General features: G+C 48.6%; 46 protein-coding genes and 6 pseudogenes (1 of these 52 running past the window's edge). 30 read left to right on the top strand and 22 right to left on the bottom strand.

Features of this window, described 5'->3' with window-relative positions; genetic code table 11:
• From HUO07_RS16905 to HUO07_RS16895, 3 genes are all read right to left on the bottom strand, one after another.
• Nucleotides 1-246 carry the 5' portion of an acyl-CoA thioesterase gene (locus tag HUO07_RS16905; protein WP_176304532.1) on the bottom strand. Its footprint begins 156 nt before the window's first position, so 246 of the gene's 402 nt are visible here — the first part of the coding sequence; the start codon lies at nt 244-246; its stop codon lies off the left edge, out of view.
• A 97-nt stretch (nt 247-343) separates the two neighbouring features.
• On the bottom strand, nt 344-1,150 hold the full coding sequence (locus HUO07_RS16900; protein ID WP_176304531.1) for a hypothetical protein: 807 nt from the start codon (nt 1,148-1,150) through the stop codon (nt 344-346).
• A 109-nt stretch (nt 1,151-1,259) separates the two neighbouring features.
• Nucleotides 1,260-1,691 carry a hypothetical protein gene (locus tag HUO07_RS16895; RefSeq protein WP_176304530.1) on the bottom strand — a complete coding sequence of 144 codons (432 nt, stop codon included), beginning with the start codon at nt 1,689-1,691 and terminating at the stop codon, nt 1,260-1,262.
• A 37-nt stretch (nt 1,692-1,728) separates the two neighbouring features.
• Between HUO07_RS16895 and HUO07_RS16890 the strand changes: the two genes are divergently transcribed.
• Entirely contained in the window at nt 1,729-2,904 is a 1,176-nt protein-coding gene (locus tag HUO07_RS16890) for a MalY/PatB family protein (protein WP_176304529.1), read from the top strand.
• Here the strand turns inward: HUO07_RS16890 and HUO07_RS16885 are convergent.
• Complete coding sequence (locus tag HUO07_RS16885) at nt 2,901-3,845, bottom strand: co-chaperone YbbN (protein WP_176304528.1); 945 nt, start codon at nt 3,843-3,845, stop codon at nt 2,901-2,903. The genes HUO07_RS16890 and HUO07_RS16885 overlap by 4 nt on opposite strands.
• A gap of 268 nt (nt 3,846-4,113) precedes the next feature.
• On the opposite strand from HUO07_RS16885, the gene HUO07_RS16880 reads away from it, so the two are divergent.
• Nucleotides 4,114-7,545: a hypothetical protein gene (locus tag HUO07_RS16880; protein ID WP_176304527.1), complete on the top strand. Its 3,432-nt coding sequence runs from the start codon at nt 4,114-4,116 to the stop codon at nt 7,543-7,545.
• Here the strand turns inward: HUO07_RS16880 and HUO07_RS16875 are convergent.
• Entirely contained in the window at nt 7,538-8,419 is an 882-nt protein-coding gene (locus tag HUO07_RS16875; RefSeq protein WP_176304526.1) for a hypothetical protein, read from the bottom strand. The genes HUO07_RS16880 and HUO07_RS16875 overlap by 8 nt on opposite strands.
• Nucleotides 8,420-8,631: 212 nt before the next feature.
• Nucleotides 8,632-8,781, bottom strand: a complete 150-nt coding sequence (locus HUO07_RS16870) for a DUF4113 domain-containing protein (RefSeq protein ID WP_176304525.1) — start codon at nt 8,779-8,781, stop codon at nt 8,632-8,634.
• 366 nt (nt 8,782-9,147) lie between these two features.
• On the opposite strand from HUO07_RS16870, the gene HUO07_RS16865 reads away from it, so the two are divergent.
• Together HUO07_RS16865 and HUO07_RS16860 are read left to right on the top strand one after the other, a co-directional pair.
• The gene (locus HUO07_RS16865; protein WP_176304524.1) at nt 9,148-9,471 is read left to right on the top strand and encodes a type II toxin-antitoxin system RelE/ParE family toxin; all 324 of its coding nucleotides are present in this window, start codon (nt 9,148-9,150) and stop codon (nt 9,469-9,471) included.
• 26 nt (nt 9,472-9,497) lie between these two features.
• The gene (locus HUO07_RS16860) at nt 9,498-9,791 is read left to right on the top strand and encodes a helix-turn-helix domain-containing protein (RefSeq protein ID WP_176304523.1); all 294 of its coding nucleotides are present in this window, start codon (nt 9,498-9,500) and stop codon (nt 9,789-9,791) included.
• 596 nt (nt 9,792-10,387) lie between these two features.
• On the opposite strand, the gene HUO07_RS16855 is transcribed toward HUO07_RS16860, so the two are convergent.
• The 10 genes and pseudogenes from HUO07_RS16855 to HUO07_RS22265 form a co-directional block, all read right to left on the bottom strand.
• On the bottom strand, nt 10,388-10,822 hold the full coding sequence (locus HUO07_RS16855; protein WP_340162506.1) for a DEAD/DEAH box helicase: 435 nt from the start codon (nt 10,820-10,822) through the stop codon (nt 10,388-10,390).
• A gap of 74 nt (nt 10,823-10,896) precedes the next feature.
• Complete coding sequence (locus HUO07_RS16850) at nt 10,897-11,955, bottom strand: hypothetical protein (protein WP_176304522.1); 1,059 nt, start codon at nt 11,953-11,955, stop codon at nt 10,897-10,899.
• Nucleotides 11,952-12,671, bottom strand: coding sequence for a hypothetical protein (locus HUO07_RS16845; protein WP_176304521.1), 720 nt, complete (start codon nt 12,669-12,671; stop codon nt 11,952-11,954). Before HUO07_RS16845 ends, HUO07_RS16850 begins: the two co-directional genes overlap by 4 nt.
• The gene (locus tag HUO07_RS16840; RefSeq protein ID WP_176304520.1) at nt 12,668-13,333 is read right to left on the bottom strand and encodes a hypothetical protein; all 666 of its coding nucleotides are present in this window, start codon (nt 13,331-13,333) and stop codon (nt 12,668-12,670) included. The genes HUO07_RS16845 and HUO07_RS16840 overlap by 4 nt, the downstream gene beginning before the upstream one ends.
• Before the next feature lie 32 nt (nt 13,334-13,365).
• Nucleotides 13,366-14,154, bottom strand: coding sequence for an SH3 domain-containing protein (locus HUO07_RS16835; RefSeq protein ID WP_176304519.1), 789 nt, complete (start codon nt 14,152-14,154; stop codon nt 13,366-13,368).
• A 1,225-nt stretch (nt 14,155-15,379) separates the two neighbouring features.
• Nucleotides 15,380-16,018, bottom strand: a complete 639-nt coding sequence (locus tag HUO07_RS22275; protein WP_422822702.1) for a DEAD/DEAH box helicase — start codon at nt 16,016-16,018, stop codon at nt 15,380-15,382.
• A gap of 12 nt (nt 16,019-16,030) precedes the next feature.
• Nucleotides 16,031-16,558, bottom strand: a pseudogene (locus tag HUO07_RS22270) (DEAD/DEAH box helicase); the annotation flags it as partial.
• Entirely contained in the window at nt 16,540-16,776 is a 237-nt protein-coding gene (locus HUO07_RS16825; protein ID WP_176304518.1) for a hypothetical protein, read from the bottom strand. The pseudogene HUO07_RS22270 and the gene HUO07_RS16825, both read right to left, overlap by 19 nt.
• A gap of 39 nt (nt 16,777-16,815) precedes the next feature.
• Nucleotides 16,816-17,110 (bottom strand): annotated as a pseudogene (locus tag HUO07_RS16820) (transposase); the annotation flags it as partial.
• 166 nt (nt 17,111-17,276) lie between these two features.
• Nucleotides 17,277-18,240, bottom strand: a pseudogene (locus HUO07_RS22265) (IS30 family transposase).
• A gap of 416 nt (nt 18,241-18,656) precedes the next feature.
• Between HUO07_RS22265 and HUO07_RS16810 the strand changes: the two are divergent.
• The 18 genes and pseudogenes from HUO07_RS16810 to HUO07_RS16720 all read left to right on the top strand — a co-directional run bounded on the left by HUO07_RS16810 (nt 18,657) and on the right by HUO07_RS16720 (nt 38,730).
• Complete coding sequence (locus HUO07_RS16810; protein ID WP_176304517.1) at nt 18,657-19,379, top strand: FadR/GntR family transcriptional regulator; 723 nt, start codon at nt 18,657-18,659, stop codon at nt 19,377-19,379.
• A gap of 3 nt (nt 19,380-19,382) precedes the next feature.
• The gene (locus HUO07_RS16805) at nt 19,383-20,138 is read left to right on the top strand and encodes a fumarylacetoacetate hydrolase family protein (RefSeq protein ID WP_176304516.1); all 756 of its coding nucleotides are present in this window, start codon (nt 19,383-19,385) and stop codon (nt 20,136-20,138) included.
• Nucleotides 20,139-20,208: 70 nt separating this feature from the next.
• A complete protein-coding gene (locus HUO07_RS16800) occupies nt 20,209-20,970 on the top strand; it encodes an HpcH/HpaI aldolase family protein (protein WP_176304515.1) in 762 nt (253 codons plus the stop codon).
• Between the two features lie 33 nt (nt 20,971-21,003).
• A complete protein-coding gene (locus HUO07_RS16795; RefSeq protein WP_176304514.1) occupies nt 21,004-21,996 on the top strand; it encodes a DctP family TRAP transporter solute-binding subunit in 993 nt (330 codons plus the stop codon).
• Between the two features lie 207 nt (nt 21,997-22,203).
• Nucleotides 22,204-22,692 (top strand): TRAP transporter small permease, encoded by a 489-nt coding sequence (locus tag HUO07_RS16790; RefSeq protein ID WP_176304513.1) that lies wholly within the window; start codon nt 22,204-22,206, stop codon nt 22,690-22,692.
• A 31-nt stretch (nt 22,693-22,723) separates the two neighbouring features.
• Nucleotides 22,724-23,995 (top strand): TRAP transporter large permease, encoded by a 1,272-nt coding sequence (locus tag HUO07_RS16785; RefSeq protein ID WP_176304512.1) that lies wholly within the window; start codon nt 22,724-22,726, stop codon nt 23,993-23,995.
• A gap of 113 nt (nt 23,996-24,108) precedes the next feature.
• Entirely contained in the window at nt 24,109-25,296 is a 1,188-nt protein-coding gene (locus HUO07_RS16780; RefSeq protein WP_176304511.1) for an amidohydrolase, read from the top strand.
• A 26-nt stretch (nt 25,297-25,322) separates the two neighbouring features.
• The gene (locus HUO07_RS16775; protein ID WP_217908942.1) at nt 25,323-26,066 is read left to right on the top strand and encodes an alpha/beta fold hydrolase; all 744 of its coding nucleotides are present in this window, start codon (nt 25,323-25,325) and stop codon (nt 26,064-26,066) included.
• A gap of 131 nt (nt 26,067-26,197) precedes the next feature.
• On the top strand, nt 26,198-27,367 hold the full coding sequence (locus HUO07_RS16770; RefSeq protein WP_176304510.1) for an alpha-hydroxy acid oxidase: 1,170 nt from the start codon (nt 26,198-26,200) through the stop codon (nt 27,365-27,367).
• 434 nt (nt 27,368-27,801) lie between these two features.
• Nucleotides 27,802-28,920 (top strand): annotated as a pseudogene (gene tnpC / locus HUO07_RS16760) (IS66 family transposase); the annotation flags it as partial.
• A 242-nt stretch (nt 28,921-29,162) separates the two neighbouring features.
• Nucleotides 29,163-30,641, top strand: a complete 1,479-nt coding sequence (locus HUO07_RS16755) for an aldehyde dehydrogenase (RefSeq protein WP_176304509.1) — start codon at nt 29,163-29,165, stop codon at nt 30,639-30,641.
• A 66-nt stretch (nt 30,642-30,707) separates the two neighbouring features.
• On the top strand, nt 30,708-32,168 hold the full coding sequence (locus HUO07_RS16750; protein ID WP_217908941.1) for an FAD-dependent oxidoreductase: 1,461 nt from the start codon (nt 30,708-30,710) through the stop codon (nt 32,166-32,168).
• 46 nt (nt 32,169-32,214) lie between these two features.
• Complete coding sequence (locus tag HUO07_RS16745; protein WP_176304508.1) at nt 32,215-33,255, top strand: C4-dicarboxylate TRAP transporter substrate-binding protein; 1,041 nt, start codon at nt 32,215-32,217, stop codon at nt 33,253-33,255.
• The gene (locus tag HUO07_RS16740) at nt 33,248-33,868 is read left to right on the top strand and encodes a TRAP transporter small permease (protein WP_176304507.1); all 621 of its coding nucleotides are present in this window, start codon (nt 33,248-33,250) and stop codon (nt 33,866-33,868) included. Before HUO07_RS16745 ends, HUO07_RS16740 begins: the two co-directional genes overlap by 8 nt.
• Entirely contained in the window at nt 33,868-35,178 is a 1,311-nt protein-coding gene (locus tag HUO07_RS16735) for a TRAP transporter large permease (protein ID WP_176304506.1), read from the top strand. Before HUO07_RS16740 ends, HUO07_RS16735 begins: the two co-directional genes overlap by 1 nt.
• A 10-nt stretch (nt 35,179-35,188) precedes the next feature.
• Entirely contained in the window at nt 35,189-36,280 is a 1,092-nt protein-coding gene (locus tag HUO07_RS16730) for an NADH:flavin oxidoreductase/NADH oxidase (RefSeq protein WP_176304505.1), read from the top strand.
• Nucleotides 36,281-36,309: 29 nt separating this feature from the next.
• On the top strand, nt 36,310-37,113 hold the full coding sequence (locus tag HUO07_RS16725; RefSeq protein ID WP_176304504.1) for an N-acyl homoserine lactonase family protein: 804 nt from the start codon (nt 36,310-36,312) through the stop codon (nt 37,111-37,113).
• 750 nt (nt 37,114-37,863) lie between these two features.
• Nucleotides 37,864-38,730: an MBL fold metallo-hydrolase gene (locus tag HUO07_RS16720; RefSeq protein WP_176304503.1), complete on the top strand. Its 867-nt coding sequence runs from the start codon at nt 37,864-37,866 to the stop codon at nt 38,728-38,730.
• An 8-nt stretch (nt 38,731-38,738) separates the two neighbouring features.
• Here the strand turns inward: HUO07_RS16720 and HUO07_RS16715 are convergent, their stop codons facing one another.
• Complete coding sequence (locus tag HUO07_RS16715; RefSeq protein WP_176304502.1) at nt 38,739-39,680, bottom strand: LysR family transcriptional regulator; 942 nt, start codon at nt 39,678-39,680, stop codon at nt 38,739-38,741.
• 1,314 nt (nt 39,681-40,994) lie between these two features.
• Between HUO07_RS16715 and HUO07_RS16710 the strand changes: the two are divergent.
• Nucleotides 40,995-41,318 (top strand): annotated as a pseudogene (locus tag HUO07_RS16710) (DinB/UmuC family translesion DNA polymerase); the annotation flags it as partial.
• A 300-nt stretch (nt 41,319-41,618) separates the two neighbouring features.
• Here the strand turns inward: HUO07_RS16710 and HUO07_RS16705 are convergent.
• Both HUO07_RS16705 and HUO07_RS16700 read right to left on the bottom strand, forming a co-directional pair.
• Nucleotides 41,619-42,770: an IS701 family transposase gene (locus HUO07_RS16705; protein ID WP_176304500.1), complete on the bottom strand. Its 1,152-nt coding sequence runs from the start codon at nt 42,768-42,770 to the stop codon at nt 41,619-41,621.
• A 139-nt stretch (nt 42,771-42,909) separates the two neighbouring features.
• Nucleotides 42,910-43,433: pseudogene (locus tag HUO07_RS16700) on the bottom strand (IS30 family transposase); the annotation flags it as partial.
• A 376-nt stretch (nt 43,434-43,809) separates the two neighbouring features.
• Between HUO07_RS16700 and HUO07_RS16695 the strand changes: the two are divergent.
• The 5 genes from HUO07_RS16695 (at nt 43,810) to HUO07_RS16670 (ending at nt 51,632) form a co-directional block, all read left to right on the top strand.
• The gene (locus HUO07_RS16695) at nt 43,810-44,790 is read left to right on the top strand and encodes a TAXI family TRAP transporter solute-binding subunit (RefSeq protein WP_176304499.1); all 981 of its coding nucleotides are present in this window, start codon (nt 43,810-43,812) and stop codon (nt 44,788-44,790) included.
• A gap of 85 nt (nt 44,791-44,875) precedes the next feature.
• On the top strand, nt 44,876-47,035 hold the full coding sequence (locus tag HUO07_RS16690) for a TRAP transporter permease (RefSeq protein ID WP_246286745.1): 2,160 nt from the start codon (nt 44,876-44,878) through the stop codon (nt 47,033-47,035).
• 108 nt (nt 47,036-47,143) lie between these two features.
• Nucleotides 47,144-48,574, top strand: coding sequence for an aldehyde dehydrogenase family protein (locus tag HUO07_RS16685; RefSeq protein WP_176304498.1), 1,431 nt, complete (start codon nt 47,144-47,146; stop codon nt 48,572-48,574).
• 58 nt (nt 48,575-48,632) lie between these two features.
• On the top strand, nt 48,633-49,793 hold the full coding sequence (locus HUO07_RS16680) for an iron-containing alcohol dehydrogenase (protein ID WP_176304497.1): 1,161 nt from the start codon (nt 48,633-48,635) through the stop codon (nt 49,791-49,793).
• Between the two features lie 831 nt (nt 49,794-50,624).
• Nucleotides 50,625-51,632 (top strand): AbrB family transcriptional regulator, encoded by a 1,008-nt coding sequence (locus tag HUO07_RS16670; RefSeq protein WP_176304496.1) that lies wholly within the window; start codon nt 50,625-50,627, stop codon nt 51,630-51,632.
• Between the two features lie 76 nt (nt 51,633-51,708).
• On the opposite strand, the gene HUO07_RS16665 is transcribed toward HUO07_RS16670, so the two are convergent.
• Nucleotides 51,709-52,395, bottom strand: a complete 687-nt coding sequence (locus HUO07_RS16665) for a GntR family transcriptional regulator (protein WP_176304495.1) — start codon at nt 52,393-52,395, stop codon at nt 51,709-51,711.
• A 155-nt stretch (nt 52,396-52,550) separates the two neighbouring features.
• On the opposite strand from HUO07_RS16665, the gene tcuA reads away from it, so the two are divergent.
• Both tcuA and tcuB read left to right on the top strand, forming a co-directional pair.
• Nucleotides 52,551-53,975, top strand: coding sequence for an FAD-dependent tricarballylate dehydrogenase TcuA (tcuA, locus tag HUO07_RS16660; protein ID WP_176304494.1), 1,425 nt, complete (start codon nt 52,551-52,553; stop codon nt 53,973-53,975).
• Complete coding sequence (gene tcuB, locus HUO07_RS16655) at nt 53,962-55,071, top strand: tricarballylate utilization 4Fe-4S protein TcuB (RefSeq protein WP_176304493.1); 1,110 nt, start codon at nt 53,962-53,964, stop codon at nt 55,069-55,071. Before tcuA ends, tcuB begins: the two co-directional genes overlap by 14 nt.
• Nucleotides 55,072-55,597: 526 nt before the next feature.
• On the opposite strand, the gene HUO07_RS16650 is transcribed toward tcuB, so the two are convergent.
• Together HUO07_RS16650 and HUO07_RS16645 are read right to left on the bottom strand one after the other, a co-directional pair.
• Nucleotides 55,598-56,221, bottom strand: a complete 624-nt coding sequence (locus HUO07_RS16650; protein ID WP_176304492.1) for a flavodoxin family protein — start codon at nt 56,219-56,221, stop codon at nt 55,598-55,600.
• 43 nt (nt 56,222-56,264) lie between these two features.
• The gene (locus HUO07_RS16645) at nt 56,265-57,401 is read right to left on the bottom strand and encodes an MBL fold metallo-hydrolase (protein ID WP_217908939.1); all 1,137 of its coding nucleotides are present in this window, start codon (nt 57,399-57,401) and stop codon (nt 56,265-56,267) included.
• Nucleotides 57,402-57,671 lie beyond the last annotated feature (270 nt).

The following is a 57,671-nucleotide window of genomic DNA, read 5'->3' as shown; positions in this document are numbered from 1 at the left end:
CGAACTGTTGCCCAAGCGTGTTAAATACGTGCGTATTTCGATGTCGTGACCGTAAAACAGTTCAGCTCGGTAGTCGACTTCCATACGCGCCATAATTAAGCGCCACTTCTTCGGGTTTAGATCAGGCGTGAAGAGTTTGAATAAGTCGTTACGGGCCAGCTCAAACCACGCGGGTAGGCGAGTATTATTGATATGCCCTAGGGCGTCGGTGTCGTAAAACGCTGGCTCAATGGTACGCGTAAACATGGCATGTCCTTGTTATGAACGAAGGGTTATCAATGACTGGTGATTAATGAACGGGATTAGCAGCAGGTCTTCAGGATTAACCCAAGCAAGTGCTTGGTCAAGTGGCACGGCGTCGATACCACGCCGTCAGTTGCATCCATCCCAATAGCCATAGTGTCGCCGTGGCAAACCCAGCCAAGCTGCCCCACAACAGGCCTAGCGTTGGGTAAGTATAGGAAACACATAGGGTATAACTCAGCAATGAGCCAAGCCCCATCGGGTAGTGTTTGATAACAGTAGCTACAGGGGCCGCGCCGTGATTGAGATGCAGGATCAGCAAAAAGGGCAGCATGGTGACAGGAAAGGCGGCCAGCGTTCCCGCCCAGGCGGGTGGAAGCCAATGCGCTAGGCTCGTAATGGCAAATATGATCGCGGCGGCAAGGCAGGCCCGTGCAGCAAGAGCAGGGAGCGAAAACGATCGACTGGGTGGACTTTTCACATCTGGAATAGCGCGGAACAGGCCACTAAATGCGGCAATAGCCCCTAGTGTTACCAGCGTGCCGCTGAGCCGGGTGAAATCAAATTGGGCGAGTATAGTGCTGGCGGCTAGCCACGCAATGAAACCGCCTAGCACACCGCTGGCCATGCCTTTAACGCCTGGTTGACGTCCTGCTACCCAATAACCGGCGCCTAGCGCCATCGTCGCGGTAAACCCAGCCAGCGTATGTACTGCGCTTTGGGTCGCAAAGGCGGGTGAAATTTCTAAGCCGATAAAAAATAGCGCCAGTGCCGTGCCCAATGGATAACCCGCCAGCAGCCCGGCCATACGTGGACTGGCGCGCACCGCAATCGCCCCTAGCCCCAATACCATACTGATTGAAAGGCCAAGCTTTGCTAGCTGCCAAGTGAGCGGAATTTCTATCATGTAGCGTGTTCCTTGCTGTTATTTTTTTGGTGCTATTGGTGTGTCGTTGTTTTATGACGCCATTTAATGGCCTTCACCGTTTCGGTTTTCTAAGCGAGCGTGCTGCCGATTAAACTAAACGCAGCCCTTGCTGGTCGCGCCAAGCGGCTTCTAACGCCTCTTGCAGAGGAGCTTTTAGGTGAGCAGGGAGGGCGTCCTGAGCTGCTTGCAATGAATCAAACGAGCGATTACGTAGCCAGCAGTATGCCCAGGCGCAGGCTTCGGCATCACTATCGGGAGTCGGGCGGGCAGGCATTTGATTAAGCAAAAATACCGCGGTTTTAGGCGCCCATAGTGGGATCTCCTCGGCGCTGGCCGTGCTCCACGCATCAAGTGTTGCGCCGCTGGGCGTGGTCTCGGGTTCGCCCAGCTTTGCCACTCGGGCTGTCTCCGCGAGAATCAACGCCAAGCGATCGGCATCAGCCTGGCCGAGTGCACGCCACTGCCGCAGCAGCGCCGGCAGCCCTGCCCGCATCTTGGTATAAAAGTCATCTTGCGGCATGCTTGGCATCACCCCTGTTCAATAAGTGAGATTTTTCATGGCCTACGATTTTGCCACGCCTGTGGAGCGACGCCACCCAGAAGGTGGCTGGGCATCGCAAAAATGGCACCGCTACGGCGACGACGTGTTACCCCTTTGGGTCGCCGATATGGACTTTCGCTCCCCGCCAGCAGTCGTTGATGCGCTGCAGTCGCGGGTGGCTCACGGTGTTTATGGCTATGGTGAAGTGCCTGCTACGTTAACAGAAACGCTATGCCAGTGGAGCGCCCAGCATTACGACTGGCCCATTCAGCCCGAGTGGCAGCAGTGGTTGCCAGGGGTAGTGCCTGCCTTACATTTGGCTGCGCTCGCGCTGACCGAGCCTGGCGACGGTGTATTAACAGTCACACCCATCTATCCGCCGTTTCTAGCAGTGGCAGAGCGCACCGGGAGGCTGCCTCAGCAGGCGATGCTCCAAGCGCCTTCGAGCCTCGGTGAGCCTTGGCAGCTCGATATTGCCGCCCTGGAGGCGGCGATTACACCGCGTACCCGTCTATTGCTATGGTGTCATCCCCACAACCCGACAGGGCGCGTATGGCGTCAGGAAGAGCTTGCTGCGCTGGCTGAGCTGGTAGAACGCCACGATCTTTGGGTGGTATCCGATGAGCTTCACTGCGACCTGTTATTAGATGAAGGCGCGCGCCATCGTCCGCTGGTGGCGGCGTTTCCTGAGCTGGCCCAGCGCACAATTATCCTGTGGGCGCCCTCTAAAACCTTTAACTTGGCCGGTTTGACCAGTGCGTGCGCGGTGATTCCTGACCCAGCTCTGCGCCAGCGCTTTGCCGCCGCAGCAAAAGGGCTGCTGCCCGATAGCAACATACTCGGCTTAGTCGCGGCGGAAGCGGCTTATCGTGAAGGTGAATCGTGGCGGCAGGAGCTGTTAAGCGTACTACGCGAGCATCGTGCGACGCTGGAGGCGCGAGTGGCTAGCTGGCAGGGCGTTCGTTGGAGTGCGCCGGAATCAACGTACCTAGCCTGGCTGGATATGCGCGAGGCGGGCCTGGGCAATGCGCCCCATAAAAGGCTGCTGAAAGAGGCGGGGGTGGCACTTTCAGACGGGGCTGCCTTTGGCTGCCCCGGCTTTGTACGGCTTAACTTCGGCACCACTGCTACCCAACTGGAAATGGCATTGTCACGCATGGATGCTGTGCTAAAAAGCAGTGAGACCCGTTAGTAGAGCATGGCAAATAGTTTACGGCGGTAGGTAACGGTCAGCGGGTGGTCGGCGCCTAATGCATCGAACACCTGCAGCAGCGTTTTACGCGCTGCGTCATCATTGTAGGCACGGTCGTGTTTCATTAGCGTCAGGAGTACTTCCAGGCCTGCATCGTAATGACCGTCAGCCACTTGGCGCAGGGCGCGCTGGTACTGAGCTTCGCTGTCGGTACGATCGCCCAGGGCTGCGATCTCTTCGGTTGAGGGCGCCTGTTCGCCAAACTCAATGCTGGCGCGCACGCCCCGTGCAGGTGCCGCGTCGCGCTCTTCCGGCGGCAGGTTATCGAGCACTTCACGCGCCTCGCTGCCACGCCCTTCGGCTACCAGTACCCGGGCGAACGCGACTTGATAAGCGTAGTGTTCCGGGTACTGGCCCATCAGGGTTTGATAAATTTCGCGCGCGCCCGCGACATCGCCTGCCTGCAATGCCTCTTCCGCCTGCTCTTCCGGGGTGGGGGGTGCTTCGCCGGGGGCGGGGAAGTAACGATTCAACCACTCGCGTACCTCCTTTTCCGGCAATGCTCCCTGAAAACCATCCACTAGGCCGCCCTGGCTAATCAGCTTCACATCGGGCACTGAACGCACGCCGAGTTGGCCGCCGATTTCTGCATTCGCGTCTATATCGAGCTTACCGAGCACAAAAGCGCCTGCGTATTCCACTACCAGTTTCTCAAGCATTGTGAGCAGGGTGCGGCTGCTATCGGTGGAAGGCGAGTAGCAGCCCATCAGTACCGGCACCTGCATGGAGGCTTCCAACACCTGCTGAATATTGCCTGCGTGCAATTCAATGATGACATCTTCAGGACGCACCGCCGCACGCTCATCGGTAGGCGCGGCAGCATCGGTATTTCCAGTATCCGCGGTGAGCGGTTTACCTGAACGGGGATCAATAATCGACATGGGTAGACTCGTCAGCAAAAAATGAACAATAGTTACCCATGATATGCAGGCATGCCCCGGCGGATTCAAGGAAAAGGCAGGAAAATAAAAAGCCATAGGTGAAAAAAACCGTACTTTTCGGTAATGGTTTTTTCTGGGCGTTTTTACATAACTAGCAGACACAAAAAAACCAACACCTGTAAAGGTATTGGTTTCTTCTATATTTGGTAGCGGGGACCGGATTTGAACCGATGACGGCAGCGGTGTGCGAAATGGTCGTATGGTGCCATTGGCCGATAAGGCGATTAAGTTTGTCGAGGCTTACCTCTCGTACCTCCAACGTCTCGCCGAGCATTTGTTGAGCACCCATCCTGCAATATCCTCACGCATTAACACGCTATTAGAATTGCCTGCGAAGCCTGAACAGCCCCTGTTCTTTTTATTCGATGAGTCGCTCAATTGGCACTCTATGACAGCGTCTGATCTACCCGATGTTCCTTTATTTGACTGGCCGCTACCTCCCAATCTTTTCCGGCACCGACTAGCCCAGCAATTACCTTTATTAGGCGTCGATAACGAAATTGTGGATGGTTGGCTGGGGCATGCGGAAAAAAGCGTCGCCACTTATGGCGACACTTCGGCTCGCTGCTGGATGGACGATTGGACAGCCTATCGCAAAGAGGTCAACGAACTCTTTGAGCGACTATCGTTTGATTTGTTAGTACCCCCCGCATCACTGCCCTTAGCCCCCTCGGTGTGCGGCTTGCGTGATTCAACGACACCTTCCCGAGCGTTCGGGCAGCGGTTACGCGAAAAAAATCGTCGCTTGGCAACACGAAACGTTATCAGAGTAGCGCTTAACGATATTGAGTTGTTTTTAAAAGGGCGTGATATAGCCGCGCTGTCGGCCGATGATATCAATCAGCTGGGGCGGCAAATGTTGCTTCAGCAGGGAAAAACGCCTTACCCCTCTGCAGCCTTACGGTTTAGTGTGCTGACACGCTTGTTAGAGCGGCATGAGTCACCGCATCGCCATGCGTTTCAGCGCCGTTACATTCCGATGTTGCCGGAAAAAACGCTGATTCATGAGCACGCACCCGCTTACGCTGCATTAATGACTCAATTGACGCATTGGGCATCGACTGTGCGTCCATACGCTACCCGAACTCACTGTTCTAAACGCCAGGCATTAGCGCTCGGCGCGTTACTTTTGTGTATTGAAAAACGTATTTGTTACATGCGCCTGCTGAAGGATGTGTGCCAAGGGGACAACTTTCGGCTGTTATATCACCGTAAAGCCTATTACTTGGAGTATAGCGAACAGTTAAATAGCACCAGCTGGCAAGCCCCCGTGCAGCGCCACACAGTGCCATATCATGTGGCATCACTACTAACTTACGGCCAACGCCTAACATCTACCAAAGCGCTCGACGATCCTTGGACGATCCCAAAACAAGCGCCGCCTTTGCCTGAGGCATTTATCCAGTGCTGTGAGAGTCAAAAGTGTATAACGATCCAGCAGGTACTTGGGCAGGCGGCCGCTATTGTCGATCAAGCCAATCTTCTGGGATTGCCGGGCGCAGTGGCTGGCGCGTTAGCAGGGCGGATAGTGGCCACCAGCCTCCCTGTGCAAGCGCACATTCGTATGGTGCACGGCAAATCGCTGATGTTCCCACCTTCAGCAGTCAACACTGAGGATTCGGAGCTTCCTACAACGCTACCGTCACTATTACGGGCTAGCGGCGATAAATACGAGCTGCAGCAACAGGCGGTACTTCTTTTTAAAGAGGTGAAGCAAATCTTGGATGGCTACACCAAGCCGCAGGCTAAAATAACGGCAAAATCTCTGGAACAATTGGTAACACAGCGAAACGGTAAGGTAAGTAGTGCCATCATGCTGTTGGTCATCTGGATCGCAGCGGTTATCCGAAGTGGTAAGGGACGAGCGGGAAGGCGCTTTAAGCCGTTCGAAAGCAGTAGTATTCATCGCTACTGGGGCGCGTTGCGTAAGCTTTTTGAGGAGCTGGCGTACGGTGTCGACCTGATGACGCTCGGTAGTGAAGAAATCACCGCCTTTTATGCGGGGTTGGTTGATTATCAAGAAACCCAGCTAAGCGATATGAGCTATTTTAGCCATCGCCTGCGCTCTTTTCATCGCGTAGCTGCCTCTCTCGGTGTTGAAGAGCCTGACTGGGATGAGCTGCCCGTTGCAGAGCAAGGACGCCACGTGAGAGCTGAAATGCTCTCAGAACGAGAATACCTTGAGACACTGAAGCGGATAGAAACATCGCAACGAGACCCCGATATTGCGTGTTTACTTCAGTTTGTATTGCTATGCGCGTATCGCTTTGGTTTGCGGCTGGATGAAGCGAGAGGGTTGCTCAGGCGAGATTGGTGTGAATCTCATGGCTACTGCTGGGTATTGATTAGGAACAATCGTTATCGAACATTAAAAAGTGAGGCCTCTCGACGTGCTGTGCCGCTTTTGTTTTCTCTCGATGCGACAGAGCAACGTACGCTTAACGCTGTGCTTAATCGTCATGATGCGCTGTTGGGAGGTGAGGCATCCATACCGCTTTTAGGTGAGATGCGCGATGGGAAAGTCGACATAGCGCTTAGTGCTTCAGCCATCAGTGCTGCTGAGATAGATGCATTGCGTCACGTGAGTGGCAGCCCAACACTATCACTCCACCACGCCCGCCATGCGTTTTACAATATAACGGCAGCCGCTCTGCTGCAGCTAAACACGCCTGTCGCCACCAAAATAACTCAGCACGTAGATAGCGCTCACCTTCGTCAAATGGTGATGGGACAGCAACATTACTGTTCGCGTCGCGTGATGATGGGTCTGGCGCGCTTAATGGGGCACCGACAGCCTTCAACAGGGTTACTAAACTATAATCACTTGATTCTAGAATGGGCGGATGCGCTGACGCCTGTGAAAGGGGCAAATGGCAGCATTCTCAAAGAAGCCATAAAACTGCAGGATTTTAAACGTTACACGCCGTCTTCGGCACTACCTCAAGTCCTTCCTTTATTTCACGAACCCACACCGCATTTATTGATGAAAGCGTTGCGATTAGGCGCGCTAAGGCAGAACGTGCGACGAGCGAGTGAGGCGTTAGGATTGTCCCCGGGTCATGCTGCTATTCTTGAAGATGTTGTTAAGGTGGCTGAAAACAATATGCGTTTCAAAATTCGGGGAAAAGACCAATGGGTGACGTCGCAAGACTATCCCTTGGGATTGCTGCGCAGTATCAGCGACGCTGCTTGGGATCGGCTGCTTGAACACACTAAAGAAATAGATAGTGAAACCTTAACGACTAATGAGGCACTAGAACTCAATGAGATTGCTGGCCAAGTTGGCCGACACCGACATCTATTGATGAGTGAAGCGAGGCACGTCGAAGTTGTCGCGCTTACTGTCACAGCATTTAAAGTAGCTCACGGTAACTACGAGGTGGTTGGTAAAAACTTCAGCGATGACATAAAAAGTATGTTGCTACCTTATGGTTTGAAAGAAGTAAGTGATATGGATATTCAGCTAGATATGTTTGAAGTTGTCAAGAGCAGTAGAGAAATGAAATATCAGCAATATGCCGGGCTGCTATTAACTAAAAATGAAAGTGATGTCGTTAGAAATCGTTATGAGTTGGCAGTCGCTTACTTGGTGACTGCCACTTATCTGTATGTAAAAGAAAAAGGGCTTAATGTTAGCTAGATTGCAGCTGAAAGTTTTTGTAGGGATTGTCATCGCTCATAATGGAAAGAGTAGACAATACATATGACTTTTGTTTAGTAGGGCCTTTAGGGTTTTCCAAGCGCTCACCGGTGTAGTATAAAATGTCGTTATTAACTTTTGCAGAAGCTAATGTCATGATGTGGTCAGCATGATTGGAGGAGAGCGTAAAAGGTGTGCTTGAGACTTTATTAGTTGAATCGATATTATACAGAGAAATTGTATTGCTGTGTTCTTCATATCCCGCGGGAATAGCATAACCTTCAATGGGGATTGGTTTAGGCGTTTTAAACGTTGGTGCGCAATACTGACCGCTTACTAAAATGTCGGCTTTTGGTTGTTTTTTATCATCTATCTCAAGTGATACAGTAAATGGGTGCTTAATGGATTTTCCGCTTTTTTTGTTAATGAATTTTTCAGACTGCTCGAAAATAAAAACTTTGTCCCCTGGTAAGATTTGACTGGTATGGGTAATGCTTAAAATGTCTCTTTGTGTGATGACGGAATGCGTTAATTCGTAAGCCAGTAAGGCGAGTTTACGTGTTAGGTTTTCTTGGTGAGGCTGGTTGCTTAAAAACAGCATGCCGATATATTTGTTCTTATTTTCGCCATCTGTTTCTATAAAAAATTTATTTTCAATGCGGTCTTCGTTATCAGGCGATAGATCTTCGATGTACTTAGTTAAAATACTTTGTAAGTGGTAAGTGAAATCTTTTATTTCAGTATTTGCTAGATTTTCTGGGGTGCATTCGATGCCGTTGATATATTGAAGCTTTATAGCATCTTCTAAAGAAACTACTTTTATGATGAGGTTTTCAGGATACTGAAAATGCGTTTTCTTTTGTTCTTTGGGCATGTTGTTCCTCAATACTTTAGGATCGAAAGGTTTAGGCTCTATGCTAAGAAAAATTTATATTGTGTAGTGAGATGTACTACCGACTCCTTCTTATTCGCTACTATATGTGCGCAAAAATAATTTATCAGCTACTACATGTGCTCGAAAGGTTAAATAAACGCAGTTTTTAATGCTATTTCCTAATTTAGCAACTATAGCTTCCGTACGCGTGATTAGCGTACATGCGGCAGCTCTTCCCATCGAGTGGTGTAGCTCGGAGTCCGGTGTTCAGAACGTAATGCCCAGGCATTGCCTGCCCGTGGCAACCCTAGCTGTATTGTCCCTTGTCCTAACTCACGATTGAACTGGTCGACAGTGGCCATCAGCCGGTGCTGAGTTTTGCTTCGGCTTCTATTTGCGATGTTTCCGTTAGTGTAAGTTAACAGTTGGCTTTGGGAGAAAGGTCGAGGAGCATGACGTCGGCTTTATGGTAGGCGTAACCCTTACAGCCACAGCTGTCGAAGTCCTTGTGTGGCATGAAACAACTCGCGGCTTTCCCTCGTCGGGCGGTCTGATGTCGCCACTGTTGCTGGGTAAGACCAAGGCTAACGATAGACGTGATTCATGGATAAACGGAACCTAATGGAGCATTGGCACCTCGTAGTTTTCGACATCAAGCTTGAGCCATTTGATTTATGAGTCTATTATATCGGTATTGATATAAGCATTATGAAAATTGAGGAGTCAGCGTGGCGCGCAAGAAACCTGTTGCATTCGTCGGAGACTCTAAGGATAGGCTGCGCGACTTCCCTCTGGATGCCAAGAGAGAAGCGGGGTTTCAGATAGACAAAATTCAGTCTGGAGGTCAGTCAGACGATTTTCGTCCGATGCCAAGCGTTGGCTCTGGTGTGATGGAAATCCGTGTTCGAGAAAATAACGGTGTCTTTCGGGTTTTTTACGTGGCCAATCGAGGTGATGTGGTATTTATTCTCCACTGCTTCCAGAAGAAAACCCAAAAGACGTCCCAAAAAGACATCAATTTGGGCAAACAGCGATACAAAGAGCTGCCCTGAGTCCTGTTACTAAGTGAGGTGAGATAATGGCCATCGAGTATTACAACAGTGTGTGGGATGCCATTGAGGATACGCCTGAGGAAGCGTTGAATATGAGGCTCCGTTCCGAGCTCATGGCAAAAATTGCTGGCCGTGTGAGGGAGTGGAACCTTACTCAGAAAGAAGCAGCCGACCGATTAGGAATTACTCAGCCGCGCCTCAATGATCTGCTGAACGGTCGCATTAACAAGTTCAGCCTTGATGCCTTGGTCAACCTGACAGGGCCGGCTCACTTCCATCTCGAACTAGAGATTGAAGACGAGAAAGAGGTTGCTGCCTGAGAGTGACCAGCTCAGCGCGCCGTGTTTGTGCATTAGCCATCAGTGGATCGCAATATGATGCACCACGTGGCGTATTTTTTTGCGAGCAACTCAAGCAGAAGGTCATTGAGCCAAGGTTTACGGTCGCCTGTGGGCAATCATTCAGGCGATCGGGTTTATTGGTTTATCACCCGCTGACTGAAGCGACATCTGCAGTGGCTTGAAGCTGAAATCAATCTGGATCAGCTCAATAGCTTGGTGGAGGATAAAGATATGTTGGCAGGGGACTTAGAGAACTGGGCTCAACAGGAGCGGTTCTGAAGGCTGTCTCGATGAAGCTCGCGATAATCTTCGGGCGCAGTTTAGCTTCAAATTTGGTGAAGTCCCGCACTGGGCGGAGAATCGGATCGAACAAGTTGATCATGGCCAACTGAAAGTCTGGTCACGCGATATACTTTTTGCTAGCAACCCTGACGAAATGTTCAAGCAGTAACTCGCCAACAGTCTGGTGGGGGATAAAGGTGTGCTGGCAGAAAATCTTGAAAGCTGGGCTCAGAAAGAGCGTCACCAAGGCATCGCTTGATTAGTTGTCCAGGGTCTAACTGTGCCCTCAACGTCTAAAGCAGCTTGGTTTGCCCTGAAGCGGTAAACTGGTACCCCATGGCTTTGTAGCCTTTCTCACGTTTTCGGAACAAGCGTTCAAGCATGGGCAGTCCAGTATCAAGGTAGCCATAAACAGTGACTTCCTGTTTGTCTTCAACCGCTCGGTGGATCCTGCCAGCGTACTGCGACAGCGTTCCTTTCCAGGCGATGGGCAGGGCTAAAAACAACGTGTCTAACCGCGGCAAGTCAAAACCTTCTCCGATGTATTTACCGGTTGCAACGATAACCTGAGCCTTATGTAACTGCGCTTCCACCGCCTGACGTTCTCTGACACGCATCCCACCACGCAACACAACCGACGTTATGGATTCAGCGGCCAACAGTGCTGCCAGTGTCTCAGCATGCTCTCGTCGTTCCGAAAGGAGAAGACAGTTTGCCTGGTTGTTCACATAAGCGGTTGTGGAAGCCGCGGGTGGGCGTAAGTTATTGCTTACGATAAATGTTATATATGGATAGGTACTTATTAATGTTCCAAAGTTTCATTGGAACGAGGTTTTTGGCGAGGGAAAATAAATCCTAGTAACCATTGCAGTGCCACGTAAATCATCGAGAAGAGCAGCGGTAGCATTGCCTGGAGTGTAGGTTCAGCAAGGATTATGTCCCATGGCCCCGGCTCCATTTCCACAAGATGCCCACCGAATCGACTAACCTTCAACGTCTTGCCGGTGGCGTGGCAAGCAACTTCAATACCCGCCGTATTTAGCCCCGCCACAGAGAATACGCAGGCCGTATCGGCTGGATGGCCTTCGGCATTCATTACCCATACTTCATCACCTAGTTGCAGATCAAGCTCCATCACGGGGTAGCGGAGATCCGAGAGCAACCGTTTCTCCATCACTACCACACGGCCTGCTCGTAGGACTGGAGGTGGCTCGCCCATGGTGGCCGCATAAGTCTCGCTACCAATGGCACCGACTGCCAGTAAGCTGCCACTGAAGGGAAGCTCTTCAATGCGAACTTCGAGGGAAGCGGAATTTGCCCAATGCCAGGTCGCATTTTCGGACAACACGTTTTCCAGCGTGATTACTGGAATAACACGAGAAACTTCTTTCTCCTCTCCTTGCGGGGCGCTATTTTGCGTTTCGAACAATGACCCAGGAGTTTCTAACCCCCCAGGCTCATACTCCTGCAGCGTGACCTGCAACGGACCGCTGCCGTAGCGCACCATTTGCACATTCGCCCTAGGGCCAATCTCCACTAGGCCGCTGAATGCATAAGACTCAATGGGACTTTCTCCCAGGGGATCCGCAGCACCCTGCATGACGTCCCCCTGCTCGATGTACCACCGTGTAGCACTAACCCCCGTCGTGACCATATCCAGTATCTCCGTGTCTGCGGCGATATGGAAAGTGCTGGGCTTGCGTAGCGCCTCGGCCAGCAGATAGATCACGCCGGGAAGTAGTACAAAAGTAAGAATCAATCCAGCGGCTTGGCGGCCTAAGTGTCGTGTTCTTGAATGCCATATCACCGTCAATGCAGCAATCAAGCGATTAACGGAGGGGAGCCGTCTAGGTTGTTTCATGGCGCTAAGGGGAAAGGGACTGGTGGGGCGCGGTTGGGGCCCCTAAGACGAACTAGCTCAGTCTGGCCGAATTGCGGTTCACCGTGTTCACGAAGCTCACTAATATCGACCAAGCATTGTCGGTCGAAGGCAATACGCTGAGGATCAGGTATAATATCGCATTCAATGGCTTGCGGTGCTTTGCCCTCGTAAGGAACGACAAGAAAGGTTTGCATACGGCTGCTGTTAATCATGACGGCCAATTTTTGGTCTTCCTCTGGCCGCTCCCAGGAAACAGGCAGAATATGCTGAGCCGGGTGCCCGGGGGCACAATTCTGTTTGACTTCGGCCAGTGCTGTCAGCACATCCGAACGATCCTCAGCATAGAAGGCCGGCTCTCGGCTTTCGAATGTTACGTGAAGCAGAAAAGGCGTCTCGCCTGCTACTAAGGGCGCCCTCAATAGCCCAGTGTAACGCCCATCTCTTGCCAACAAGGACAGGCACAGCTCAGCATTCTCGATATCCATACCCTGCGGCACCCAGACAAAAAGTTCCTTACCATTGGGTTTGCCGCGGTGCTCGAACATGGCCCCCGCGAGCGGCCTTCCCGATATTGGTACGGTGGAAGAGAATCCCTCATCCACCATACGGGCTGTTACCTCCCGCTCGGGAAGCGGCTGGGCATACGCCAGGCTATTGAGCAGCAGACTTATCCCTATTCCCCACCACGCATTCATGACAAACGGATCCGGGCTGGCAAGCTGGCACTCTTACCGTCAGCAAAATCCTCCCCCATGTGCGGACTTCCTATGGCACAGTTCAGCACGCCGGCTAACTCAACACCGGAAAGCTCATTTAATGCTAGTGCACAACTGTATTGAGGAGTGCTATTGCGAGTGTGGCTTTTCAGTTCAATTCGTAATCCTCCGCGAGTCAGCTGGCCCACAAAGTTGTTATTTCTCACGGAAGCCGTTCGGAAGCTTCCAGTAATCTCGTCAGTAGCAGTATTTATCTTCAACTCGGTAAGGATGAGCTCACGGTATAAGTTGTAAGTATAAGCTTGGGCTTGACTAGCCTGAGTTGGCTCGACGATTTCGACGACCAAGAAGTCTCGGCTGTTAATCAGCTGACGCAGCCCTGCGGTCTGCAGCCGCTCATCATCGCTACTCAGTGCCGTCTCCATGGCTATGTTGCGCAGTAGTGAATCCTCACCCTTCATCACCTCTTCGAACACTGCCATTCGCACCGAGGCACTGTCGTCGGCAAGCAGATTGCGCACTCGATCAATAATGCCAGCCCGCTCCTGGGCCGCCTCAAGGCTGGCAAGATCTAACGCCATCAAGGGGGTACTGGCTAATGCTAAGACTAGGCCTACCCAGTAAGCGCGAACATGTTTCATAAGAACCTCTCCCGCAGGTTTGATTGTTGTTGTCAGCGCGCGGTGGTGTTGCGCACTCGCACATAGCCTTCACGGGTTTGCCACCATGGCAGCCCTGTCACCTTTCCGGTTATTTCGACGCTCTGACCCACGCTCAGCCAACGCACCACGGGGGACCACTGGCTAGGCTCCTCGCGGATGGCCGTACGTGCCGTGATAATGGCCGCCCCGCCATGGGGTTCCACAGGCAGGTGGGATGGCGGTAGCTGACTCGGACCGGAAGTCTGGAAGAAGCGAGTCAGAAGATGGCTGAGGGCATCATGTCGATAGGCCCTTACCACGCCATCATCGGTCGTAAGCACCATGCCGACCGGCATGCCGTCCAACAGTAGCTGCGAACCACTGACTCCCTTGAAGGCTTCGTCGCCCTGATCAACCGTCTTCACTTCTACATGACGATCATCTAACCCAGTAAAGAACACAGGATAAGAAACTATGCCGCCCGTCTCACGCACCCGTAGAATCGAACCCTGGCGGCTGTGTGAAACGGCCTCGGTCAGAGTAGCATCGAGGTTATCGATTATCGGCCAGCCCGTACCGCAAGTAATCTTGCCTTGCGAGGCCACACGAATCACCGCGATGTCGTCGCCGAAAGTCGTCTCAAGCGACGCCTGCGCCCAGACACGATCCGCAGACATCACTTTGAGCCCCAGGCCGAAGCCAATCACATGCTCCGGCACGATGGCAAAGCACTCACCACTGCGTACCCGAAGAACGCCCTGGCCTACCTCCTCGGCCTGTACCAGGACAGGATCGGCGGAAGCCAACAGCGTTGTTGTCAAAAAGAGACAACCGCTCAGCAGACATTGCAGCATCACACGCATCCGCGTCCCCACCTTCCTCACTTTGTATTTTCTAAGCATAGCCCAAGATAAACTTTACTCAATCGGCCTAATCATGGTTATTCAACGTAAATCAACAAGCGTTCTCAGAGTTTTATAACTAGAGAATTAGCTATTCATTCTAAAATCGAACGTTATTCACGCTTAATTGCTGTTTGTTGAACCCATTGGAGCGCTTCCAGAACTTTTCAGCTCGAAAACTTATTTAGCTCGTTAGCAGGCTTGTGAAACCAGCAGCGTTGACAGTTGGTCGTCGGTTAGATATTACTCAGAGTCGCCTAAAACCCTGAGGTGGGCTCAATCAGTTGCTTAACCTGATGGAGTCACTAATTTCTAATCCGGTTGTATACCTAGCTCAGGCTGCCAAGGTTACGGGTTTCTTGTAATGCTCCTAGATCATTGCGAGGCAACGTTACCAGTGAGGTAGATGTTGTTGCTTTTGGCCATGAGAATGAGCGGGAAGCCTTAAGTCATCCAGCTATACGCTCGATGAGCTGCTTCATCAGTGTGAAAAGGCAGTGGCTGATGACAATGATATTGTCGCTTGGCAAAATCTTAAAAAACGTTCGAGGAGAATGAGCTACTGTTGCTTGCTAGGTCGGTGAAAAGAAAAAAAATTGTTGAAACAGAGTGCTAGGGAGCGTGGTTTGAAAATCACCGGGGTCGCCATTGTATGAAGTGCTGATTAGATGCTCATTTGGCACGTGCGGAGCGCTAATGTTTTGGCTGCTATAATCTTACCAATCGTGGCATTATTTTGAAGTGAAACAATGGCTGGCATTTCTCAAATTTGGGAAGGTATTTCGCCGATTTTGTTTATCATGATCGCTACATTAGCTGCTGGAGGCTATGAGGTTTTCAAACAAAAAAATTAAGCGCCCTAAGCGTTGATGAAGACTGTATGGCAATTTTTAAGTAGAAGCCTTATAGGTTGTTTGATCACCATTATCTCTTATTTTGCTGTGCAAAATTCATCAATTAAGCCCTTTTATTATCATATTGATACTTTGATTATCGTCATATAAGCGAGAATGTCGATAGCGCTCTTCAACCGGGCGTCGATCATATATTTTCTGATCTAGTGTGTCAGGTTAGTAGTGATTATTATGGTAAACGGTAAAAAAGCATTACTAAGCTGCCAGGTTTTTTCTACATTTCTCAACGTCTATAGCAACCTAGTTTGCCCGGAAGAGGCCAACTGATATCCCATTGCCCTGTAGCCTTTCTCTCGTTTTCGGTACATGCGTTCAAGCATTGGCAGTCCAGTATCAAGGTAGTCATAGACAGTGACTTCCTGTTTACCTTCTACCGCTCGGTGGATCCTACCAGCGTACTGCGACAGCGTTCCTTTCCAGGCGATGGGCAGGGCTAAAAACAACGTGTCTAACCGAGGCAAGTCAAAACCTTCTCCGATGTATTTGCCGGTTGCAACGATAACCTTAGCCTTATGTAACTGCGCTTCCGCCGCCTGACGTTCTCTGACACGCATTCCACCACGCAACACAACCGACGTTATGGATTCAGCGGCCAGCAGTGCTGCCAGTGTCTCTGCGTGCTCTCGTCGTTCCGTTAGTAGAAGGCAGTTTGCCTGGTTGTTCACGCAGCTTGCTACATCCTGAACAATGTCCTGATTCCGGGCGTTGTTCTGTGCAAGCCAGTGGTAAACTGAGGCTAAATGAGGGCGTTCACAAGACTGATAGATATCGGTAGGTGGGATTTCATGACGCTCCCGAACGATGACGCGCTGAACAAACTGGGAGCTGTGTTCCGCCCGAACTTTGTGACGAACGGGCCCTGCAACCATCAACATGATCTTTTGGTGCCCATCCTGGCGGTCAGGCGTTGCGGTCAGGCCGACGACGTAGCGAGCGCTGACTTCATTAAGAAGCATCTCGTAGCGAGGGGCTGAGATATGGTGGCATTCATCGATGATGATCTGGCCGTATTCTCTAACCACGCTGGAGACCGTATTGTCTTTCTTATTGATTAGGCTTTGGTAGGTGGCAACGTCGATCTGACCGATAGGTTTCTTTTTCCCACCGCCTATCACACCCACGGAGATACCCTCCATAAAGGTTTCCAGGCGCTCCTTCCATTGATCTAATAACTGGCGACTGTGAGTGAGGATCAATGTGTTGACCTGCCACTTGGCTATAAGGCCAATGGCCGTTACGGTTTTACCGAACGCGGTCGGCGCATGAAGTATTCCGGTATCGTGGTCGGCAAGTGCCTCCACAGTCCTATTCTGATCATCCCGCAGCGTTGCTTTCAGGCTGATACCACTTAGAACCAGGCCTGGTAGCCTGCGGTCATCAATATTTACCGTTATTCCCTGACCCCGCAACAATGCCTGGAGCTCATCAAATTTTCAGTCTCCTTTGGATTGTTAGCTAGCGCATCACTAACTTTCGCAACAGCCTCTTGGAACGCATCTTTAGCTTTGCTTTGCTCGATCCACAGTTCTGTTCCGAATACATCCATCCATACTACTTTCAACCGCGAAAGAGCATTCCAATAGGCTTGTACTGCTCCTTTTCCTTTATCATCGAATGCAGAATTCATATAAAACCTTTAGAAATAAATTAATGTGACATTGAGCGACGTTGATTGTGCAAGTGCCTGATCATAGCGTAGGGTCTCATGGTCGCTGAAATCTTCGTAACCAGCGGCCACGCCAAAAACCCGCTGAGGGATCATGATATCGAGTTTGTGACGAACCTGTTCCGGTGCTCGGGGTTCATTAATCACGGAGGCCAAGCGGTGCGTCAGACGATGTTGTTTATCGACCTCCCGTAGCAGGAGCAATCCGGCATCGGGGGTAATGTGGCCGCCGGAAAAAATCGGCTTCAATTTGCCGGCGTGAGAGTGGCGAGAAGGTCAGTTTTTCAGGTACCATTTTGGAAGCAGCGGTTGGTGTTGGTTTTTGGTGTAAGGCCTGGAAACGTTAACACTTTCAGCCGCTTTCTTTTGTACCCCGTGAGAAATTCGGGCTAGCAACACTTGGGGCGAGCATGTCTCATCATACTCTGAGGAAGGCGGTCTCAACTTCCAGGCACACGTTATTAAAAAGTGCTTAAACCGGCGACGGGTATCTTGAGCCCCTCGGCGTAGACGTCCAGCGACTTGCGTGGTTGTAAATTCAGTGAGTTGGCCATCTCTTCGAGCTCTTCCTGACTGTAGATCGACAGATCCGTACCCTTCTTCGGCAGGTCCTGCCTCAACAGCGGTGTTGAGGGGCCGGCCATCGGTTGGAACCTCGCTGCCATGGGCTATGCTGGGCAGCAAAGTAAACCGCTGCACTGGTCTTCTGAGTGATCTCGACATGCTTCATTATCTCTTTGTACTGGTCATCAGTCATGAGCAGGCGCAGTGAACGCGTAAGCTTGTCACTGAAGCCGGTGTCCGTCGCAGTGGTGCCATCTACTTTTACCAGAATCACTAAACGCGTCGTGCGCTCCACCATTGTGCCGATGGCAGAACGATAGTTAGCGCGCCATTTCCAAGCATCAGGCGGTCTTCGATTTTAGGATGTCGCAGGCGGATGCTGACTAGGTCTGGAATCTATTGTCGCCTCTTCTTAACAAGTCGGCGAGGGCGCCGTTTACCTTTACCCGGGCGACTAGCTCCTTCTTGAGCGAGCTGCGCGGAATGAGGTAGAGCGCGTTGTAGATGGCTTCGCGTGGGACTTTGTGGTCAGTGTAACCAGGAAAAATACGCTTCAGTGTGTGCTCTTTGCTCTGGTGAGCTAGTGCTTGCGCAGCAGATAGGCCACCCGTCCGAATAACTCACCATCGTGGTTCAGCTTCGGGCAACGAGAGGTCGACAGCGGGTCAGTCGGGCTCGGTAGCCAGCAAGACGGGCGTCATACGCCATGTCAGGCCTGACCGTGTGGCGTGCTATTTCTCGTGAAACGGTACTAGGTGCGTGTCCTAACTGACGCGCGACGATACGAATGGAGTGATAACCCTGCATCAATATGATGCCGACTCGGTATTCCGCAGAAAGATGGCGATAACCGTGAGTCATGGCAACACCCTACCTAATTGGTGAGATGTTGTACTTAGTTATTGAGACCGTCGAAGACACCTTGCGCGGAGAAAACGACCATCTATTAATCACGCCTAGAGATGTGCTCCTAATGACCCTCGCCACGCGCCTCCTTTTGAAATAAAGGGGCTACCATGGCTTAAATTTAGAACCGGATTGCACACCCAACGGGGGAGAATCTCAAACGCCTCGCTGGCCAATGCGTTAAGCGAAAACTAGTATTTACATTCGTTGACATATACATCCGAAAAAATTCTTGACGTTCTCAAAAATCATAACTAGTCTTTCAAAAGTGGATGCGTGGTCTGACCATCAATCCACATAGAAGGGCTAACGAATTACTCTAAAGTGCAGGCTTATTTTTTGATTATTCTGATTAAGGTCAGTCATAGAGCATGGAAATTAAACCTTTAAAAAAACAAAGCTTAAGTGACTTTGTTGTGGCACAAATTAAAAGAATGATAATAGACGGCGAACTGAGTAAGGGTGACAAGCTTCCAGGGGAAAGGGAATTGGCACAGCGGTTTGAAGTTAGTAGAGCGTCAATTAGAGAAGCACTAAAAATACTTTCCTTACAAGGCCTACTGCATCGCACTAACGCGCGCACAGTGGTGACCACAGATTTTCTCAATATCATTGAGGAAACTCTGACGTTAAAAATTCTGCTCGAAGACAGTAGTTATAGTGACATCATTGCAGCACGCTTAGCCCTTGAAAAGTCGATGGTCACACTGGCAGCGAAAGAGATTAATAAAAATGAGCTTGAGTTGCTTGAAAAGTATATCGTTCTTATGGAACAAGCAGCTAAAACAGAATCCATGGATGATTTCGTTGCTTCTGATATTGAATTCCACCGTTCAATAGCCCTTTTTTCAAGAAATAGTGTTCTAAACAGCTTATATAATTCAATTATTTTTTTGTTATTCAAAGTGCAAACGCAAGTGGCATATGATAAAGGAGTAATGGATGAATCGGCTGCTTATCATCGAAGGATTTACCAAGCTTTGGCGCAGAACGATGCTGCACTAGCGGAGAAAGAAATGGAGGCTCATTTGATGGATATTGATGAGCGTTTAAATCACATGCTAATAATTGAAAATTTAAAAAACAGGAATTGAAAAATGTATATACGATTCGAATATAAAAATAAAATAAAAGAAGGTTTCTTGAAAGACGAGAAAATAGCTCTGCTTGATAGAGAGATGCTTGCGGGGGGAGAGCCTACTTCTGAAACGGTGTTGGTGAAGGATGTGACTATTCTTGCTCCCTGCCAGCCTTCAAAAGTGGTATGCGTCGGCTTAAATTACAAAGACCACGCAAAAGAAATGAACATGGAAATGCCAACAGAGCCATTATTGTTCCTGAAACCATCAACTTCCGTGATTGGTGACGGTGAAAAAATTATTGCTCCTCCTCAAAGTACACGCTTAGATTATGAAGGTGAGCTGGCAATTGTAATTGGCCAAGAAGCTAAAAATATTGATACAAAAGATTCGAATAAATATATTTTTGGCTATTCATGCGCAAATGACTTCACTGCCCGCGATTTACAGCTGTCGGACGGCCAATGGGCGCGTGGAAAGTCGTTTGATACCTTTTGTCCAATCGGCCCCGGAATCGTGAAAACGATTAATGAAAATGATGCAGAAATAGAGCTGAGGGTAAATGGTTCTTTGAAACAAAAATCAAATTTGAACCAACTTATCTTTAATGTTGACGAAATAGTTAGTTACATTTCAAAGCAAATGACCCTTCTTCCAGGCGACATAATCCTCACTGGTACCCCGCACGGCGTTGGCACGGTTGTTCCTGGTGACACGATGACCGTATCCATCACCGGGATCGGCACATTGACAAACACTTTGACACAAGCGTGAGCTGGTTATTTACAGGACTAAAAGCCACGCGGGTGAATGAATAATTCTCTCAAATTATTACGGTGATGTTATGACCGAGCCGGTAAAGAAAATAAGAATAGGAACTTGGGTCCAGATCAATAATGCAGATATTGTTGAGTGCATTGCGATTAGTGGTTTTGATTTTGCTATTTACGACATGGAGCACGGAAATATCGATTTCCCAGGACTCGAATCACTCATGCGTGCGGGTGAAGCCAAAGGTCTTCAGAGCGTGGTTCGCGTTCAAGAGAATTGTTCTGTATTAATCATGAAAGCGCTAGATCTGGGCGCAAGTGCTGTTTTGGTGCCGGGCATTTCTTCAGCAGATGATGCACGTTTTGCGGTTGAAGCCGCTAAATATGCGCCATTAGGTAATAGAGGCGCTTGCCCCTTTATCCGAGCTGGCGAGCACACTGTCAAAGACTGGGTCACGTTCTCAGAAAGAATGAACAAACAAACCCAGTTAATTGCTCTTGTCGAAAGTAAGCAGGGTGCGGAAAGCCTTGAAGAAATAATCGGGACGACAGGGGTGGATGGATTAATGATTGGACCTTTTGATCTTTCGGTATCAATGGGAATTCCTGGTAATGTTAGCCACCCCGATATTAGTAAGACGTTTGATGAAGCAGCTCAATTAGCAGTAAAAAATGGTAAAGAATTTTATGGAGTCGATTTTGAGGCAAATAGGGAGGGCGTAGAAAAGATGCTACCTCGTTGGCAAGAAAGAGGTATTACTACAATGGTTACAGGTGCAGATAAAGTGGTTATTATGCACGGATTTAGTGAACTAGCTAGTTCATTCAAACAGTAAAGCTTTTAAAACAACAAAATAGAGAGGTATAACATGAATAATTTGAAACTTCCGATTTCAGCTCTGGTTACAGCCATTCTGACCGTAGGCGCCGGTAGTGCGGCAGCGCAAGGTGCTACATTATCGCTTGCGCATGTGTTCCCTGATTCACATCCTGGAGGAATTCACGCTGAAAAATTAGCAGAGTTGGTTGAAGAGCGAACCAATGGTGAAGTGAAAATTAACGTGCACCATGGCGGTGTACTTGGTAGTGAAGCGGACGAGATTCAACAACTGCAAGCGGGTAATTTAGACATGGCCCTATTGTACGGTGTCTCGAATTTCCAGAATATTAATCCGCGCTTAGGCGTTGAGGAATTACCGTTCATTTTCGCTGATAGTGACCATGCGCAAAGGGCATATGATGGTGAATACGGAGACGCGGTCACAGATATTCTTGAAGAGGAGGGGTTTGTCGCACTTTCTTATTGGGAAAATGGACTTCGACATTTCACCAACAGTGTCCGTCCTATTGTTGAACCGGAAGACATGAGCGGCATTCGTTTCAGAAGCGCAGAAATACCAATCCGCCTAGAAATGTTTGAACTGCTTGGAGCCAGTGCAATCCCTATGGGGTTTAATGAACTTTTCACGGCACTGCAGCAGGGCACTGTTGGCGGTCAGGAAAACCCAATTTCACTAATACATGCCAATAATTTCGATGAAGTCCAAGACTATTTGTCTTTATCTGGTCATATCTACAATTCTGCTGTTCTGACTGCTAGTCCAGCTGCCATGGCAAAGCTCACATCTGAGCAGCAGGACATTCTAAGAGAGACCGGCCAAGAGCTCAAAGTAGAGCAGCGAAACATGATTGCTGAGCAGAATGAAACACTGCTTGCTGAACTTGAAGAAAGTGGCATGCAGATTAATACTATCAACACGGAGCAGTTTAAAGAGATCGTGCTCCCGCTATGGGAATCATTTAGTGAAGAAAACGGGGATGATCTGATTCAGCTTATCGATAAGGCAAATACTGAGAGCTAAAACTTTTCTGGATGGGTTCTACAGTTATTCTGGCGAGGATCCATCCAGTTACTTTTGTTGCCTCGAAAAATTATTTTTATATAGAAAATTGATATAAAAATAAGTAAGAAGCTTACGCTTCCCTCATTCCTTACTAGAAGTAAAGCGTAGCCGATTTATAAAGCGATCGTTTTTATTTTTTCTAGCATGCAAATAAGGATAAAAGACATGTTAAAAAATATCTTCACTGGAATTGAATACATTGTTTCTCGTATGACATTCTTTATTTTTATTGCAATGGTTGTTGCAGTTTTTAGTCAGGTTGTCCTGAGGTTTTTATTTGATTCTTCAATTTCATGGGCTGAAGAATTTGCGCGTTTCGCGATGGTATGGATCGCTTTCCTTGGAGCATCTCTAGGAATGAAAGATGGATCTCACACAAAAATTGATTTCTTTATTAATCGGTTTCCTTGGGGTGTAAAGAGGCTGATTCTTATTTTTAATAAAGCTTTATGCGTCGTTTTTCTAGCGTTCATTTCTTATTATGTAATAGCAGCTTTAAGCTATACAATGAATACGCTTAGCCCGGGAATGCGCATCCCTATGGGGATTATGCATATGATATTGCCAGTGGCCGGTATTTTAATGATAATTTACTTATTAAAAGATATATATCAGCTGGTAAGGAATGAGCCTCTGGCCTCTGAAATTGAATAATAACGATTAATAAGTAAGTTGGAGGTACATAATGCTGCTTTTCATTTTCCTAGGAATACTATTGATTTTAGGGATGCCAGTTGGCTTCGCTATTGGTATTGCCTCGATGCTCTTCTTGTTCCTTGTAGAAGGCCCATTGTCTCCTAACGTCATCGCTTTAAGAATGATTTCGGGGGTGGATTCATTTCCTCTTCTTGCGTTGCCGCTGTTTATGTTAGCAGGTGAGTTAATGAAATATGGGACAACTCCCCGATTGATGCGCCTTGCTAACGCGCTATTCGGTTTTATGCGGGGAGGGCTGGCAGGTGTCGCAGTCGCATCCACCGCTTTTTTTGGTTCTATATCTGGGTCAGGTGTTGCCACCGTGGCTGCAGTTGGTTCAATCGTCCAGCCGGAAATGACTAGGAAAGGTTATGGCAAAGGCTTCTCTGCCTCGCTTGTAGCCGGTGGCGGCGTACTAGGGATGGTAATACCGCCCAGTATGGCTATGGTCGTTTATGGTGTGAGTGCTGGAGTGTCAATTGGAGCGCTTTTTCTTGCAGGTATTTTGCCTGGTTTACTAACGGCCGTTATGCTCATTATCTACGGTGTTTGCATCTCGAGGCGACGAAACTATGGTGGTCAGGGGGGCGGCTTTGAGCTTAGGGAACTTGGCATATCTGCCCGTAAAGCGGTTCTTCCATTATTATTGCCTATTATTATTCTCGGTGGTGTAATGACGGGTATTTTTACGCCCACAGAATCAGCAGTCGTCGCAGTTGTTTATGCTTTTATTCTTGCTTTTATTGTATATCGTGAGCTTAAGCTGAAAGATTTGGTTGGAGCAGTTACTTCTTCTGCTATTACCAGCGCTGTAATTCTTTTTATAATCGCGACAGCTAATCCATTTGGATGGATAATGGCAATTGAGCAAATTCCCAATGCCTTATCTGATCTTCTTTCCAATTTAACAGATAATCATATTCTTCAATTGATTCTCATTAGTCTTATGCTTTTGATTATGGGAACATTTATGGAGACTATTGCGACCATAATCATCATGACCCCTATTCTGGTTCCAATTGCACTCAGCATTGGTCTTAACCCTGTTCATTTTGGTGTTTTGATGATGATGAATTTAGCAATTGGCGGTGTAACTCCTCCACTTGCAGTGGGTTTATTTACTGCAGCAAAGATTAGCGCCATACGTATTGAAGAAACATTCCCTGATGTTTTGTACGTATTATTGGTCATGATTGCGGCTTACGCATTGGTATTGTTTATTCCCTCTATAGCGATGTTCATTCCTGAATATTTTTCTTGATATTTTCAGAACTGTCCGCTCTCGCTTTCGTTATGAGTCACTTTTAAAATTTTCTTTATCCTCGGTGAACGGGTGTGTTGTATGCACCTGCGCTGTGTCGGAAAGGTGAACCTATGATTACCAAAATTAACAACCTTAACGAACTGATTCGGTTTCGGCAGGATCTCCACAGGTGGCCTGAATTGGGTTTTGCGGAGCATGAAACTTCTCGCAAGATTGCTGCGCACCTAGAAGCACTAGGCGTCGAGTACGTCGGTAGTGTTGGCGGAACGGGTATCGTAGCCAAGGTAGTCGGAACTGGAGACAACCACCGGATGGCCAGTGTTGGTCTGCGAGCTGATATGGACGCGCTGCCGCTTGAAGAGCACAGTGGGGTTCAGCATTCCTCAGCAAATCCTGGCTGCATGCACGCCTGCGGACACGATGGACACAGCACAATGCTCTTAGGTGCTATAGAGCATCTGCAGGCCAACAATGATTTTTCAGGGACCGTCTACTTTGTATTTCAGCCGGCGGAGGAGGGTGTCGGTGGCGGAAAGGCGATGATTAATGATGGCCTGTTCGAGCGGTTTCCTATTAACGAGATTTATGGTCTGCATAACTGGCCGGATCTTCCTGTTGGCAAGTTCGGCCTACTCGAGGGACCCATCATGGCGAGCGGGGACAAATTCGATATAACTATTAATGGCCGTGGCGGTCACGGTGGCCTCAATCCGCACGGGTGTATCGATCCGATCCGGATCGCTGCTGAACTAATCAATAAGGCGCATACCATCGTGTCGAGGGAAATCGACCCGCTGAGTCCTGCAGTTTTGAGTATATGCGCAATTCAAGCCGGCAGTATGAGCGGATTCAATGTGATCCCCCATACTGCCACCATGACCGGTACGATTCGCGCCATTGATGAGGAGGCCGGTGATATCGTCAGAGGTGCTCTGAAGCGCGTCTGCGATAGCCTCGAGCATTATTATGAAATTAAGATCGACCTGATCATAGACAATAAATTCCTTGCTACTGTCAACGAAGCCGATGCCGTCAAAACGGCAAGGGGCGTGATAAGAAGTTGCTTTGGAGAAGATGCGCTTCAGCAGAACTATAAGCCTAGCATGGCCAGCGAGGACTTCTCTTACATGCTCGTGGAACGTCCTGGTGCCTATGTTCACCTAGGAGCGGGCGACAAGGATCATACTCACGGCCTTCACAGCCAGAAATACGATTTCAATGACAGCATCATTCCTCATGGAATCGTGTTTTTGGCGAATGTGGCCTTAGCATCATTGGATAAGCAGAACGCAGGTTAGCCCACCAATGCCCGGAGTGCAGTACGTTGAATGGTATTAAACAAAACAACCGTAAAGGGGTTTTCGTCCTGTTACATGGAGCCTGGCATGGCGGCTGGTGTTGGAAGCGAGTGATGGAAACCCTTGCGGCTAGCGGCCACCGTGTATTGACGCCGACACTACCTGGGCTCGGTGCCCGAGCAAATTTGATGTCACAAGACATAACGCTGGACACGTTTATTCAGGATTTGGTAGATCTCATTGAGGGTGAAGATCTCCATGACGTTATTCTGGTCGGGCACAGCTTTGGTGGTATTGGCATCACTGGCGCTGCAGAGCGAATCCCTTCCCGCATCCGCCACCTAGTATATCTGGACGCAATGATTTTAGAGGATGGTGACAGCGCCTTCTCAATTTTGCCTCCCAACATCGCTGCTGAGCGACGCCAACAAGCCGCTCAATTTTCCAATAGCCTCTCAATGCCGGTTCCTGACGCAAGCGCTTTCGGCATAACCGATCCTGCGGACAAGGCTTGGGTCGAAGCCAACTGCACGCCACACCCGGTTTCCACCTACGAAGATACGTGCCGGTTGAACGGACTTATTGGCAATGGTTTGCCATCAACCTATGTCGCTGTTAAACCGGATTACGAACCGCTCGCCGCTTCCCGTGCTATTGCCAAGAAGCAACTAGGCTGGAGCTACCTGGAAATAGATGCCGGGCACGATGCAATGATCACATCACCACAGGCCGTAGTCGAATTGCTGTTAGATATCCACAGGGGTATGTAAATGAAAATCAAATAGTTATGACCAGTATTGAACCTGTTTGATTCGACCAAAGCCAACCTGAATAACCTTTAGGTGGCAGTAAATAAATAATGTGAACAATAACCATGGCAGTACCTGACTCCGGAGCGAACATGCCGACCTACACCAATATTGAAGATCTTCGACAGCGCTATGAACGGCGCACCCCTAAAATGTTCTATGACTATGTTGAATCCGGGAGTTGGACAGAACAAACATTCCGAGAAAATACAACTGATTTCAATAATATACATTTCAAACAGCGTGTTGCAGTTGACATGTCTGGGCGCTCCACGCGTAGTCAAATGATCGGCGAAGATGTGGCAATGCCAGTGGCGCTGGCACCTGTTGGGCTTACGGGAATGCAGTCTGCCGACGGTGAGATTAAGGCGGCACGGGCTGCCGAGGCGTTCGGTGTGCCCTTTACGCTATCTACTATGTCGATCTGTTCGATCGAAGACGTGGCTGAGCATACGACAAAGCCGTTCTGGTTCCAGGTATACACGCTCAAGGATGACGATTTCATGCGTCGTCTTTTCGAGCGTGCCAAAGCAGTCAACTGTTCAGCGATTGTCATCACGGTCGATTTGCAGGTGCTCGGCCAACGTCACAAGGACCTTAAGAACGGACTTTCGGCCCCTCCTAAGATGACCGCGCGCTCGATAGCCAACATGGCCACCAAGGTCCCCTGGGGCCTGGAGATGCTACGTACCAAACGTCGTTCCTTCGGAAATATCGTAGGTCATGCAAAAGGGGTTACCGACCCTTCTTCTATTTCCTCTTGGACAGCGGAAGCGTTTGACGCCTCGCTGGATTGGAGTCGTATAGCCCAATTCAAGGAGTGGTGGGGAGGTAAGCTGATTGTTAAGGGCATTATGGAGCCTGAGGATGCTCGGAGGGCCGTCGAGATAGGCGCCGATGCCATAGTTGTCTCAAATCACGGCGGTCGTCAGTTGGATGGTGCCGTTAGCTCTATTCGCATGCTACCAGCGATTATGGACGCTGTAGGTGATGATGTAGAAGTTCACCTCGATTCAGGAATTCGCTCCGGCCAGGATGTGCTGAAGGCCCTAGCTCTTGGAGCCACGGGTACCTATATCGGCAGAGCTTTCACCTATGGGTTAGGTGCTGAAGGTGAGGCAGGCGTGACGAAGGCACTCGAAATCATCCATAAAGAACTGGATATCTCTATGGCGCTTTGTGGGGAAACAAATGTCAAAAATCTTGGAAAGCACAACCTCTATGTACCTCAAGGCTTTGGTGACCCGACCATTAAGCTTTGATAGCTGGCCACAATAGTTGCCGTCTGCCTACCAAGTAATTGTCGCTGTATAGCTGGGGATAGTGTTGGTTTTCCAGCTATACACACTATTTTTGCCTGCCCCCAGAAGGCTAGCCAGTGAGCTTGAGTATTCTCTAAAGATGGCGAACCTGGAGCCAGCTGTATTATTTCTATATAAGTAAGCGGGCCATAAAACCCATCTACCCACATTAATGTTGGCTGATCACACTGGTAGTCTCCTTAGCATTGGAGATCATCATGAGTCGCGACCTCAATTCCACTCAAGCATTTTGGTTAGGGCACCTGTCTTATGCCGCCGCGTTGTAGATGCCGTTAAGCGCGTATGCTGAAGCGCAAGCCGTGACGTTAGCCGACCTGATGGCGTGGGAAAATCGGTTAATCGTGCAGGGTTTTCCCGTGCCACCGCGTTGTCGTCCTGCCCGGATCGAGGTGATCCGCCATGTGCGACACCAATATGCCTGCCCGGCGTGCGAAGAGGGCGTTAAGATCGCCCCGGCGCCTGCCAAGCTGTTGCCCAAGAGTAATGCCAGCGCCACGCTGCTCGCCTATGTCGCGACCGCCAAGTACCAGGACGCGCTACCGCTTTATCGGCATAGCCAGGTCTTTGCCCGCCACGGTGCTGAGATCCCCCGCAACACCCTGGCACGCTGGATGGTACAGGCGGGAGAACGCATAGCTCCGCTGATCGAGACATTACGCCAGCATCTGCTGACCGCTCCTCTGTTCCATATGGATGAGACCACACTCCAGGTCAATCAAGAAGCAGATCGTGCCGCTAGTGCGACGTCGTATATGTGGGTGCAACGAGGTGGGCCACCCGGTCAGCAGGTCGTCTTGTTCGATTATGACGCCAGCCGTGCGGGGCGAGTGCCCGTTCGCTTACTGGGCAACTATGCAGGCCGCTTGATCACCGATGGCTATGAAGGCTACGCCGAGGTCGTGCGTCGCAATGGGCTCACCCATGCGGGCTGCTGGGCGCATGCCCGACGTAAGTTCGTCGAGGCCCAGAAGGTGCAGCCCAAAGGCAAAACCGGCAAAGCGGACTGGGCGCTGAACCAGATCCAGAAGCTGTACGGCGTGGAAAAACAGGCGAAGGCCCTTGAGCCCGACGCGCGTTACGCGCTGCGTGAACAGAAGAGTCGCCCACTGATCGATCAACTCCGCACCTGGCTCGACAAGTCATTGATGCAGGTGCTGCCCAGGAGTGCGCTGGGTAAAGCCTTGCACTACCTGGATAACCAGTGGCCCCGGCTGACCCGGTTCCTGGACGATGGGCTGATCCCACTGGACAACAATCCGGCGGAGAACGCCATCCGTCCGTTCGTAATCGGCCGTAAAAACTGGCTGTTCAGCCATACTCCGAGCGGTGCTCATGCCAGCGCGGCGATCTACAGCCTGATCGAAACCGCCAAAGCCAATGGTCTCTCGCCTTACGACTACTTGCAGTATGTCTTCGCGACACTGCCCACCCTAGACGATGATGACCTCAACACGCTGTTGCCCTGGCAGTGGAAAGAGACATTACCGATCTAAGCGAAATCTGCCTAGATGTGGTTAGTGGTCGCTTACCTATATAAAGGGTAGCGCTACTCAATCTGGGGGTGACGTCGTATGCATGTTTTTTTTATAAAGGAGCATAGTGGAAAATTAAGATCGAAACTTATTCCTATTCCAAATGCTCAAGTGTGTTTGCCAAATTTTCATTTGATTCGGGCGTATATACGGTTAATTATAAATCTCACCATCCGGCATTTTTAAAGAGACAAGAGTCAGTTATGAAAAATTACAAATTATTTATTAATAACGAATTTACTAACCCATCGAAGGGAGAGTGGTTTGACAGCCTTGATCCTTTTTCTGGGATGCCTTGGGCTAAGATTCCTCGCGCCCGTGAATCCGATGTAGATAGGGCTGTGGCTGCGGCAAAAAAAGCACTTGATGGGCCGTGGGGAAGTATGTCGGCAAGTGAACGAGGAGCATTGCTATACAAAGTTGGTGCCCTGATCGAAAAGAATGCAGACCAGCTTGCCAAAGTAGAGAGCCGCGATAATGGCAAGCTAATGAGTGAAGTTTTAGGCCAAGTTAAGTATGTGGCAAAATATTTTTATTATTATGCAGGATTGGCGGACAAAATCGAAGGATCTGTTGTTCCGATAGACAAGCCTAAGGTCTTTAATTATATAAAATATGAGCCAATGGGGGTTATAGCCAGTATTACCCCGTGGAATTCTTCATTGCTGCTTACTGCTTGGAAAGTGGCTCCAGCGCTTTGCGCTGGTAACACGATGGTATGTAAGCCCTCAGAATTCACATCGGCTTCACTTTATGATCTAGCAGAGCTGTTTATAGAGGCGGGGGTTCCAGCTGGAGTCTTTAATGTAATTTCCGGCTTCGCAATGGAGGCTGGTGACCCTCTGGTGCGCCACCCTGATGTTGCACGTGTTGCCTTTACTGGCGGGGATGAAGGTGGGCGTAAGGTTTATTCCGCTGCGGCAGATGGACTGAAACGTGTGTCACTCGAACTTGGAGGAAAGTCGCCAAATATAGTTTTTGATGATGCTGACCTCGACAATGCAGTTAATGGTGTTATTACTGGTATTTTCTCCGCTGGTGGGCAGACTTGTATGGCTGGGTCGCGCCTATTACTTCAAGAATCAATTCATGATGAATTCGTTGAGAAACTTGTCAAAATTACTCAATCAGCGAAGATCGGCGACCCTGCCGACGAATCAACTCAGATTGGGCCGGTGGCGACAGAACCTCAATTTCAGAAAGTCCTTTCCTACATCGATATTGCTAAAAAAGAGGGGGCTCGGTGCGTAGCGGGAGGCAACCGGCTTTCGGGGGAGGCATATGGCTGTGGCCAGTTTGTAGAGCCAACAGTTTTTGTGGATGTAACCAACGATATGCGTATCGCGCAGGAAGAAGTTTTCGGCCCCGTTCTTTCAGTGATTAAATTCAAGGACGAGGAAGATGCTGTGCGAATTGGGAATGATATTCGCTTTGGACTGGCGGCAGGAATCTGGACCTCAAATCTCCATCGTGCAATGTTGATGGCTGATAAGCTAAAGGCCGGAACGGTATGGATAAATAACTATCGCTCCACCAGCTATACCACGCCATTCGGCGGCTTCAAGCATAGCGGCATAGGGCGTGAAGGCGGTATCGAAGCGGTAAAAGAATATTTGGAAGCAAAAAGCGTGTGGATTTCAACTGATCTTGAAATGCCAAGTCCTTTTGTTCGTAAATATTAGTCTAAATTAACTTTAGAACACAAAGAAAACGTATTCTTGGTTGGTTAGCCAAAATTGGGGAAATTTATGAAGCACGCTGAGATGGAAAGCGACATAGTCATTGTCGGTTGTGGTATATCAGGATTAACAGCTGCGGTTTCAGCAATGGAGGCGGGTGCTAACGTTACGCTTTTGGAGCGTTCTTGCAAAGAGGACCGCGGTGGTAATACACGCTGGACCGAAGCTACTCTTCGCATGAAAAACGTAGGTGAGGTGGCAGATGATTTCGAGAGCCATTTTGCGGAGAATGCGGGACATCACCTAGACCCGGAATTGATAAAAGCTTCGGGGAGTTCTTATGAAGACTGGGGTTCCATTGTCAAAGCGCACCCTTTCACAGACCCTGAGCTGATTTCTACATTTTCCGATGAGGCTGGACCGACACTGGAGTGGCTACAGACGTATGGGGTGCGCTTCGATTCGATGCCCGGGTATTTCATAACTACTAGCACTTCACGCATCGTTCCACTTGGTGGTGGCCTGGCCGTTGTAGAGACCCTTGCTGATTGGATCGAAAAAAATGGTGCTAATATTCGTTATGAGACTACGGCCACAAGCCTTTATATGGATGAAGGCGGTATGGTCTGCGGTATAAAGGCCCGTGGGCCAGAAGGCCCCCTACTTATCAAAGCACCCAAGGTAATTCTTGCAAGTGGCGGCTTTCAGGGAAATTATGAAATGCAGGCCCGCTATATAGGTCCCCGTTCTCGATATATTCGTCCTGTTGCTCGGGGTGGCTATTATGACCGGGGAGAGGGTATAGAGATGGCCCTCAAAGTGGGTGCAGCTGGTGGTGGTGATTTCACGAGTTTTCATGCGGAGCCGATAGATCCACGCTCTGGTGCGCCTGAACCAATTGTGCTTGTCTTTAACTACGGTATTCTTGTGAACCGACAGGCTAAAAGGTTCGTGGATGAAGCGCCGGCCAGTGTAGACGCAACTTATGAAGCTATTACGAGAGAAATATTAGAACAACCTCAGGGAATTGCTTATACAATTCTGGATAGCAAAATCAATGATGTGCCGAATTGGCAGCGCTCTGTACGTACTGACCAACAGCCTATAATGGCTTCTAGCCTTGAAGAGCTTGCGGAAAAGCTTGAGCTTGATGTGCAAGCGCTAACTGACACGGTTGAAGCTTATAACACAGCTTGTATAGAAGGCCCTTTTGATCCATTAAGGCCAGATGGGCTCAGAACAGAGCAAGGGTATTTACCTAGTAAGAGAAATTGGGCGCGGTCAATTGATAGTCCACCTTTTATGGCCTATCCAATTATTTGTGGAAATTGTTTTACTTTTGGCGGGCTCAAAGTCAATAGCAAGAGCGAAGTGCTCGACGGAGATGGCCGACCAATTCAGGGGCTTTACGGCGTGGGGGAGGTGATTGGTATGTATCAGGGTACCTATACTGGTGCCACATCAGTCTTACGAGGAAGTGTCTTTGGAAGGATAGCTGGACGCAACGCAGCAAGTAAAAGTAGAAGGTAAAAGTTAGAAGCGAACACAACAAAAATCTTTGGAAGGAGTGCAGACAATGATTATAAATAACGTACTTAAGGGTGGCTTTATAATCGGAGCTTTTCTCGCAGGAAGCACTTTTGTAAATGCTAATGACAATATACCTGAAAAAACTTTGCGCTGGGCTCATTTTTCGGCAGAAGCCTGGGGTTCCTCTCAAGCCGATAAGTTGTTCGTTGAGGAACTAAGTAAGCGTACAGATGGTAAGGTTGATGCACGTTTTTATTGGTCGGGCGCGATGGGTGGAGGTAATGAGCTACTTGAGTTAACAGCCAATGGGGCGGTAGATGTTGGCAGTTTCGTCCCGGCATACTATCCTGGGCAAATGCCGCTTATGAGCCTTGTGAATAGTCTTCCGTTGACCTGGAATGATCCGATACTGGCAATGGAAACACAAAAATACCTTGCTCAGAATAACACCTATGTGCAAGAGGAATTGGCCGAAAATGGCGTACATCCTATTCTTTTCCATGGACTTCCCCCCTATCGACTGCAATGTACTACACCTGTTCGCACGATAGAAGATATTGAAGGACTTCGAGTTCGTACCTTTGGTGAATGGCCTCCTAAAATGTTTGACCAGCTCGGCGCTGTGCCGGTAAATATTGCAATGACTGAGGTCTACGAAGGGCTTCAGCGGGGCAGCCTTGATTGCGCTTATCTTTCTATTGAAGGAGCAGGTTTCCTTAAGGTTGCAGAAGTTGCTCCATACTGGAGTAATATAAATCTAGGAGCTATTGCTGCTTATTCCAGCTTCGTAAGCAAGGATGCTTATGATACGTGGTCGCAAGAGTTTAAAGAAACTATAGCGGAAGCAGCCGATGTCGCTGAAGCATACGAGAAAGAAGAATTCTCGAAACTTGAGCAACAAACTATAGAGTCTGCTAAAGAATCTGGCGTACAAATCGTTGAGTTCGTGGAGCAAGAACAGCTCAAAGAAGTTGTCCCCAATCTCCTAGATGCTTGGGAAAAATCAATGTGTGATAGTGGCCGGTGCGATGCGGCCAAAAGCGTAGCTGCTGACATCCGAAAATTTATGGATGAAAACAATGGATAAGAATAAGACTCCACATAAGGTGTCCTATTCTGTCTATGCCCCGCGACAGAGTCGCGGGGCTAGGCTACTGCTTTGGATAGACAGAATAGCTGTTAAGTTAGTTAATACTATGCTTTTTATCTCTGGGCTGAGTGTCGTGATTATACTAACTATAGGCGCTGCAGATAGTGTGGGGCGTGCTTTTTTAAATAAACCAGTAGTAGGCGCCGTAGAGATTAGCGAGGCGCTACTCGCGGTGACGATTTTCTCCGCTCTTGCCTTTGCCCAGAAGCAAGGGAGTCATGTGGTTGTAGATATTTTTAGTAGTAACTACGGACCCCGGCTGACTCGTTTCGCGAAAATGGCCATTCTTGTTTTAACGCTAGCTGCGCTGGGGTTTCTGTTATGGCGGATGAGTATTACGGCATACAAGGGCTGGCTGCATAACGAAATCTCTGCCGGGTTTCTTCCTGTCCCCGTTTGGCTTGCGAAAGTGTTTGCCGCGCTAGGTTTGGCGGTTGCCAGTATTGAATGTATACGTGAGTTAATATGGGGAATTGTAGAAAAAAATGGTAGATATGATCATTCTGTCCAAGTGATAGATAATGAAAAGAAACCAATGGATATAAAGTAATGGATCCAACTCTCATTGCCACAATTAGTATCCTTGTCATGCTCGGCTTGATGGCTTTCGGCATTCCAGTAGCTGTTTCGATGCTGCTGGTCTCGGCCACAGGAATGATGTTTGCTGTCGGACCTAACTACACATTAACGACATTTCAAACATTGCCTTACAATACGGCCGCCAATTATACTTTTGCCGCTATACCCATGTTTGTATTGATGGGATTAATTGCTGGATCAACAGGTATCGTTAAAGATATTTATCAAGCAGCTAATATGTGGCTCGCAAAAATTCGTGGCGGTCTTTATATGGCCACAGTTATTGCAGCGGCAGGCTTTGGTGCCGTCAATGGATCAACTATAGTTGGTGCAGCTCTATTTACACGTATTGCTTTGCCTGAAATGATATCACTTGGCTACAATAAAGGTGCGGGAGTCGGATGCATTATAGGAGCTGGTACATTTGCTGCTATGATACCACCTTCAATAACTATCGTTCTTTATGGAGTTTTGACGAGTGAGTCTATTGGCCAATTACTTATGGCGGGTATAATACCTGGTGTTTTAACTGGAATTATCTACCTTATAGGTATAGCTTTTTTAGTACGCATTAAACCAGCTTGGGCACCGCCTGCAGTTAAACAGTATTCTCTCCAAGAACGGCTGAAAAGTATTAAAGGCGTATGGCCTATAGGTTTCGTTTCTTTCATCGTGATTGGTGGTATTTACTCAGGCCTTGTTTCGCCCTCTGCTGCTGGAGCAATAGGTGCATTTGGTGTGCTTCTTGTCGGCTGGGTACTTCGCCGCCTCAGTAAGAACGAACTGGTTAAAAATGTTGGTGATGCGGCCCTTATAACAGCTGCCCTCTTCTTCATCGTTATGGGTGGCACGGCTTTCTCGCGACTTCTCCTTGTGACCGGGTTTATCGATGTCCTACTGGACTTTGTTAATAATCACGGTTTTGAACCTTGGATGATAATCTTAGCACTTGTTTTGGTTTATATAGTGCTAGGCATGCTCATGGATCCAATTTCAATGATGGTCATGACGGTTCCTATCGTGCACCCGCTTGTGGTGGGCCTAGGATACGATCCGATTTGGTTTGCCATAGTTATGGTTAAATTAATTGAATTATCTTGCATGACTCCTCCTGTGGGTATAAATATTTTTGCTGCGATTAGTGCGTCAGATGGCCAAGTCTCGACAAAGGAAGTTTATATCGGGGTAATTCCGTTTGTAATTCTTGAACTAATAGTTCTTGCTCTCTTGTTATCACTTCCAGGCATCGCACTTTTTCTTCCTGAAGTAATGCTGGGTTAGGAAAAAAATAATGACAAATCATTTATTCTCATCTTTCAAAATGCGCGGGATGGTTCTAGATAACCGAATAGTGGTATCGCCAATGGCGCAGTATTCGGCTGATGAAACCGGGCGTGCTAAAGATTGGCATTTCATGCATTTAGGCAATCTAGCGATTTCTGGTGCTGGCTTACTTATCCTTGAGGCAACAGCAGTTGAGCCTAAAGGCCGAGTTAGCCCGAACTGCCTTGGCCTATGGTCGGATAACCAAGTACCTTGTCTAAAGCGAATAGTAGAATTCGCGCGTTGCCATAGCAATACAAAATTGGGTATCCAATTAGCTCATGCTGGTCGTAAGGCTTCGATGAGTGCACCCTGGCAGGGAAGTAAAGGCCTTTTGCCAGAGGAAAGTGGTTGGGATCTAGTCAGTGCCTCCTCTTTGCCTTATCCGGGTCGACCAATCCCGCAGCAGCTCGATCACATTGAGATGGATAAGTTAAAACAGCATTATATGGATGCAGCTATTCGGGCCGACGAGATAGGATTTGACCTCATTGAATTACATTGTGCTCATGGTTATCTTTTAAATACTTTCCTTTCAACGCTTAGCAATACTCGTAAAGATAAATACGGAGGAGATCTCCAGGCCCGGATGCGATATCCGCTAGAAGTGTTTCGGGCAATCCGAGCAGTCTGGCCTGAGCACAAGCCTCTCGGTGTGCGTATATCTGCTACAGATTGGGTCGAGGGCGGCTGGACTATCCAAGATTCTGTTGTCTTCGCTCGTGAACTTAGCATGCTCGGGTGCGACTATATTGCTACCTCAAGTGGCGGTATTTCACCAAATCAGAAAATCCCCGTTCATAAAGGATATCAAGTGCCATTCGCTGAGGAGGTCCGCCGTGCTACAGATTTACCTTCCATTGCTGTAGGACATATTATGGATGGTTTGCAAGCCGAAGAAATTCTTACCAAAGGCCAAGCAGACCTTGTCGCGATCGGGCGTGGCATGACCTATGATCCTCGATGGGCATGGCACGCCGCTGAGCTACTAAAAGTTAAGGTCGATTTTCCTCCGCAATATGCGAGGAGTTCCCCCGCAATGCGAAAGTTGCCACGCTAGTTTGTTAGGTTAAGCCAAAGGAAAGTTAAATGTCTTATAAATTATATGCCATACGCTACGCCACTAATCAAGGTCGCCAACGATACGAAAATTTTATAGGTATGAAAGCCGACCCGCATGATACTCCTTTGGCAATGGATTTTTTCGTCTGGCTCGCTATTGGTTATGGCCGTGTCATTTTAATCGATACAGGCTGTGATGAGCAAACCTGCAAGAAACGTGGAAATGACTTTCTGCGATGTCCTTCGGATGGACTGCGGAGCCTGGGTATAGAGCCACATCAAGTAGATACAGTTATTGTCACACATCTGCACTGGGACCATGCAGGTAATTTCGACTTGTTTCCAAATGCTACTTTCCATGCTTGCCCGATCGAAATTCAGCATGCTGTTAGCCCTTGCATGTGTAATTCATTTATGCGGGCGCCATACGATGTGGATCATATTTGTTCGTTTATCAGGCTGCTTTACGCAGAGCGTGTACGCTACCATCGAGGGGTTACTGAGATTGCACCGGGGTTAACCGTTCATGAAGTTGGTGGGCATTCCCCTGGTCTCCAATTTGCTGCAGTTGAAACAAACCGCGGTCGTGTTGCGATTGCCTCGGACGCAATGCACTATTTCGATAATATGCTTTTACTGCGTCCCTATCCTGTGGTTCACGATATACCTTCTTATTTTGCTGCGATAGACTCAGTAACAGCAGTTGCCGAGACTGAGAATCATATCGTGCCAGGCCATGACCCGTCTATTATGCGGCTTTATCCGGCAGCCTCTCCTAACACTCAAGGTATAGTTGTGCGACTAGATGTTATGCCCAATATTGGGACCTAAATAACTGCCACTCATACGAGGTTGTTGAAGTTACTTTATTTTGACTTTAATTTAATGGAGGCAGGAGTCGATGTGCATGCATTGAACGAGGTAAGTGCAGAGCTAATACTAACTTTTTCAGTCAAAGCCTGCAGAAAAGCGTAATTTTTTAGGATTACAAGTGTATGTATATGACATCAATTGGTTGTATATTCTGATATTAAATATCCAAATGATAAAAAAATCGAGAAGCTTTTGAGGCTTGCCTAAATCAGAAAGCATCGGCAGTTACAGCATGTAGTGTTACTATTTGTATCGCTAAGTCGACTCCCATAAATATAAGTGATAATTATTTATATTTATTTAGTACTAAATTAATAATGAAGGGATCTTTATGCCTAATGTGACTATTTTTACACCACCCTCTCATTTTGTGCAGAATCATGACAGTAAAGTAATGTTTATGCGTGAGTGTACTGACATTTGTACTGCTGTCCTGGGGGCCGAAGAAAATAAAGTACATATCATATTCGTAAACGTTTTAGAAAGTTTTACTGGGAAAGATGCTTATATCGAAATTAAATTTAGATACAGTGATCAACGCACGCAGGAAGTTATGAATAAGTTCATGCAGTTGCTAGAGAATATATACATTCACTACTTTTCCAAGCAACCGCGCATACGCTGCTTCGCCTACCAGGCAGAGAACATTTTTGCTCGAAATTGAGAATTTTCTCAAGCCTACGACGTTAAAATATAGGAGAATAAATTATGCAACAAGTTGCTAGCATTTATCATAGAAAGGTTGGAGATATTGTAGTTACAGCTTTATGTGACGGTTACCTTGACACTAGCTATGACATATTACAAGGCATAACGCCTAAGGAAGGTGAGAAATTAATGAAAAATGCCTGCCTGCAATCGCCTCCTCGTATATCTGTAAATGCTTATGTAGTTAGAAGCCAAGGCCGCACCGCTCTAATAGAAACAGGCTCCGGAAACAGTATGGGTTCTACACTCGGCCACTTGAATGAGAATCTTAGGGCTGCAAATATTACTCCACAAGATATTGATAAGGTACTTTTGACACATATGCATCCAGACCATTCCAATGGCTTAACAACAGACGATGGAAAGCGTATTTACCCCAATTCCGAGATTATTGTTCATGAAAACGAGATAAAACATTGGTCGAACGATTCAGAAATGGCTAGGGTGGATAAACGCAAGCAAGATCGCTATTTTCGCGCTGCTCGCAAGCAACTAGAAGCTTATAAGCAACAGTTATCTCCCTTTACCGGCGGTGGAGAAGTCTTTCCTGGGGTTGTGGCCATGCCGATGACTGGGCATACACCCGGTCATACTGCTTATCTCGTCACTTCTGGTAACGATACTCTCATGATCTGGGGAGATATTGTTCATGTGCCAAGTATTCAAATTCCTCACCCGGAAGTAACATTAGATTTTGATAGTGACCCCCACGTGGCTGCGGCAACACGCAAACGCGTGTTAGATATGGTATCTACCGATCAAATGCTAGTTGGTGGTATGCATCTTGACTTCCCCGGCTTCGGCTATGTTACGTCGTATGGTGAAAGTTATCGATTTCACGCTGAGCCATGGAAGCCATTGTTCTAAATGACCCGTTACATAGCTATTGTGTTCGTGGGATAGGTATCTGCTTCCAACTTGTTTCGTTGCAAATTGAAAAAATGCGCTTCTTTCTTAACCCATTCCACAAACATTTGTAGGCTTACTGAAAGCTGCTCACGTTCAGGGAGAATGAGAATGTAAGTTTTTTCATTTCTGAGTACATGTGAGGAGCACTGAAATAGTTCTCCAGACTCTAATTCATGCGCTACATAGAGCTTGGGGACGAGAGCAACTCCCATTCCCGAGCGCACGGCTTCGATAACATTCGCAAAGGAATCATAACGAGGACCAGAGGTTTGGCTAGAGTGCTGTATATTTGTTTGGGATAACCAACGTTTCCACGCATCATCACGACTAGACTTATGTAAGAGAGGAAATTTATTTATATTTTTTTCAAAATCTTTGCCATCGAAGTAACTTGGATTAAGGATGGCAATTAAATCCTCACTAAAAAGAGTATGCTTTTGACACCCCGTCCAATTTGGGTGGTCGAAATGTATTGCCGCATCAAATTCCGATTCCTCGAAAACGAACGGGTCTGGCCGACCACTAATGTTTACTATAATGTCTAAATTAGAATTAGATAGACTTTTCAGCCGTGGTAAGAGCCACTTGTTTGAGAACGTTGGTAATACCGCAAGACGTAGCTCCTTCCGTCCTTGATGAAAATTTATAACCGATTGTGTATCGGCTTCTAGCTTATCAAGGGTCTTGCGGACCTCAATGAAATAATTTTTCCCAGCCTCGCTTAGCGTAACGCGTCCATGAAACCGATCAAAAAGCTTTAACGCAAGGTAATCCTCCAACTTTGATACTTGTTTGCTAACAGCACTTTCTGTAAGGCATAGTTCACTTGCAGCTCGGGATAAAGTTCCCATGCGTGCAGTAGCCTCGAAAGCTATCAGTGCTGTTGTACTAGGAATGCGTCGTGTCATAGGAGCAACTCCTCAATTTGAGCCAAGCGTGCACGCTTGACGTTTAAATTTTCTCGCTGATAAGTAGTTTTTTCTTTGGGGACGCATTGTAAACTTAAGATTTGAAATGATGCTAAGTTAAAAAAGCCGATTTTCTATATTTTTTAGCCACCCAGGCTCTGTTTTGTGAAATAAATTGCATTTTGACAATATTAGTGACGCTGCTAAGTTCGGGCGGAGCGTGTTTAATTGCAGGGAGATGTAGTCTCCGATAGGGTTACTTGCTAAATAGATGGGTGATGTAAAGGTGGCTTCCATTAATTCTATTATATCATTTGTTATACGTTGAATATCGTGTAGTCCCACTAAGTTATCTTTTGAATTATTTTTAGTAAAATAAGGTATTATTACCCGTATATCAGCGGGAAGGCTATCAATGATCGGGATTATCCTTTTTAGTTCGCGTTTTGATATGCTAATTAGCAAAATGTTTTTTTTTGCAAAAGAGTTCTGTGTATCGTAATAAAGTAATTTTCCGCCATGTGACGCCCTGAATACTCGGTAGGCGGGGTGTGCAACCTCCATCATTTCTATACACATATTTACACCCTATCGAAAATGAGAGCGATGCTGTAGGTTGCCTGTCAAACCTCTGCTGGGATATAAACAATTAGTCGAGTTCTCTAGGTATTTTTACAAGAGACGTGGCGATGCCGTCGTACAGTCGCCTTCAGATTTTTATGATAATGTCATTTCGGAGTCGCTCTTCGCACCTGCAAACCGTCCGGACTACCTGATTGATGGCTATGTTGACTTGTTGGCGACGCAGAAGTGGGTTGCTGTTTCATGCAGTGGTATAATTACGAGCATCGCTACAGTGGGAACCGTTTGGTGATGTTTGATCTTTCCCCCATAACCCGATCCACCTGACCTTCCCCCCCCCCCCCCTGACTTAGGTCCGCCTTCAATGTGAGAGAGACATCGCTCCTTCAAGCGCACTGATGGGCATACGCTGCGGGTGACAGATAGCCCAGCGAGCTGTGGGTAGTCGCCAAGCGGAAGGGGGAGCGCCTGAACGTGATGGGGATCAAGACGGCTTGGCAACTGCTCGAAGCCGACCTCAAGCAGATACGCAAGCGGTTCTCCATGGTACAGAAGCGCTTCGTGTGGTAACTGCGCGGTGAAAACGCCATTACCTTGGATGACATGAGCCTGCCTAAACAGCAGATAATGGTCTCCCGCAGCTTTGGGCGGCTTACTTACAGCCCCCACGGTCTACGTGAAGCACTTCGAACGCATGCGTCACGCGCAGGAGAAAAGTAACGCAAGCAGGGCAGCGTCACGTCGGCCGTGATGGTGTTTATGCGTACCAACCTTTTTCGTACCGATTTACCCCAGTATCGCGAACGCACCGTGGTGACGCTTGAAGATGACAGCCATGAGCTTGTTGCAGCGTTCATTCAAGGACTATGCCATCTCTGGCGCAAGGGATTTGGCTATCCCAAGTTAGGCGTGATGTTGCTCGATCTCTCCTTCAAATCAAATCGTCAGCTCACGCTCGACGAAACACCGCAAACCGAGGCGGAGGCCATGCGTAGCGAACAGCTAATGGCGACTATCGATAAGCTGAATCGCGAGCTTGGGCTTAGCACTATTTAATTAGGCGTGCCACGCCAGAGCAATGCGTGGACGCTGCGCAGTGAGCGGCGGAAACCTCATTACACCACCTAGTACTGCAGTTGTAGATAGTCATCGAGAGACAAGGTAATGATGCTTCCTTTTGTCCGTTGGCGTCTTACCCAGTGATAGTACTGGGTGACACGCTGGTGAAGTCTTCTCCAACAGGACCAGTGCAGCAGCGCATCTTCCAGCCGCCTTCGTCGCTGGGCAATGGGGGTAAGGCACAACCATCGCCGCATTTCAGTCAGGGAGAGAACGATGGGCCTTGCCCACCCAGGTTCAGCAACAGGCTTTTTTTAACTGATGTCGGCGCAACGTGACCAGCAGAGCATAGGCCGCCATCACCAGCGTGATATGGCGATACCAGCCACGCCAGGTCCGCACCTCATACTGATCCAGTCCCAGTCGTGATTTGCTTTCCTGGAAACAGCGCTCGATATTCCACCGGGCCCCAGCCGCCAGCGCGAGGTCTTCGAGCGACGTACCGCAGGGTGCGAAGGTGAAATACGCTGTCAGTTCCTGGCCGACGTCCAGGGGACGCCTTACCAGCACCCCACGCTGCCATTCCTCGAAAGGCCCCGGGTTCACCGGCAGAAATACCCAGTCATACTCTCGGGGCCACTGGCTACCCGCCCCGGCGCTGAGCCGGATCCAGCCGGCGTTCCCAGGCAGGGTTTCCAGCAGGTCGCCCACTTTACGTTGTTCCAGCCCCTGCCAGACATACGCCTTGCGGCTGACCGCAATCACATAGCCTTGACCGCGCTCCTCCAGGGTCCAGCGCAACTGAAAGGACTCGCCATAAACAGCATCACCCGTCACCCAGCGGGCCGTGATGCCACTATTCAGCGCCCGGTTCAGCATCTCTCGGGCCAACGTCGTCTTGGGCATGTGACTCACCTCCTCCGGAATACCCGCCTGGCGGCAGCGTTCGCGATCGTCTGCCCAATCCCGGGGCAGGAAAAGGGCGCGATCCATCAATCTCTGCCCCCAGCAACTGGCATAGCCGAGGAACACACCAATCTGGCAGTTCTCGATCCGGCCTGCGGTTCCGCTGTACTGGCGCTTGAGCCCTGCCGAATGGCGACCTTTCTTGAGGAACCCGGTTTCGTCCATTATCAGCACCCCGTCATCGTAGCGCAGAGCCTCGTAGACACGCTGTCGCACAGCATCGCGCACGCCGTCCTCATCCCAGCGAGCCCGGTTGATCAAGTGCTGGAAGCCGTAGGGGTGTGCGTCGTCCTGGTGTTCCGCCAGCTGCCAACTGTTGCGTCGTTCGACGTCGCCCAATAGGCCCCGCAGATAGGCACTGAGGCGCTTCCGAGCCTCGGCGCGTTTGACGTAACCGCCCAGCTCTGTCAGCCATGAGGATAACGCTGATTCCCAATCACGGGTCTGCTTACGCATGTTTTCAAGGGTCAGTTCGTTCAGCATCGGGCACCTCGTTCACTCACGAGTTGTGATCAACGGAGTATAGATTTTATCTACAACTGCAGTACTAATGGGGAGAGTTAATAAGAGTGCCTAACAAGACAAGAGGGCAACCGGTGATTTTCAACGGCGGTCTCAGGTCTCAAGTGCAACGCTTTTGAAGGATGCTTGGGCTGGCGATGGACTTCTTGAGTACCTTAACGTTGACTCCTAGCGGCGTGCGCCAGTCCAGAGTCTTGCGTGGCCGTGTATTCAGTGAGACGGCGATGGGGTCAAGCGCTCCCTGGCTGTAGACCGACAGGTCCGTGCCCTTCGGCAAGTACTGCCGCAACAGACATTGGTATTCTCGTTGGAGCCCTGCTGCCATGAGCTATGCGGGTCAGCAAAGTAGATCGCCGTCTCAGTCTTCTGCGTGATCTCGGCATGTTTCACCATCTCTCTGCCCTGGTAATAGGTTATGGAGAAACGCAGGGAGCGCGATACCTCATTGAGCTTGTCGCTGAAGCCAACGGCTGCCGCCGTGGCAGTGGTACCATTCAATTTCACCAGGGTTAACAACCGTGTGGCGTGCTTTACCAGCGTATCTATGGCAGAGCGATTGTTAGCAACAATGATGAGGTCATCCTCCCAGCGGCCAGGTATCAGTCGTTCTTCGATCTTAGGAGGCGGCATGGATGCTGAACAGCTCGTGAATCTACTGGCATCGTAGCCCTTGATAGGGTCGATGGTGTGGCGAGCGAGTACCTGCGACACGGTCCAGATGACTGACGATGGCTTGGTCTTCAGCGGTGAGATAGCGGTATCAGTGGATCATGGCAATACCGTACCTGATAGGACAGGTGCAGCACTTGGTCATTGAGACCACCTATCCTCAATTCCATCATAATATAATTGGACTAAAGTTCTATATATGGGATGTGTAGAAGTAGGGTTAACTGAAAAGGTATTCAAGTGTATTCATTTGAATAATGCTTTAAGAAGGCCGTAATGTGAAAGTTTTTCATTCATTAATCAAAACAAAAATATTTTTAGGAGAGCTGACATGAAAATGAAAAAAACAAATCTTGCTGTGGGTGCTATCTCTCTTGCTATTAGCTCCATTGCTTTTGCTAACGAAGATAGATCTGATTGGCCGTCCAGCCTGGTCATGGGTACGGCCAGTCAAGGTGGGACTTATTATATTTATGGAGCAGGATTGGCTAACCTCATTAGTCAAGAGCTTGATATCAATCTCGGGACTGAGGTAACGGGAGGCCCCGCGCAAAATGTCAGTATGGTGCAGATGGGGGAACATGATTTTGGCCTCACTACATTAGGTCCGGCTCAAGAGGCTATTGAAGGTAAGAGTCCTGTCATGGCCGGTGTAGAGCATGAAAATATTCGCGCTGTTATTCCCATGTATTCGTCCATTTTTCACTATGCCGCACTGGAACAGTCCGGAATTACATCGGTGGCCGATCTTGAAGGTAAGCGTTTAGGTGTTGGGCCTGCTGGTGGTACAAATAGTGTCTATGTTCCGAGAATACTGGAGTTTCTTGGTTATGATGTTACCACTATTGATGGTGGTATCTCTGACCAAGGCGGACAAATTCAGGACGGTCTGCTCGATGGGTTTGCTCAGGCTGGAGGTGTACCCCTTGCAGCCATTAGCCAGTTAGAAGCTCAGGCTGAGGTCAATATTTTTGCTTATAGCGAAAATGAGATTGAACGTTTACTGGAAGAGTTCCCTGTGCTTTCTAGAGCAGATCTACCTGCTGGGGGTTATGCATCCTTGGATGAGGATGTTCCAACGGTGGCAATGTGGAGCTTTGTTATCACACATGCCGATGCTCCTGAGTCGCTTGTCTATGAAGTAGTAAAAACTGTGATGGAAAACTCTGAGGCTGTTGCTCAGATTCATCGCTCTGCCGAGGAAACTGTGGCAGAAAATTATATTAATAATTCTGCTATTCCTTTCCACCCAGGTGCGGTGCGCTGGTTTGAGGAAAATGGATATGAAATTCCTGAAGATTTGAAGGGGTGATCTGAAAAATTTGAATAGAGAAATAGGGATATAGAGAAAAGGTACTACCTCTATTTCTCTTTATTGAATCACTAAATGTGCTTTCATGATGAGTAATGAAATTATGAGTAGCGATAATGCAATGCCTCCAGTGAGCAGTGCAAGTGTAGATGAGATTAAACCGGCTGAGAATGAGCGTCTTCTTAGTGGTGTTGCTGCCTCTGCCCTATTTGTAATATGTGTAGGGTATGTTGCATTTCATTTGTATGCGTTAAATATCCAACCTGTTGAGCCTTGGAAGTTTCGTCTTATTCATGTTTCTGTTGGATTATTAATTGGTTTTTTAGTATTCAATTCCTCCAACAGTTTTTCCTCTCAGGGTGCTTCCTTTGGTAGAGGAATGGGGGTCGAAAGAGCTTCTTTTATTTTATCATCCTGTGTGTTGATAATGGTATTAGCAATATGGTTACGCATTCCAAGTGTAGTATTCGACGAGCACAGTGAAATTTTTAATAATTTTCTGTCCGGTATTTCTTTAGCAGCAGTAGTTGTTTCTCTTTTGTCTAGCTATTTTTATAAGACCGAACGAGGGCGTATGAGCAGATCGGATACTGCACTAGGGATTATAGCTCTAGCAGTTGGTATCTATATTATACAGTCGCTCGGGCGTTGGAATATGGTTGCTGGCACGCCGATGGCTAGCGATGTGGATTTATACATGTCGCTCATAGGAGTTATTCTTATACTGGAGCTGACTCGCCGCGTAGCAGGAATGGCTATGGTAGTAATTGCTTTAGTATTTATACTTTATGCATTTCTAGGCCCTTGGCTGCCAGGAGTTCTGGAGCATAGAGGGTATAGCTCAAATAGGTTTTTCACTTACCTCTTTACTGATAATGGTGTGCTTGGGCCAACGGTTTCTGTTTCCTCAACTTATGTTGTGCTATTCATCACTTTTTCTGCATTTCTGCAAAAATCTGGTGTTGGGGAGTTTTTTGTAAACTTTGCTTTCTCTATGGCGGGGCGCTCCAGAGGTGGGCCCGCAAAAGTATCGGTACTTGCCTCTGCAATGATGGGGATGATAAACGGTACTTCGGTGGGTAATGTCGTTTCCACCGGGCCTATGACTATACCCCTTATGCGGCGAGTTGGCTATGATGCTCGGAATGCTGGTGCCACTGAAGCAGGCGCTTCTACCGGTGGGCAAATAGCGCCCCCTATAATGGGAGCCGGGGCCTTCATCATGGCTGAGGTGACAGGTATTCCATATACTGAGATAGCAGCGGCTGCTGTATTACCCGCTGTATTTTATTTCCTCTCACTCTATTTCATGCTGGATTTACAAGCTCAGCGACTGGGTATTCGAGGCTTATCGCGAGAAGAGTTGCCTAACCTGAAGGGGTTGCTGAGAAAAGTCTATCTTTTCTTGCCCATTATTATCTTGGTTGTATCTCTTTTTGTTGGATATTCTGTTATTCGCGCTGGTACGCTGGCGATTGTAGCTGCTGCAGTGGTTTCTTGGTTTACTCCGTATCGAATGGGACCGAAAGAAATTTTAAACGCTTTGGCCCTTTCCGCTAGGATGGTAGTGCCTCTTATTGCGGTTTGTGCCTGTGCAGGAATAGTCGTGGGGGTAATTGCTCTGACGGGGATTGGAGCGCGCTTCTCATCGTTGATACTTGGGGTTGCGGGTGACAGCCAATTGATTGCGCTAGTGCTGGCTATGATTATTAGCATCATCATGGGGATGGGGTTGCCGACTACAGCTGCCTATGCACTTGCCGCTTCAGTTGTTGCTCCAGGTCTTCAATCCATGGGTATCCCTCCGCTAGTAGCTCATTTTTTCGTTTTCTATTATGCAGTGATTTCATCTGTTACACCGCCTGTTGCTCTAGCAGCCTTCGCTGCGGCTGGGATTTCAGGAGCTGATCCACTGAAGACCTCCATTGCCTCATTTAAACTTTGTATTGCAGCTTTCTTGATGCCGTTTGCTTTTTACTATAGCCCGGCGATACTCATGCAAGGTGAAGGCTTTATTCAGATTCTGCGCGTTTTAATTACTGGTTCAATAGGAGTGTTTTTTCTAGCTGCTGCGGTTCAGGCTTGGTGTTTTAAAGCACTAAATATCATTTTGCGAATCATGGCTTTTGCGGTTGGGGTGTTAATGATGCTTGGTAGCGTAGAAACGGATGTAATAGGTGTGCTGATGGCAGTAGTGATATTAGGAATACAGTTTAAGTTAAAAGACCATAGAAAGCCTGCATAGGTGATTGGTCTTGCCAAAATAATGGCCCTAAGGTTGGCTAGAGCTACTCAATAATCCTAGCCAACTTCCTGCTTTCGTAAAGATTTAGAGTGTCTTTAGGAGATTCATATGAGCAATAAATTTCAAGACTGTAGTCAACTGCTGATTGATGGAGAGTGGGTAGAAACGTCTGATCGGTTTCCAGTCGAAAATAAGTATAGCGGCGACGTAGTAGCTAATGTTTGTAGTGCAACTTCCGAACTAGTCGATATGGCGATAGATCGAGCAAAGAATGCGTTGATGAATAGTGTGCCTGCACCGCATGAACGGGCTTCGATTCTTAGGGGGGCTGCTATCTTGCTAGAGGAAAATAGATCTCGCTTTATAGAACTCATGGTAATTGAAGCTGGCTTCACGAATACTGATGCTGCAAGTGAAGTAATGCGGGCGGGTCTAACACTGCAACTCTCTGCCGATGTTGCTGCGACGCTTTGTGGTCATAGTGTTCCTTTCGGTGCTCATCCTGGCTCTGAACAGCGTATCGGTTTTACGGTGCATGATCCGATTGGCGTTGTATGTGCAATAACGCCGTTCAACTCGCCGCTAAATACTGTTCTTCATAAGGTTGCACCGAGCTTTGCAGCGGGCAATCCTACTGTTTTGAAGCCGTCTCCTTTGACACCTCTGACTTCTGCATTACTCGGTAAAATCTTGCTTCAGGCAGGAATGCCGAAAGGGTACCTCCACATCGTTCAGGGTGATCAGCACGTTGCTGAACGACTTCTGACTAATCCTGATATCGCATTTTTTACTTTTACGGGATCAACTCGGGTTGGAAGAATCATCCAGGGCCATGTTGGATTGCGGCGCAGCCAAATGGAGCTAGGGAGCATAGCTTCCACCATCCTATGCGCTGATGCTGATCTGGATAGGGCTCTACCTAAGATTGCTAATGCTGGGTTCCGAAAGGCTGGTCAGGTGTGCACATCTGTACAAAGACTATATGTTTCACGAGAAGTCTTAGCAGACGTTGTGCAGCGGCTTACCGTGCTTGCCCAGGAGATGGTTGCGGGAGATCCACGTAATGAAGAAACGCGGGTTGGCCCTATGATTAGTGAAGCATCTGCTGAAAGAGTAAATGACTGGATATGTGAAGCTGTATCAGCTGGGGCAGTTCTGCATTGTGGCGGTCAGCGTAATGGTCGTCTAGTGCATCCCGCGGTTCTTACAGGCGTTCCTTTTGAAGCCGATGTCTGGTGTTCAGAAGTTTTTGGCCCAGTAATCTCCGTGTGTCCGTTTGATACGTTAGACGAGGCAATTAAAGCAGCAAACGATACCGAGTTTGGCCTTGCTGCTGGGATATTTACCCGTGATCTTGACAATGTGCGAGCAGCCATGAGTGGCTTGAAGTTTGGCACAGTACAAATCAATGAAACATCATCGGCCCGTGCTGATGTCATGCCATTTGGAGGAGTCAAAGCCAGCGGATTTGGTAAAGAAGGACCAGCCTATGCAGCTAAAGAGATGACTGTTGAGCGTCTGATTGTTCTCAATCCATGAGCTTCTGTGGCTGCCACGTAAATACTAGGTATCTACAGCTTAATAGAGGGTGCTAAAAATGCTTTTGAACCAGTCTTCATATTTTTGCCCAACACAGATTGTTCTCGGTGAAGGGTGTTTCCGTCAGCTGCCTTCATTGCTGGCGGAGAAACAGGCTAGGCGCGTCCTGTTTGTGGTAGATCCTGCATTAAAAAAGCAAGAATTTGTTCAAGAAATTCAAAAGGAAATGGACAATTTAGGTGTTAAGTTTGCTGTCCATGCTGAAGTGAGCCCTGATCCGATGGACACTGAGGTTTCCAATGCTCTTGAGGTGAGTGAGTCTATCGGTGCAGACCTGGTACTTGGTGTTGGAGGGGGGAGTGCATTGGATGTCGCCAAAGCAGTGGCTATTGTGGCGACTAACGGAGGCCGTATTCATGATTATACAGGGATCCGTATGTTCGCCACCCCTCCTTTACCATTGATTGCACTGCCGACGACGGCGGGGACAGGATCGGAAGTTTCGGGGTCATGTGTGATCACTGACACGGAGAGTGGTATGAAAATGTCCATCCGTCATGCAGAGCTAAATCCTGCACGTGTGGCTATTCTTGATCCTCTAGTACTTGCTAGCTTACCCGTTTCGGTGGCATGTCATTCAGCACTGGATGCTTTTGTTCATGCATTTGAATCGTATATTTCAAGAAATTCAAATCCAGTAACTGACGGTGTAAATTTGCATGCGATTCGGCTAATAACAGATAATATTCGTCCATTTGTTGCCAATCGCTCGAATAGCCATGCGGCTTTGAACATGCTATGTGGATCGAACATGGCTGGAATGACCTTTGGACAGACGGGGTTAGGCAATGTGCACTGCATGGCGCGTTTTATTGGGGCGCGTTACCATCTGTCACACGGTCTATCTAATGCTCTGTGCTTGCCAGTTGTTGCTCGTTACAACATGATCGCATCTCCCGAACGCTATGCACAAGTTGCGAAGGCTATGGGGTGTCAAATAGAAGGCCTTTCCGTGCTGGAGGCCGCTGAGTTGGCGATCGACGCTATTGAAGCACTTTGCATAGATTTAGGTATCCCGAGGCACCTTGCTGAGGTAGGGGTGAAGGAAGGCGATATTGATGAATTAGCGGACCTTTGCGCTGAAGCAGGATATGACCGCTGGAACCCCCGCTCTACGACTAGGAATGATTTCGTCAATCTTTTCAAAGCTGCGCTTTGAAAATTGCTATTTGGATTGCTGCGTAAGTAGGGTGTGTATTGATGATTGATTACGCTTATACATGTCTTTATGCACTTGTAAAAATTTGGATGATGTTGTGTTTATAGATAAATATCATTTGTTTTATTTTATTGTGTCATTAAGTTAAAAAATATCATTTATTTATACGTCAATAATATACAAAGCCAGAGAAGGTGAGTTATTTGACAGTATCCACCCATTTTCGAGTGACCTTTGGGCTAAAATCCCTAGGGATAAGTGCCTATGTATATTTTCGTGCATTACAGATGGTAAAAAAACTGCCATTTGTCAGTGTTCTATGCCTGACTTACTTTTTCATAGGCACTTAGTTACACTACACCTTTTGATGGTTTTAAATATAGTGGAATTTGCAGTGAAGGTGAAATTGAAGCTGTTAAGAAGTATCTGGAGGTAAAGAATGATGAATTTCTATTGACTTAGAGATACCAAATCTTTATCAGGCAATATTAGAGCGTTTAAAGAGCTTTCGCTGTATACAATAAATTTTTTATGAAAAGCCGTAAGTGCGTCATAAAACCCATCTGCCCACATTAACGTTGGCTGATCAATCACACTGCTGATCTCTTATGCTTTGGAGATCATCATGAGCCGTTAACTCAATCCCACTCAAGCGTTTTGGCTAGGCCATCTGTACTATGCCGCCGCGTTGAAAATACCTTTGCTCGATTAAAATCGTATCGTGCCATCGCGACACGAAACGATAAACTCAAGCGAAACTACGAGAGCATGGTGGCCTTGGCCTGCGGCTTTTTATGGCTACCCATGTGCAGCATCAACAGGCCCTAAGTTATGAATGTTTTTTGTAGTTTGGCGATAACACTAGTATGCGGCCTATTCGGTGCCTCGATAGCACAAGCGCTAGGTATACCTAGCGCTTGGCTTCTTGGGCCTTTATTTTCTTCTGTCTGTCTCGCCCTACTGAAATGGCCAATAGTGTTTCCTCTTTGGCTTCAAAATATAACTGTATTTGTTATAGCTATTAATATTGGTGGAGCCTTGGATGTTCATGCGGTTTCATCTATTTGGCGTTGGTTTCCTAGTATACTTGGCATGTTTTTTTCGCTTTGGTTGACATTTATCTCAGTATGCTTTGTTTTGCGACGCATTGGTGGCTTTAATAAAAGCTCGGCTTTTCTTGCAGCATATCCTGGTCACTTGGTGTTAATGCTGCAATTTGCTAACGGTTCTAAGAAAGACTTACATGCTATTACTATACTGCAGAGCTTGAGAGTTGTCTTTTTGGTGACTGTTATGCCTGTCATGCTGCATGGGATGTCATTTAATGAGGTTAATCTCAAAGATGAGTATATTAACTGGGGGGCTGTGCCTGTCGTCGTAGCAGTTGCATTTTTTGGTATTGTAATAGTTCATTACATTCGGCTACCAGCCGCCATAATGATAGGAGCAATCTTGGGGGCTATGCTAGCCTCAATTTCTGGAGTTTCATTAGGCGGTTTGCCAAGTGAAATAGAAAAGACCATTCTCCTTTTTACCGGTGTGATGATTGGGTCTAGGTTTGTTAATGCTGATTGGCGAATGTTGGTTAATATGCTGCCAATTTCAATTTTAACCATCATCCTGGCGTTAGGGATATCCTCAGCAGCTGCTTTATTTGTTGGAAAAAGCCTTGGGCTTCCATTCGGTCAACTATTATTAGCATATGCCCCGGGAGCAGCTGAAGTAATGGCGATTATTTCTTTGACGACGGGATATGACTCCTCGTTCGTTGGTGTGCATCATGTAGTACGTTTGTTGCTTATGGCTGTGCTTTTACCTCTAGTGATTCCAAAAGAGTAGCAAGGCCAGTATGTGGTCACCCATTGAAGAGTGTAGCCCCCAATTTTCTTTGATCTTCTGTTGTGTTGTTTTTTGGCTATTCGTATGGTTCCAAAAATGCCTCTAGACGTGTCTTGTAAGCTTCCCGGATATGGGTGCGGGAGAGCTGCTCTGCAGTTTTGGGGTCACGAGCCTCGAGGGCATTGATAATCTCCTGATGTTCCTTGCGAGCGATCTCTGGCCGTCCTGGTTTGGCTAGGGTGCTGCGCCCCAGTAGCATCATTGATTCCTGTAAAGAATTTAACATCTTCAATAGGTAGCGATTGTGTGCACAGCGATAGAGTGTGCTGTGGAAGAGCTTGTTATTGCGTAGCAAGTCCAAAGTATCAGTGAGCTTGGCATCACGCTCATTGATCTCTCGCAAAAAAGCGATTTCCACCTCTGAAGCATGGCGTGCTGCCAAGCCCGCGGCAGTGCCCTCCAGAACCTCCCGCATCGCGTAGAGCTCACTGATCATGCTTTGGTCGAGCTCGGTGATGATGATGCCGCGCGAAGGGTCGTTGGCCACCAGGCCTTCTAGCTGTAGTCGATTTAGCGCTTCACGCACCGGGGTTCTACTAAGGCCAGTACGCTTGGCCAGCTCGACCTCTCGAATGCGCGTGCCGGGCAGCAGGCTGCCCTCCTTAATGGCATCGATGATGAAGCGATACGCCTGTTCGCTAAGTGGCTCGCCGCGTTCATTGTTGGCTGAGGATTGGGTGCTACCGGTTACTGGCTTCTTCATGTTTGGTCCCATACATATTTTCAGTTTAACTGTGATCTAAAAATAATAATATTTCATTTGAATTCGAATGAATACATTTGTATTCTTTGTGTGGATGGTGGTGGGCGATTCTCACTCAGCCCATGTTTTTCCTGTGAGCTATTTTGGGGGTCAAGATGTTGTCATCGTCTGGAACGCGTCTCAGCGAAGCTGATCTAACTGACCACGATGTTCTGGTTATCGGCGGGGGCAACGCTGCGCTATGCGCCGCGCTGACGGCGCGCGAGCAGGGAGCCAGCGTGTTGCTGCTTGAAAGTGCGCCGCACAAGTGGCGCGGCGGCAACAGCATTCACACCCGCAACCTGCGCTGCATGCACCGCGAGCCCACCGATGTGCTGAGCGATGCCTATCTTGAGGATGAGTTCTTCGACGACGTGTGGCGGGTCACCGGGGGTATAACCAATGAGGCCCTGGCGCGCCACGTGATACGTGCCTCGGAAACCTGTGCCGAATGGATGAAGGACTACGGCGTGCGCTTCCAGCCGTCGCTGGGCGGTACCTTGCACCTGGGGCGCACCAACGCCTTCTTCCTGGGCGGCGGCAAGGCACTGGTCAACACCTATTACCAGGCCGCCGAGCGCCTCGGCGTGACTATACTCTACGAGGCTGAGGCCGAGAGCCTAGTGTTCGACGGCAAGCGCTTCGATCATGCCCTGGTGACCTATAATGGTTCACCACGCAAAGTCAGTGCCAAGGCGGTGGTGATTGCCTCGGGGGGCTTTGAGTCCAACCAGGCGTGGCTGGAGGAGGCTTGGGGGGAGGTTTCACGCAACTTCTTGATTCGCGGCACGCGCTTCAACCAGGGCAAGATGCTGCGTGCGCTGATCGACAACGGTGCCAAGATCATCGGCGATCCAACCCAGGGCCATGCGGTGGCCATTGACGCCCGCGCACCCAAGTACGACGGCGGCATCGTCACCCGAGTCGACTGCGTGTCACTGGGTATTGTGGTTAATCGCGACGGAGAGCGCTTCTACGACGAGGGCGAAGACTTTTGGCCCAAGCGCTATGCCATCTGGGGTCGGCTTATCGCCAAACAGCCCGGACAAGTGGGCTACTCGATCACCGATGCTAAGGCTCAGGGTCGCTTCATGCCCTCGGTGTTTCCCCCCGAGCAGGCCGACACCCTCAATGAGCTGGCGGCCAAGCTCGAGTTACCGGTCGACGCCGTGCGCAAGACCGTCGACGATTTCAACGCCGCAGTGCAGCCCGGCAACTTCGACCACAGCGTGCTCGACGACTGTCACACCTGGGGCGTTACCCCGGAGAAGACCCACTGGGCGCAGCGTATTGATGAGCCGCCGTTCTACGGCTATCCGCTGCGCACCGGCATCACCTTCACCTACCTGGGCGCTGAGGTCGATGACAAGGCGCGCATGTACATGGACAGCGGAGAGCTGTCCGATAACGTCTTCCTGGCCGGCGAGATCATGGCCGGAAACATTCTCGGACAGGGCTACGTCGCCGGCTTCGGCATGACCATCGGCACCGTGTTCGGCCGCATCGCAGGCAAAGAGGCAGGCAGTTATGCAAAAGATTGAAGCGTTAATTGAAGAAACTCGGAGCAATATGACAATTTGCAATGCCTGTCGGTATTGCGAGGGGTTCTGCCCGGTATTTCCAGCAATGGAACGTCGCCGCGTTTTCACTCCCGAGGACCTCAAGTATTTGGCCAATCTTTGCCATAACTGTGGTGAATGCTACTACGCCTGTCAGTACGCGCCGCCCCACGAGTTTGCTGTCAACGTGCCGCAGTCGATGGCCAAGCTGCGCGCCGAATCCTATCGCGACTACGCCTGGCCGGGTCCGCTGGCGAAGCTGTTCGACCGCAATGGCCTGCTCACCGCGCTGGCGTTGGCGGTGGGGGTGACGCTGCTGTTGCTGATTGCAGTCGGTCTCAACGGCGGGCTGGCGGCGCTGGTCACCACCCAGCATGGCGGCGACTTCTACGCGCTGATGCCGCACAACGTAATAGTAGTGACCTTCGGCTCGGTGTCGCTATTCGTGCTACTGGCGCTGGTGATGGGAATGGTACGCTTCTGGAGTGAGAGCGGTGAGGGCGTGGCTGGGCTTGGCGATGCCCGGAGCTGGCGCCAAGCGCTCAAGGAGACCTTCTCGCTCCAGCACCTGCACGGCCAGGGTGAGGTCGGCTGCACCTATCCCGACGCCTACCACTCCCAATGGCGGCGGCGTTTTCACCACTTCACCTTCTACGGCTTCATGCTCAGCTTCGCCGCCACCGTTACTGGCACCATCTATCACTACGTGTTCGACTGGCAGGCGCCCTACGACTTCACCAGCCTGCCGAAGCTGTTAGGCACCCTGGGCGGCATCGGCCTGTTGATTGGCCCGGCGGGGCTCCTGTACCTCAAGCTGGTGCGCGATCAGAATACCGCCGATGTACGCCAGATGGGTATGGACGTGGCCTTTATCGCGCTGCTGTGGCTAACCGGCTTCACTGGCCTGGCGCTGATGCTGTTGCGCGAGACCTCGGCTATGGGTGTAATGCTAGTTGTACACCTTGGGGTAGTGATGGCACTTTTTATCACCATGCCCTACGGCAAGTTCGTACACGGTTTCTATCGCCTGCTGGCGGTGTATCGCAACGCCTTGGAGCGCAACCGCAGCAGTCACTAATCGTAAGACTTCTTGTTGATTTTCAACCCAGTTGTGTGTGCCACAGCAATATCAGCTAAACGAAAGAAGTTGTATGTGCGATATGAGAAACAGTTGAAATTATGGGGGAGCCGACCCTGCATGGGCTGGCTTCAAACCACCCCGTGAGGCATGGGTTAGAGAATGTTGCTGTGAGCGTAGGGGGAAGGCTTATTCATGTGGTGAGTCAGGTACGAGCCGAGAAGGCGCCCACAAGCGAACCATCGACAAAGTGTCAAAATTAATAACTGATATCAAAACCGGGGGCCTCAACTGTCCCCGGGATTAGTCCAATGGGAACCTGTTTACTGGGTGGGCGGTGTCGGGTATGGAGATGGCGCGAGCTAGTTTCAGCGAAACTGAGGGAACTCGATTTCTTGATGTTAAGGGAGAGCATCCAGTGCAGAAAAGCAGGATGCAGAGTGCCGAGTTACGGATCGAGGATCCTCTGCATTTCTTGGAATCATGGTAATTAAAATATAAAATTACTTATGTTAACGTAGTCTTCTCATCTTAAGGCTGAATAGCCTATGCTTTCCAACCAAGCTAAAACGTCAGCCTCAACTTCTTCTTGTCGTTCATTTTTTATAGCTAGTAGAATGCCATCCCTTTCTAAACCACCCTTCGTCTCAAATGCTTCTAATATCTGGCATCCAGCACACAATTCTTCAATAACCTCCAATGTGCTGCCTAAACCGTAACCACCATTAGTATTAAAAGGGATAACGGTTTTCCCGCTTAAATCATATTCACTCAAGAAGCTTTTCATTGGCGGAGGTAGTGTCATGTCCCAGGTAGGAAAGCCAATAAAAATGGTATCGTATTGCTCTATATTACCGATGGTTGTCTCAAGAGGAGGAAGGTACCCCGTTTCATTCTCTTCGTCTACTTGAGATACGATAGACTCATAATCTTCAGGATAGGGCGATTCTAATGCTAGCTCAATAAGTTCTCCGCCCACTGCTTCATGAATCATAGAAGCGACGGCTTTCGTATTGTTGGTACGTGTTAAATAGACAATTAAATTCGCATCGTCGCTTTGAAGGTCACTCTCACTCTCCTGTTCTTGCGCGTATAGAGTGGAAGAGGCTGATAAGGTAGCCATCAATAAGGTAAAACGAAAATAAAGCATAGGGTATTATCCATTAAATAGACGGTTTAATAGCCAATTATTCTTAGTCATCTGAAGTGTCGTCGATATCCCACCACTGGGTGAAATCAAGCTCTGACAAAGAATCTAGCTCAATAACTTCACCAATACGTGGAGTTAACAGCCCGAATGGTTCATCTTGGTCAAGACCTGCCAACTGGTTAAATGGGTCGTCCCAATCGTGAAAGGCGAGCGAAAACCTTCCTACATGAGCCGGTATAACCCCCGTCGCCCTTAGGTCGCGGCCCGCTTGAGCGGCATCTTCAGGCATCATGTGCGTAAAACGCCATTGTTCATCGTATTGGCCTGCATCTAGCATGGCTACATCTACTGCGCCTAACGCATTGGCTATAGCTTGAAAGTGGCTTCCATAGCCGCTATCACCACTGAAATACAGTTGCCTTTGTGGTGATTGAATGCCAAAAGATACCCAAAGCGTCTGATTACGTTGAAACAGGCGGCCTGAATAATGACGTGCGGGAAGTACATGGATAACTAGTTCGTCATCCAGGCTTATTTGAGTGTTCCAATCGGTTTCAATAATCTGATCATTATCAAATCCCCAGCTTCGAAAGTGTGAACCCACACCCAGCCCTACGATAACGTTATCGATTTGATCCTGTAACGCCATCACCGTGGGATAATCCAAATGATCCCAGTGATCATGGGAAATTAAGACATAATCGATATCAGGGATATCTTCTACGGTATAGATGCTCGTCCCTTCAAATGCTTGGATGTTGAAGGGGATAGGTGAGGCATTTTGACTAAGGACTGGGTCGATTAAAATACGTTGCCCCGCCACTTGTACATAAAATGAGGAGTGCCCTAACCAAACAATGATGTCTTCGCTTTGTTCTATTTCATGTAAGTTTGTCTTTACTGTAGGTAACGCCTGTGAGGGTGCTCTTCCGCTATCTCCAGTAAAGAAAAAGTCTAACCAGCCGCGATCGGAGTCTGATTCCATTGTGATCTCAGGGATTGGCTCTAGGTTATGAAAAATCCCGTCTGAATAATTTGGAGATTGTTGAAAAAGCGCTAAGCTCTCTTGATCGGGCGGCGCACCAAATTTTGGAGATTGAAGGTAAGCATACCCAGCTACGCCAATTGATAAAACCAGAAGTAATAGAACACCTAGAATTTTTTTCCAACTAAATTTCAACTACATACCCCTTCAAGTGAGTAGCGATTTTAGACCGATACGCGATTGATTTTTAAAAATATGTATCAGATAGCATCACCATAATGCCATGCCGTAATAAGCATTAGAGGTATAAATTGGGATGTGGCTATGAATTTAACTCATCAATAGTAAGTACCTGATCTAAAGTTTTCGTGTAATATCCATGCCAGGATTTCTGACACGGACAGAACCATGGAAAAACGCTTCGTTGCCCCTCTCACTGAACCTGAACAACAGACGCTGACCTCC

Source organism: Vreelandella maris (assembly GCF_013371085.1).
Taxonomy (GTDB): Bacteria; Pseudomonadota; Gammaproteobacteria; order Pseudomonadales; family Halomonadaceae; genus Vreelandella; species Vreelandella maris.
The sequence above is the reverse complement of the archived record's forward strand: the minus strand, read 5'-3'. Positions and strand labels throughout refer to the sequence as shown.

Coding starts and splice junctions, on each gene's coding strand:
- HUO07_RS16795 (WP_176304514.1), top strand. CDS start 21,004: ATGAATAATTTGAAACTTCCGATTTCAGCTCTGGTTACAGCCATTCTG.
- HUO07_RS16840 (WP_176304520.1), bottom strand. CDS start 13,333: ATGAAACATGTTCGCGCTTACTGGGTAGGCCTAGTCTTAGCATTAGCC.
- HUO07_RS16670 (WP_176304496.1), top strand. CDS start 50,625: ATGAATGTTTTTTGTAGTTTGGCGATAACACTAGTATGCGGCCTATTC.
- HUO07_RS16730 (WP_176304505.1), top strand. CDS start 35,189: ATGACAAATCATTTATTCTCATCTTTCAAAATGCGCGGGATGGTTCTA.
- HUO07_RS16705 (WP_176304500.1), bottom strand. CDS start 42,770: ATGCTGAACGAACTGACCCTTGAAAACATGCGTAAGCAGACCCGTGAT.
- HUO07_RS16845 (WP_176304521.1), bottom strand. CDS start 12,671: ATGAATGCGTGGTGGGGAATAGGGATAAGTCTGCTGCTCAATAGCCTG.
- HUO07_RS16715 (WP_176304502.1), bottom strand. CDS start 39,680: ATGACACGACGCATTCCTAGTACAACAGCACTGATAGCTTTCGAGGCT.
- HUO07_RS16745 (WP_176304508.1), top strand. CDS start 32,215: ATGATTATAAATAACGTACTTAAGGGTGGCTTTATAATCGGAGCTTTT.
- HUO07_RS16885 (WP_176304528.1), bottom strand. CDS start 3,845: ATGTCGATTATTGATCCCCGTTCAGGTAAACCGCTCACCGCGGATACT.
- HUO07_RS16690 (WP_246286745.1), top strand. CDS start 44,876: ATGATGAGTAATGAAATTATGAGTAGCGATAATGCAATGCCTCCAGTG.
- HUO07_RS16665 (WP_176304495.1), bottom strand. CDS start 52,395: ATGAAGAAGCCAGTAACCGGTAGCACCCAATCCTCAGCCAACAATGAA.
- HUO07_RS16805 (WP_176304516.1), top strand. CDS start 19,383: ATGTATATACGATTCGAATATAAAAATAAAATAAAAGAAGGTTTCTTG.
- HUO07_RS16685 (WP_176304498.1), top strand. CDS start 47,144: ATGAGCAATAAATTTCAAGACTGTAGTCAACTGCTGATTGATGGAGAG.
- HUO07_RS16695 (WP_176304499.1), top strand. CDS start 43,810: ATGAAAATGAAAAAAACAAATCTTGCTGTGGGTGCTATCTCTCTTGCT.
- HUO07_RS16780 (WP_176304511.1), top strand. CDS start 24,109: ATGATTACCAAAATTAACAACCTTAACGAACTGATTCGGTTTCGGCAG.
- HUO07_RS16850 (WP_176304522.1), bottom strand. CDS start 11,955: ATGAAACAACCTAGACGGCTCCCCTCCGTTAATCGCTTGATTGCTGCA.
- HUO07_RS16755 (WP_176304509.1), top strand. CDS start 29,163: ATGAAAAATTACAAATTATTTATTAATAACGAATTTACTAACCCATCG.
- HUO07_RS16800 (WP_176304515.1), top strand. CDS start 20,209: ATGACCGAGCCGGTAAAGAAAATAAGAATAGGAACTTGGGTCCAGATC.
- tcuA (WP_176304494.1), top strand. CDS start 52,551: ATGTTGTCATCGTCTGGAACGCGTCTCAGCGAAGCTGATCTAACTGAC.
- HUO07_RS16810 (WP_176304517.1), top strand. CDS start 18,657: ATGGAAATTAAACCTTTAAAAAAACAAAGCTTAAGTGACTTTGTTGTG.
- HUO07_RS16900 (WP_176304531.1), bottom strand. CDS start 1,150: ATGATAGAAATTCCGCTCACTTGGCAGCTAGCAAAGCTTGGCCTTTCA.
- HUO07_RS16650 (WP_176304492.1), bottom strand. CDS start 56,221: ATGCTTTATTTTCGTTTTACCTTATTGATGGCTACCTTATCAGCCTCT.
- HUO07_RS16740 (WP_176304507.1), top strand. CDS start 33,248: ATGGATAAGAATAAGACTCCACATAAGGTGTCCTATTCTGTCTATGCC.
- HUO07_RS16895 (WP_176304530.1), bottom strand. CDS start 1,691: ATGCCGCAAGATGACTTTTATACCAAGATGCGGGCAGGGCTGCCGGCG.
- HUO07_RS16720 (WP_176304503.1), top strand. CDS start 37,864: ATGCAACAAGTTGCTAGCATTTATCATAGAAAGGTTGGAGATATTGTA.
- HUO07_RS16785 (WP_176304512.1), top strand. CDS start 22,724: ATGCTGCTTTTCATTTTCCTAGGAATACTATTGATTTTAGGGATGCCA.
- HUO07_RS16870 (WP_176304525.1), bottom strand. CDS start 8,781: ATGGCCACTGTCGACCAGTTCAATCGTGAGTTAGGACAAGGGACAATA.
- HUO07_RS22275 (WP_422822702.1), bottom strand. CDS start 16,018: ATGGTTGCAGGGCCCGTTCGTCACAAAGTTCGGGCGGAACACAGCTCC.
- HUO07_RS16890 (WP_176304529.1), top strand. CDS start 1,729: ATGGCCTACGATTTTGCCACGCCTGTGGAGCGACGCCACCCAGAAGGT.
- HUO07_RS16725 (WP_176304504.1), top strand. CDS start 36,310: ATGTCTTATAAATTATATGCCATACGCTACGCCACTAATCAAGGTCGC.
- HUO07_RS16825 (WP_176304518.1), bottom strand. CDS start 16,776: ATGAATTCTGCATTCGATGATAAAGGAAAAGGAGCAGTACAAGCCTAT.
- HUO07_RS16860 (WP_176304523.1), top strand. CDS start 9,498: ATGGCCATCGAGTATTACAACAGTGTGTGGGATGCCATTGAGGATACG.
- HUO07_RS16770 (WP_176304510.1), top strand. CDS start 26,198: ATGCCGACCTACACCAATATTGAAGATCTTCGACAGCGCTATGAACGG.
- HUO07_RS16750 (WP_217908941.1), top strand. CDS start 30,708: ATGAAGCACGCTGAGATGGAAAGCGACATAGTCATTGTCGGTTGTGGT.
- HUO07_RS16790 (WP_176304513.1), top strand. CDS start 22,204: ATGTTAAAAAATATCTTCACTGGAATTGAATACATTGTTTCTCGTATG.
- tcuB (WP_176304493.1), top strand. CDS start 53,962: ATGCAAAAGATTGAAGCGTTAATTGAAGAAACTCGGAGCAATATGACA.
- HUO07_RS16875 (WP_176304526.1), bottom strand. CDS start 8,419: ATGCCCAAAGAACAAAAGAAAACGCATTTTCAGTATCCTGAAAACCTC.
- HUO07_RS16680 (WP_176304497.1), top strand. CDS start 48,633: ATGCTTTTGAACCAGTCTTCATATTTTTGCCCAACACAGATTGTTCTC.
- HUO07_RS16735 (WP_176304506.1), top strand. CDS start 33,868: ATGGATCCAACTCTCATTGCCACAATTAGTATCCTTGTCATGCTCGGC.